Source organism: Nonomuraea sp. NPDC001684 (genome assembly GCF_053596515.1).
In genome coordinates, this window is sequence record NZ_JBSFGJ010000035.1 from 1 (window position 1) to 43367 (window position 43367).

General features: G+C 72.2%; 35 protein-coding genes. 14 read left to right on the forward strand and 21 right to left on the reverse strand.

The annotated features are described in order from the left end of the window. Nucleotides 1–85: 85 nt before the first annotated feature. Nucleotides 86–817 (reverse strand): hypothetical protein, encoded by a 732-nt coding sequence (locus ACWCSD_RS10135; protein ID WP_397163406.1) that lies wholly within the window; start codon nt 815–817, stop codon nt 86–88. A 222-nt stretch (nt 818–1039) separates the two neighbouring features. On the opposite strand from ACWCSD_RS10135, the gene ACWCSD_RS10140 reads away from it, so the two are divergent. Both ACWCSD_RS10140 and ACWCSD_RS10145 read left to right on the forward strand, forming a co-directional pair. Then, the gene (locus tag ACWCSD_RS10140) at nt 1040–2296 is read left to right on the forward strand and encodes a Scr1 family TA system antitoxin-like transcriptional regulator (protein ID WP_387663807.1); all 1257 of its coding nucleotides are present in this window, start codon (nt 1040–1042) and stop codon (nt 2294–2296) included. 188 nt (nt 2297–2484) lie between these two features. After that, a complete protein-coding gene (locus ACWCSD_RS10145) occupies nt 2485–3303 on the forward strand; it encodes an SAM-dependent methyltransferase (protein ID WP_449913961.1) in 819 nt (272 codons plus the stop codon). A gap of 48 nt (nt 3304–3351) precedes the next feature. Here the strand turns inward: ACWCSD_RS10145 and ACWCSD_RS10150 are convergent, their stop codons facing one another. From ACWCSD_RS10150 to ACWCSD_RS10165, 4 genes are read right to left on the reverse strand one after another with little or no spacing between them, the layout of a single operon-like run. Further along, nucleotides 3352–4959 carry an MFS transporter gene (locus tag ACWCSD_RS10150; RefSeq protein ID WP_358284473.1) on the reverse strand — a complete coding sequence of 536 codons (1608 nt, stop codon included), beginning with the start codon at nt 4957–4959 and terminating at the stop codon, nt 3352–3354. A gap of 37 nt (nt 4960–4996) precedes the next feature. Continuing rightward, on the reverse strand, nt 4997–5416 hold the full coding sequence (locus ACWCSD_RS10155) for a hypothetical protein (RefSeq protein WP_358284475.1): 420 nt from the start codon (nt 5414–5416) through the stop codon (nt 4997–4999). Beyond that, nucleotides 5413–6930, reverse strand: a complete 1518-nt coding sequence (locus ACWCSD_RS10160) for a hypothetical protein (protein WP_449913964.1) — start codon at nt 6928–6930, stop codon at nt 5413–5415. Before ACWCSD_RS10160 ends, ACWCSD_RS10155 begins: the two co-directional genes overlap by 4 nt. 53 nt (nt 6931–6983) lie before the next feature. Then, a complete protein-coding gene (locus tag ACWCSD_RS10165) occupies nt 6984–7802 on the reverse strand; it encodes a DUF4253 domain-containing protein (protein ID WP_397163410.1) in 819 nt (272 codons plus the stop codon). Nucleotides 7803–7922: 120 nt separating this feature from the next. Between ACWCSD_RS10165 and ACWCSD_RS10170 the strand changes: the two genes are divergently transcribed. Further along, entirely contained in the window at nt 7923–8513 is a 591-nt protein-coding gene (locus ACWCSD_RS10170) for an HAD family hydrolase (protein WP_449913992.1), read from the forward strand. A 55-nt stretch (nt 8514–8568) separates the two neighbouring features. On the opposite strand, the gene ACWCSD_RS10175 is transcribed toward ACWCSD_RS10170, so the two are convergent. Together ACWCSD_RS10175 and ACWCSD_RS10180 are read right to left on the reverse strand one after the other, a co-directional pair. Beyond that, nucleotides 8569–8928, reverse strand: coding sequence for a hypothetical protein (locus tag ACWCSD_RS10175; protein ID WP_397163412.1), 360 nt, complete (start codon nt 8926–8928; stop codon nt 8569–8571). A gap of 240 nt (nt 8929–9168) precedes the next feature. After that, nucleotides 9169–10296, reverse strand: a complete 1128-nt coding sequence (locus ACWCSD_RS10180; protein WP_397163414.1) for a TIGR03118 family protein — start codon at nt 10294–10296, stop codon at nt 9169–9171. A 119-nt stretch (nt 10297–10415) separates the two neighbouring features. Between ACWCSD_RS10180 and ppgK the strand changes: the two genes are divergently transcribed. From ppgK to ACWCSD_RS10195, 3 genes are all read left to right on the forward strand, one after another. Continuing rightward, a complete protein-coding gene (gene ppgK, locus ACWCSD_RS10185) occupies nt 10416–11147 on the forward strand; it encodes a polyphosphate--glucose phosphotransferase (RefSeq protein ID WP_397163415.1) in 732 nt (243 codons plus the stop codon). 142 nt (nt 11148–11289) lie between these two features. Next, nucleotides 11290–15162: an ATP-dependent RNA helicase HrpA gene (hrpA, locus tag ACWCSD_RS10190; RefSeq protein ID WP_449913966.1), complete on the forward strand. Its 3873-nt coding sequence runs from the start codon at nt 11290–11292 to the stop codon at nt 15160–15162. Nucleotides 15163–15196: 34 nt separating this feature from the next. Next, the gene (locus ACWCSD_RS10195; protein ID WP_397163418.1) at nt 15197–15859 is read left to right on the forward strand and encodes an HAD family hydrolase; all 663 of its coding nucleotides are present in this window, start codon (nt 15197–15199) and stop codon (nt 15857–15859) included. Nucleotides 15860–15911: 52 nt separating this feature from the next. Here ACWCSD_RS10195 and ACWCSD_RS10200 read toward each other — a convergent pair whose 3' ends face one another. The 4 genes from ACWCSD_RS10200 to ACWCSD_RS10215 all read right to left on the reverse strand — a co-directional run bounded on the left by ACWCSD_RS10200 (nt 15912) and on the right by ACWCSD_RS10215 (nt 21038). Further along, nucleotides 15912–16238, reverse strand: a complete 327-nt coding sequence (locus ACWCSD_RS10200; protein ID WP_352359025.1) for a DUF5709 domain-containing protein — start codon at nt 16236–16238, stop codon at nt 15912–15914. Nucleotides 16239–16320: 82 nt separating this feature from the next. Continuing rightward, nucleotides 16321–17895 (reverse strand): gamma-glutamyltransferase family protein, encoded by a 1575-nt coding sequence (locus ACWCSD_RS10205; protein WP_449913968.1) that lies wholly within the window; start codon nt 17893–17895, stop codon nt 16321–16323. A gap of 9 nt (nt 17896–17904) precedes the next feature. After that, nucleotides 17905–19185, reverse strand: coding sequence for an MFS transporter (locus ACWCSD_RS10210; protein WP_397163422.1), 1281 nt, complete (start codon nt 19183–19185; stop codon nt 17905–17907). 119 nt (nt 19186–19304) lie between these two features. Then, on the reverse strand, nt 19305–21038 hold the full coding sequence (locus ACWCSD_RS10215; protein ID WP_449913970.1) for an ABC transporter ATP-binding protein: 1734 nt from the start codon (nt 21036–21038) through the stop codon (nt 19305–19307). A gap of 71 nt (nt 21039–21109) precedes the next feature. Between ACWCSD_RS10215 and ACWCSD_RS10220 the strand changes: the two genes are divergently transcribed. Next, on the forward strand, nt 21110–21529 hold the full coding sequence (locus ACWCSD_RS10220) for a MarR family winged helix-turn-helix transcriptional regulator (RefSeq protein WP_358284501.1): 420 nt from the start codon (nt 21110–21112) through the stop codon (nt 21527–21529). 39 nt (nt 21530–21568) lie between these two features. Here the strand turns inward: ACWCSD_RS10220 and ACWCSD_RS10225 are convergent, their stop codons facing one another. Both ACWCSD_RS10225 and ACWCSD_RS10230 read right to left on the reverse strand, forming a co-directional pair. Then, nucleotides 21569–22633 carry an amidohydrolase family protein gene (locus ACWCSD_RS10225; RefSeq protein WP_449913973.1) on the reverse strand — a complete coding sequence of 355 codons (1065 nt, stop codon included), beginning with the start codon at nt 22631–22633 and terminating at the stop codon, nt 21569–21571. Between the two features lie 189 nt (nt 22634–22822). Further along, the gene (locus ACWCSD_RS10230) at nt 22823–23977 is read right to left on the reverse strand and encodes a PucR family transcriptional regulator (RefSeq protein ID WP_449913975.1); all 1155 of its coding nucleotides are present in this window, start codon (nt 23975–23977) and stop codon (nt 22823–22825) included. Nucleotides 23978–24087: 110 nt separating this feature from the next. On the opposite strand from ACWCSD_RS10230, the gene ACWCSD_RS10235 reads away from it, so the two are divergent. Together ACWCSD_RS10235 and ACWCSD_RS10240 are read left to right on the forward strand one after the other, a co-directional pair. Further along, complete coding sequence (locus ACWCSD_RS10235; protein ID WP_449913977.1) at nt 24088–26199, forward strand: M6 family metalloprotease domain-containing protein; 2112 nt, start codon at nt 24088–24090, stop codon at nt 26197–26199. 71 nt (nt 26200–26270) lie between these two features. Further along, nucleotides 26271–28793, forward strand: coding sequence for a tetratricopeptide repeat protein (locus tag ACWCSD_RS10240; RefSeq protein ID WP_449913979.1), 2523 nt, complete (start codon nt 26271–26273; stop codon nt 28791–28793). 13 nt (nt 28794–28806) lie between these two features. On the opposite strand, the gene ACWCSD_RS10245 is transcribed toward ACWCSD_RS10240, so the two are convergent. Next, a complete protein-coding gene (locus ACWCSD_RS10245; protein WP_387663840.1) occupies nt 28807–29814 on the reverse strand; it encodes a hypothetical protein in 1008 nt (335 codons plus the stop codon). Between the two features lie 73 nt (nt 29815–29887). Between ACWCSD_RS10245 and ACWCSD_RS10250 the strand changes: the two genes are divergently transcribed. Continuing rightward, nucleotides 29888–30670, forward strand: coding sequence for a tyrosine-protein phosphatase (locus ACWCSD_RS10250; protein ID WP_387663842.1), 783 nt, complete (start codon nt 29888–29890; stop codon nt 30668–30670). Nucleotides 30671–30686: 16 nt separating this feature from the next. On the opposite strand, the gene ACWCSD_RS10255 is transcribed toward ACWCSD_RS10250, so the two are convergent. Next, nucleotides 30687–31727 (reverse strand): Gfo/Idh/MocA family protein, encoded by a 1041-nt coding sequence (locus ACWCSD_RS10255; protein WP_449913982.1) that lies wholly within the window; start codon nt 31725–31727, stop codon nt 30687–30689. Between the two features lie 35 nt (nt 31728–31762). Beyond that, complete coding sequence (locus tag ACWCSD_RS10260) at nt 31763–32662, reverse strand: proteasome assembly chaperone family protein (protein ID WP_352359047.1); 900 nt, start codon at nt 32660–32662, stop codon at nt 31763–31765. Between the two features lie 249 nt (nt 32663–32911). On the opposite strand from ACWCSD_RS10260, the gene ACWCSD_RS10265 reads away from it, so the two are divergent. After that, nucleotides 32912–33073: a hypothetical protein gene (locus ACWCSD_RS10265; RefSeq protein ID WP_397163437.1), complete on the forward strand. Its 162-nt coding sequence runs from the start codon at nt 32912–32914 to the stop codon at nt 33071–33073. Nucleotides 33074–33279: 206 nt separating this feature from the next. Continuing rightward, nucleotides 33280–34200: a terpene synthase family protein gene (locus ACWCSD_RS10270; RefSeq protein WP_397163438.1), complete on the forward strand. Its 921-nt coding sequence runs from the start codon at nt 33280–33282 to the stop codon at nt 34198–34200. 10 nt (nt 34201–34210) lie between these two features. On the opposite strand, the gene ACWCSD_RS10275 is transcribed toward ACWCSD_RS10270, so the two are convergent. From ACWCSD_RS10275 to ACWCSD_RS10285, 3 genes are all read right to left on the reverse strand, one after another. Next, nucleotides 34211–36259: an ATP-binding protein gene (locus tag ACWCSD_RS10275; RefSeq protein WP_358284520.1), complete on the reverse strand. Its 2049-nt coding sequence runs from the start codon at nt 36257–36259 to the stop codon at nt 34211–34213. A gap of 984 nt (nt 36260–37243) precedes the next feature. Further along, a complete protein-coding gene (locus ACWCSD_RS10280) occupies nt 37244–37963 on the reverse strand; it encodes an MBL fold metallo-hydrolase (RefSeq protein WP_449913985.1) in 720 nt (239 codons plus the stop codon). Nucleotides 37964–38025: 62 nt separating this feature from the next. After that, entirely contained in the window at nt 38026–38406 is a 381-nt protein-coding gene (locus ACWCSD_RS10285; RefSeq protein ID WP_449913986.1) for a nuclear transport factor 2 family protein, read from the reverse strand. A gap of 88 nt (nt 38407–38494) precedes the next feature. On the opposite strand from ACWCSD_RS10285, the gene ACWCSD_RS10290 reads away from it, so the two are divergent. Continuing rightward, complete coding sequence (locus ACWCSD_RS10290) at nt 38495–39286, forward strand: helix-turn-helix domain-containing protein (protein WP_449913987.1); 792 nt, start codon at nt 38495–38497, stop codon at nt 39284–39286. Nucleotides 39287–39452: 166 nt separating this feature from the next. Beyond that, nucleotides 39453–39929 carry a VOC family protein gene (locus tag ACWCSD_RS10295; RefSeq protein WP_397163444.1) on the forward strand — a complete coding sequence of 159 codons (477 nt, stop codon included), beginning with the start codon at nt 39453–39455 and terminating at the stop codon, nt 39927–39929. On the opposite strand, the gene ACWCSD_RS10300 is transcribed toward ACWCSD_RS10295, so the two are convergent. Then, nucleotides 39922–40770, reverse strand: a complete 849-nt coding sequence (locus ACWCSD_RS10300; protein WP_358284530.1) for an ABC transporter permease — start codon at nt 40768–40770, stop codon at nt 39922–39924. The two genes, ACWCSD_RS10295 and ACWCSD_RS10300, sit on opposite strands and share 8 nt — an antisense overlap. Beyond that, nucleotides 40767–43367, reverse strand: a 2601-nt coding sequence (locus tag ACWCSD_RS10305) for a CocE/NonD family hydrolase (protein ID WP_449913990.1), incomplete at its 5' end; no start/stop codon positions are given. The genes ACWCSD_RS10305 and ACWCSD_RS10300, both read right to left, overlap by 4 nt.

The window sequence follows — 43367 nt, forward strand, 5'->3', positions numbered from 1 at the left end:
CTCGCCGCCCACCGGCCCGCCCGCACCGCCCGCGCCGCGCGCGGCCGTGCCGGCGGCGAGGCCCGGCGGGGGAGGGGGAGCGGCGTCATCGCGCCGTCTCCGGGTCGAGCGCGGCGGCGGCCCTGTTGGGCACGCTGACGCAGACCATGCGCTCGGTCAGCCCCGCGCGCGGGCCCGAGGCGCGCGAGCGGGCGGGCGGCGCGGTGCCGGCCACCGTGCGCGCGACCCTGGCGGCCAGCGCGAGGTGCTCGGCGCAGCGCCGGCTCACCGTCGACTCCAGCCCGGCCACCTGGGCCAGCCTGAGCCTGATGGGTTCCAGCGACGACCGGCGTTCGAGCCCGTCGAGGTCGGCCAGCCGGGCGGGCCAGCGCAGCGCGTCGCGGCAGCGCTCGACCACCGCGGCGGGCAGCTCGGCGGCGGACAGCCCTTCGTGCCGCAGCCGGGTGGCGATCATGACGGCCGCGAACGACGTGCGGTCGAAGTGGGCCAGCCGCCCGGAAAGGGCCGCGCCCAGCATCCTGGCGCGGTGGCCCAGGCAGACCGCGCTCCAGCCGAGCAGCAGCAGCCGGTCGGGTCCCGGCTCGGTGTGCCAGCCGGCCAGCCGCAGCTCGCGGGCCATGCGGTGGTGCAGACGCCAGCGGTGACGGGGGCTGTCCAGCCAGATCTCGACCCCGCCCAGCGGCAGCTCGGCGACCTGGACGTCGCGGCTCGTCAGCGGGCCGGCGACCCGCGCGCAGATGCGCCGGACGACCTGCTGCTGCCCCCGGGAGACCGGATCCTCCAGGAAGCGTGAGCCGTCGAGGGAGTCCATGGTCACGTCCGGCCACCTCCTTGCCGGAGACTCTCGCGAATCGTCCGGGCTGTTAAGCCACAGTTACCACGCGCTCCGATACTGTGCTGGAAAGAGGGGCTATGTCAACTCACACTTTGCGAATAAGTTGATACCTACCCGCCGGGCAGAGCTGGCCCGCGTGGCAGGGGACAGTGGGGGTCTCGTACCTTAGGCTGGGAAAAGTTCACGGGCGGTAGGAGGTGCGCCGTGGCGAACTTCGCCGAACGGCTCGATCTCGCGCTGACCAAGCGCGGCTTCACGGGCGCCCAGGTCGCCTCCGCCCTCACCGAGGCGGGCATACCCATCACGCGCGCCTACGTCAGCCAGCTGCGCACCGGCAAGCAGACCAACCCCACCCTCCAGGTGCTGCGGGCGCTGGCCGCCTGCCTCCAGGTGAGCGTGGGCTGGCTGGTGGGCGACGAGCACTACGAGTCCGGCGCGGTCGAGGACCTGCAGCTGCGGGCGGCCGCGATCGGCCTGTCGGCCTCCGGGTTGTCGGAGGGGTCGCTGGCCGTCCTGCGCGGCGTGGTGGAGCTGGCGCGCCGGGCCGAGGGGCTGCCGGGCGAGCCGGAGCCGGCGGCCGAGATCCCCGAGGCCGCCACGCCGCTCAACGACTCACAGCGCCGCGCGCTCGGCAAGCGGCTGCACGGCCTGCGCATGGGCGTGCGGCTCTCGGTCGAGCAGGTCGAGGGCTCGCTCGGCAAGGGCGCCGCCGCGATCCCCGCGATCGAGGAGGGCCGTCTCGCGCCCACGCCGATCACGGTCGAGCGCCTGCTCGGCCTCTACGGCGTCACCGCCCCGCCCGTCCGCGAGTACGTGCTCTCGCTGGCCAGGGGCGAGCGCGAGGCCGCCTGGTACGACGCCCAGTCGGTGCCCGTCTGGCTGGCCACGGCCTACGCGCTGGAGCAGCGGGCCACGGTGATCCGCACGTACCATCCCCAGTTCGTCCCGCCGATGTTGCAGACCGAGGACTACGCGCGGGCCGCGATCACCGTGGCCGGGCCGGCCACGCTCGGGCAGTCGTCGGTGGAGGAGGCCCTGGCGCTGGTCATGGCCCGCCAGGAGGCGCTGGCCGGGGCCGGTGACACGGTGTTGTGGGCGGTGATCGACGAGGCCGTGCTGCTGCGCTCGATCGTCGGCCCGCACGCCCAGCTCCGCCAGCTCGACCTGCTGCTCGACCACGCCAAGCGGCCCAACGTCTCGCTGCACGTCGTGCCGATCGACGACCCGGCGTACGTGCCCCGCACCGGCCCGTTCACGCTGTGGCGCTTCGCCGAGGCGTTCGAGCCCGACGTCGCCTGCGCCCACGGCGTCGAGGCCGACGAGCTGATCACCGACGCCGCCGCGGTCGAGACCTACCACCAGGCGTTCACGAAGCTGTCGGTGACGACCACCACCCGCGAGGAGACGTACGAGGTGCTGGAGTCCCACCGCGAACGCCTGTCGCGCTCGACAGCGAAATGATCTCCGGCCGCCGCCATTCAGGTAAGGCATATTTCCGCAGAATTCATGCTTTTCCTGTTGTCTTCCGGCGCGCAACGAGGATCATAAGGTCTGGGTCATCGAGTGGGGTCCGAAAGGACCGGCTTTTCCCGAGATAGTGGGCGAGGGGAAAGGGGCAACACTCAATGCGTCAGCGTGCCATCCGTAACTTGGCGAAGCTGGAGATGACCCGAGCCATGACCACCCGGGTGCTCGACGCGGCCGCGGGCGGGAAGAACAACTTCTCGGCCGACCGCGATCTGGTACGCCGATATGACCAGGCCGCGTCCGTGACGACCACCGCCGCGCGGGCCGTGCTGCAGTTCCTGGTGCGCGTGGTCCGGCATCTGGCGGCCGAAGGCGTGGACCAGTTCGTCGTCGTGGGCAGCGGCGTGCCCAGCGGCCTGCCTCCGGGCGGCCGGTTGCACGACGTGGCCGCGGGCTGCCACGGCGGCTCCGGAGGCGTGCCCGCCCGGGTGGTCTACGTGGAGAACGACCCGATGGTGCTGGCCGGCGCGCGGGCCACCATCGAGCCGGGCACCGATCTGGTCCGCGTGGTCGAGGGCGACGTGCGCGAGATCGACGCGATCCTCGGCGACCGGGTGGTGCGCGCCTTCCTCGACTGGGACCGTCCCGTGGCCGCGCTGCTGCTGTCCACCCACAGCCTGGCCGACGACGAGTACGTCCACTACGTGATCGAGCGGGTCCGCCTGGCGGCGTCCGACGGCAGCTACCTGTCGCTGCTGCAGACGACCTTCGACGGCGTGCCGGGCGAGCTGCTGCCGGCGGTCCGGGACCTGCTGGCGATGACGCTGCCCGGCCACGCGATCCGCGGCAGGCAGGAGGTGGCGGCGCTGCTCGACGGGCTGGTGCTGGTCGATCCTGGGCTGGTGTGGGTCCCGGAGTGGCGGCCCGACGACCACGGCGCCGCCTGCTCCGGCCGGCCGAGCTCGTCGGGCACGTACGGCGCCGTGGCGCGCGTCCCGTGAACGCCCGGATGCCCTGGGCGTCAGGCCCCGGTGAACGCCGGGGCGCCCTCAGGCCCCTGTCGAGGCGGCGGCGGGCGTGGCCGGGTCGCCGGCCGCGCCCTTCGCCGGCTCGACCCCGAACGCCAGCACCGCCACCACCGCCAGGATGAGCGGGACCGCCCCGAGCAGCGCGGTCGTGCCGATCGACGGCGCCGCCGCCCCGGCCACGAGCACGGCGGTCACGGCCACGCCGCCGGCCTTGCCCATCCCCGCCGACAGCCCGGAGCCGCGCGAGCGCACCCGGGTCGGGTAGATCTCCGAGCTGTAGGCGGCCAGCACCGCGGCGATCGTCGCCGTCCCCACGATCGGCCCGGCCAGCAGCAGGTACAGCCAGGTACGGTCGTGCGCCAGCGTCTCGCCGGAGAAGGCCAGCACCGCCAGCGCCACGCCGACCAGCGCCGACAGCGTGACGATCGTCTTCTTCGCGCTCCACAGGCCGTACATGGCGGCCGAGACGAAGATCAGCGGCAGGCCCAGCAGCGTCGAGTCGCGCAGCGCCCGGTCGGCCGTCTGCTGGTCCAGGCCCAGCTTCTGCAGGTTGGACGGGATCCACAGCTGGAAGCCGTAGGTGACCAGGCCGATGCTCAGCCCGAGCACCACGACGGCCACCGTCAGCCCGGTGAACGGACGGCGGAACAGCCGCGAGTAGCCGCCCGCGTGCTCGTCCTCCACCCGCTCGACGCCGGCGGTGGCCTCCTCGGTGGTGGCGGCCGCGCCGTACCTGGCCAGGACCGCGCGGGCCTCGGCGTCGCGGCCGTGCGCGAGCAGGAAGCGCGGCGACTCGGGGATGAACCGGTTGAGCAGGATGAGGAACACGCCGGTCGGCAGCCCGACCAGCCACAGCACCCGCCAGGAGAACGTCGGCGCCAGCGACGCCGACAACCAGCTGGCCGCCAGGTAGGCGACCGCCAGGTTGCCGCCGATGAGCACCATCACCCAGCCCTTGTGCCGCGGCGGGATCGTCTCGGCCAGCAGTGAGAACGTGATCGGCAACATGCCGCCCGCGCCCAGCCCCATGGCCACGCACATGGCCAGGTTCCACTCGAAGTCCGGCATGACGCCGCAGATCGCGGTGCCGATGAACAGCACCCCGGCGAACAGGATCGACGGCTTGCGCCCGATCTTGTCGCCCATCCAGCCCCACAGCAGCGAGCCGAGCACCGTCCCGGTGAGCCCGGCCAGCGGCAGCAGCGCCACGGGCAGCTCGCCGGCCGGGTTGAGCGCGGACTTCAGGCCGTACTCCTTGGCCATGCCGGGCGCGACGAAACCGAGCGTGATCGGCTTCATGGCGTCGATGATCACCGCGACCGACATGACCACGATCAGCCCGATGTGCGCCGGCCGCATGCGCGCGTCGTCCAGCGCGCGGACGCGTACCTCGGCGGCCGGTCTGGCCGTCAGCGCGCCGGGCGGGATCAGCCCGTACGCGGTGACCGCCAGCCCCGCCACGATCAGCGCCATGCCGATGGTCATCGGCAGGTCCATCGGCATGCCCGCCAGGCGGTAGTGCATGTCGGCGCCGTGCAGGTACATCGGCAGATGCAGCACGACCCCGGCCACCGTGGCCAGGAAACCGAGCCAGAAGTACAGCGGTCGAGCCAGCTCGACGCCCCCCATTGCCCCTCCGTAAGCAGAACCGTGAGCAGATCCGAGATCAGAGCAGGCGGCCGCCGCGCAGCCGCCATTCGACGAACAACACCCGCATCGGCCCGTTCACGAACAACCACTGGCCGAGCCAGACGAAGGCGAACATCACCGCGAACGCCCACGCCCTGACCGGGCCGGCGACGCCGGGGACGAGCCCGCCGTCCACCAGCACCCACATCAGCAGCCCCTCGGGCACGGCCGTGACCAGCCCGAACAGCGTCGGCCAGTCCTTGTCCCAGCGGAACTGCATGAGCAGGTGGTACAGCAGCTCCCACCCGGCGCCCACGACGGCGACGGCCAGCAGCACGAGGAAGGCGTCCCGGAAGGACATCGGCAGCACCAGGGTGATCAGCGCGGTCAGCGCCGCCCCCACGGTGGCCAGCGTGAACAGCCGGGTCTGCAGCCGCCCGGCCAGCGTCGGGATCAAGCGAGCCTCCTGTTTCCCGCCCACCGCAGCCACTGGGCCGTGGACCGCACCGGCCCGAGCCCCTTGCAGAACCCGCGCCTGGTCAGGTCGGCGGCGATGTCGAGCGCGGCGGTCTGCATGCCGAGGAAGCTGTCCACGGCCAGGAAGTGGTTGCCGGCCGTGGCGGCGCCGGAGGCGTACAGGACGCCGCCCTCGCTCTCGGCGCCGAGCACCTCGAAGTTCTGGCCCACGCTCAGCCGGCCGGCCTTGTTGGGCCGGGCGCCGCCGTGCCGCAGCAGGTCGTCGAGGACGCGGTGCTCCGGCATGTCGGCCTCCAGGCCGGTGCAGTCGATGATGAAGTCGGACACGTACTGCATGGCGGCGGCGTTGACGCTGCGGGTGTGGGTGACCAGGCGGCCGTCGGGGGCCCGTTCGATGCGGTCGACGACGGCCTGCGTGGGGTGGTACCAGTTGCCCTGCCGGCCCCTGCGCATCTGCTCCTGCCAGCGGGCCAGCTTCGGGGTGGTGGTGCCGGCCAGCGCCTTGGAGATCAGGGCGCGCTGCTCGGGCGTGGCCTTCCTGAACCGGGCCTTGAGCTGGCCGCCGAAGGCCGACTTGGGCATCGTGAACGCCTGGTAGGCCCAGCCGTCGCCGCCCTTGCGCCGCATGAACACGCTCGGGCCGTGCGGACCGGCCACGTACGTGCGGAACAGGTGGACGATCTGGGTGTGCAGGCCGTACCGCTCGCGGTCGTCCATCAGGCGCTGGAGCACCCGGGAGGCCACGATCCCGGCGCCGCGCACGACCACCACCCCGGGCCGCTTGCGCAGCTGGTCGTAGACGTGCTCGTGCGGCTCGTAGGCGTTGACCACCCGGTAACGCTCGCCCTGCGCCTGCCGGAACTCCTGGAGGTCGTCGAGGAACTTCAGCCCCGGGTAGCCGACGGCCAGGTGCACGTACTGGGAGCGCAGCACCACCCGCTTGGTCGGCGAGGTGCCCGGCGGCGGCGTCAGCACGGTGAAGTACCCGCCGCCCAGCCGCTTCCTGACCATGCGCACCTGGCCCTTGGCCAGCATGTGCCAGTAGCCGATGCGGTCGGCCTCACGCCGCACGCTCTGCGTGACCAGCCCCGCGCGCGGGCTGTAGAAGTCGGTGAACAGCGGCTCGGCGAGCACCTGGAGGATCGGCTTGAGCGAGCCGTCCTGCCAGGCCTCCTGCACCGCGTAGGAGGGGAAGCCCCAGATGTTGTCGGGACGCGCCCCCGCGTCGGACCGGATGCGCTCGTGCGCGGGCAGCTGCGAGACGCGGGTCAGGTACTCCCACGTCTGCCAGGGGGTGTCGCTGGTGGAGAGCACCCGCATGGCCGGGATCGGCACCCCTCTGATGCGCAGCACGTCGACCAGCGTGAACGAGCCGAGCCCGCCGCCCACCGACACCAGCGGCACGTCGTGGACGGGGATGCCGGCCGACTGCACCAGCCGGTCCGTCCAGGACGAGGAATGCAGTAGCTCCGGAGTGAGATCTCCCCGTGACATGCTGTGACCGAGCCCTCCCTGTCGCGGTTAAAAGTAGCGTAAAAGCCGGGGATTCAGTCCCACCAGAACGACCAGGCGTGTTGCCCGATGATCTGGTCGGCGTACCCCTGGAGGTCGCCCGGTCCCTGCACGACGTTGTCGGGGCAGAACGCCCAGTGCTCGGCGGCGACGTGGAGGGCGTGCTCGGGGTCGGCCGGCGGCGCGGCCACGCTGAGGTCGAGGGTGTTGAACCCGACGCTCACCACGCGGGCCCCGAACCGGTCCTCCCAGCTGCGCACCACGGCCGCCATCGGCACCATCCACTCGTTGTGGTGCAGCGCGCCCTGCCAGCCCATGACCGCCAGCGCGTCGGCCCCCCGGCCGGCCGCGACCAGCCCGAGCGGCATGCCCTTGGGGGCGAGCTCGCGGGCCAGCCAGTCGGCCACGTCGCCGGGGTCGGCGCGGGGCACTCCCGGCGGCGCCAGCCCCGGGCAGAGCGCCCCGTACGGCTCTAACTCCGCCAGCGCGTCGCGCGGCATCTGCGAGACCCACTCCTGCCAGACCTCGGTCATGAACCCCTCGGCGGTGAAGTGGCCGATCAGCATCGGGTCGTCGGGCACGATCTGCCCGATCGCCCACGGCTGGGCCGACTCGTCGAGCAGCACCGGCCACAGGCCGCTGTGCGCGTGCCAGACCCGCATGAACGACCAGTCCTCGCCGGCGGCGTGCTCGTCGCTCATCCAGAACGCCGGCCGGGCCGCCACGACCTGCCGGGTGTAGGCGGGGTCGGGCCAGACCACGTCGCCCGCGGGCAGGCCCGGGGGCAGTCTGCGCCCCCTGCCGCCGTCGGCGAACAGCTGGCACAGCTCAGGTGGCAGCTGGTGATCGTCCATGCCCTACCGTTCCGATACCGAATACCGTCTCGGAGATGGTAGTGCCGCCGGTCGCCCCGGGGCTTTGGTGGCACGCGAAACCTTCTCGGACCAGCGGATGCGGTACTTCACGGCACAATGATGGCTGTGATCCCCTTTGATGCGGTTCTCACCGATCTTGATGGCGTGCTCCGCCTCTTCGACCACACCGTCCAGGCCGAGATCGAGGCCCGGTACGCCCTGCCGCTCATGGCCACGGCCTTCGCCCCCGAGCTGATCGAGCCGGCCATCCTGGGCCGGATCAGCGAGCGCGAATGGCTGGAGGCGGTGGCGGTCGCCCTCGGCGGCGACGAGCGGGCCCGCCGGGCGGTGGCCGAGTTCGGGGCGGTGCCGTTCCGGGTGGACGAGGAGGTCAGGGAGCTGCTGGCCAAGGCGCAGCAGCACGTGCCGGTGGTCATCGTGACCAACGCCATGGACACCGTGGAGGAGCATCTCGACCGGCTGGGGCTCACGTACTTCGCCGACGACCTGGTCAGCAGCGCCAGGGTCGGCGTGATCAAACCCGACCCGCGCATCTACGAGATCGCCGCCGAACGCGCCGGGGCCGACCCCGCGCGCTGCCTGTTCGTCGACGACCGGCTGCCGAACGTAGAGGCCGCCAGGGCGCTCGGCATGACGGGCGTCCACTACCGCACCGTCGCCGACCTGGCGGCCGTCCTCGACGGGCTCTGAGGCCGGACGTGCGCCGGCCCCGCCCGCGGGAGAGCGGGCGGGGCCGGCGGGCGGGTCAGTCGGCGCAGATGGCGAACACGCTGATGCCGACGTCGTTGTAACCGATCTGGCGGCCGAGGGCGATCCAGCCGCGGGCGTCATCGGTGGGGAACGACCCCACCAGGATCGCGCCGTTGCCGCGGGCCTCGCCGCCGCCGCCGAGCACGTGCTTGGAGCCCGGGCAGTAGACGGTGCGGCGCTGGAAGTTGGGGACGTTGGCGTTGGGCAGGGTGACGAGCTGGTAGCCGGGCGGCAGCGCGGCGCGCGTGGCCGCCGACACGGGACTGGACGCCTGGAGGGCCACGACGGTGGCCGTCACGCAGGCCGCGGTGGCGAGGGCGATGACGGAAAGGAACAGAGACTTCTTGACGGACATGGTCTCTCCTTGTCCTGTTCCCTGACAGGCACGGTTTCCGGGCAGCACACGACACGCCGGCTCATGCGGTGCTTAAGGGGGCGACGTGAGAGCAGGGATGAGGGTGTTGACACGTTGAGTATCTGCTCCGTCGCATTCCGTGTCCATATGTGGTTCGCAGGTTTTCCGGGAATCCGGGTTTCCGGCGCGGCCCGCGCCGGCCGCGCCGGAAACGTTCCGTGGCCCCGGTCGTGGCTGCGCTCAGTAGCCGCCACTGCCGCCGTAGGGCGACTTCGTCTTGGGGGCGGCGGAGCGGGTGGGCGCCGGCGTGCTCGCGGGGGCGGCGGCCGTGGAGGTCGGCTTCGTGCCGGCGGGGGCGATCACGCCGATCAGGCCGTGCTTGGCGCCCTCGATGCCGGCCGAGAACCACAGCGTGTTCACGCCGCCGGTGGCCGCGGTGCCCGGTTCGAGGTCCCACAGGCCGGGGAGCTTGACGGGCCGGCCGCCGGACGTGGTGATCGCGCCCAGGTGGCGGTCGCCCTTGTAGGCGTGCACGGTGCCGTCGCCGAAGTTGCCGACCAGCAGGGCGCCCGCGTACTGGCCCCAGCCGCGCGGCGCGGCGGTCATGGCCCAGGGGGCGTCGAGCCCGACCCTGGAGATGCGCCCGGTCAGACGGCCGTCGGCGTTGAAGCGGCTCACGAAGCCCTTGCCGGCGCCGAAGACGGGCTTGCCGGTGGTACGGTCGCGCAGCGCGTACGCCACCCAGACGCTGCCGTTGACCACGGCCACGTTGTAGGCGTTGTAGCCGCGCGGCACCCGCGAGTCCTGGAACTGCCAGCCGGCCAGGCGGATGCGCCGGAAGTTCTCGTCGAAGGCGTGCACCCGGCCGTGGGCGAAGTCGGCGGCCAGCAGGAACTCGCCCTCGTTGGTCCGTACGAGCTCCAGGCCCTTGTAGTCGGCGCCGCGGGTGAACGCGGCGATCACGGCGTTGGCCGGGTCGGCCTCGGCGTTCCAGCCGGTGATCGCGCCGCTCGGGCTGCAGAAGATGAACGTGGCCGGTCGCCCCTTCACGGTGAAGCCGTCACCCGGGTTGAACACCTGGCCGGTCGGGGAGCCGCCCGGGATCCACACCTCCGTCTTCTCCTTACGGCCCGTGCCGGAGTAGACGGTGGCGGTGCCGGTGCCGGCGTTGGAGACCCACAAGGTCTTGCCCATGGCCAGGCCCCACGGGTTGACGACCTTGGGGTCGGTGACCGGGGCCTTGCCCTTGACGTCCGACACAAGGTTGATGACGTCGAAACGGGTCCTGGTGGTCGCCTGCGCGGGGGCGGTGAGGGTCGTCCCCGCCACGACGGCGACAGCGCAGAGCGTGATGATGCGGAGCCGCATCCGTGCCTCCTAGTGAGCGCTTGTGACGCGAGATACGCGGCGGACGCGGAGCGGGTTCAGCGGGGCCGGAAATACCGGCGGGCGAGTTTTCCCGTCCAGGGCGGGGGAGAAGGAGAGTCATGAACGTGTTGGGCATCGACATCGGCGGTTCGGGAATCAAGGGCGCCCCGGTCGACACCGAGGCCGGAGAGCTCGTCCAGGAGCGGTTGCGCATCGCCACGCCCCAGCCGGCCAAGCCCGAGGGGGTGGCCGAGGTGGTGGCCGAGATAGTCAAGCATTTCGACTGGGACGGCCCGGTCGGCGTCACCTTCCCCGGCGTCGTCGTCGACGGGGTCGTGCAGACGGCGGCCAACGTCCACCACTCGTGGATCGGCGTCGACGCCGCCGCGCTCTTCGGCGGGGCGACGGTGCTCAACGACGCCGACGCCGCCGGCATCGCCGAGATGACCTTCGGCAGGGGCCGCGACCAGAAGGGCACGGTGCTGATCCTGACCTTCGGCACCGGCATCGGCAGCGCCCTGTTCGCCGACGGCACACTCGTCTGCAACACCGAACTCGGCCACCTGGAGCTGCGCGGCAAGGACGCCGAGGATCGCGCGTCGGCGCGGGCCCGCGAGGAGCACGACCTGAGCTGGGAGAAGTGGGCCGAGCGGGTCGAGGAGTACCTCAGGCACGTGGAGATGCTGTTCTCGCCGGGGCTGATCGTGATCGGCGGGGGCGTGAGCAAGAAGGCCGACAAGTTCCTGCCGCACGTCACCATCGACACCCCCGTGGTGCCCGCCGCCCTGCAGAACGAGGCCGGCATCATCGGCGCCGCCCGCCACGCCGCCACCATCCGGCCGGCGCGGTAGGGGGGCCGCGGCCGCCGTCCCGGCGCGGCCGGGGAGCGCGGCCGCGACCCCGGCGCGATATTGGGATGCGGGGGGCGGGTCTCGTCGGGCACCATGGGCCGTTGGCTCCGGGGCCACGGGGCTCAAATATCCTGAAAGCAGTATGGGAACGCCTTCGTTGTCCTCTCCGCTCGCCGACCTCCAGTCCCGCCTGCCCGAGCTCATGCCGCGCGACCAGCGGCGGCTGCGGCGCAGGCTCGACGGCATGCGCCGGGTCCGCTCCCGCGACGCCCGGGACAAGATCGTCACCGAGATCCTCGCCGACGTCGAGCGCGCCGAGCAGCGGCTGGCGCGCCGCCGCGAGGCCGTGCCGCAGGTCCGCTACCCGGAGAACCTGCCGGTCTCCCAGCGCAAGGACGACATCCTGGCCGCCATCCGCGACCACCAGGTCGTGATCATCGCGGGCGAGACGGGCTCCGGCAAGACCACCCAGATCCCCAAGATCTGCCTTGAGCTCGGGCGCGGCGTGCGCGGGCTGATCGGCCACACCCAGCCGCGCCGCATCGCCGCCCGCACCGTCGCCGAGCGCGTCGCCGAGGAGCTCGGCACCGAGCTCGGCGAGGTCGTCGGCTACAAGGTGCGCTTCACCGACCAGGCGAGCGACCGCACGCTGGTCAAGCTGATGACCGACGGCATCCTGCTGGCCGAGCTGCAGAACGACCGCATGCTCGACCAGTACGACACCCTGATCATCGACGAGGCCCACGAGCGCAGCCTCAACATCGACTTCATCCTCGGCTACCTCAAACAGCTCCTCCCGCAGCGCCCCGACCTCAAGGTCGTCATCACCAGCGCCACCATCGACCCCGAGCGCTTCTCCCGCCACTTCGGCGACGCGCCGATCATCGAGGTCTCCGGCCGCACCTACCCGGTCGAGGTCCGCTACCGCCCGCTGGCGGAGGACGACGACCAGACCGGCGGCATCGTCGACGCCTGCCGCGAGCTGGTCACCGAGGGGCCGGGCGACATCCTGGTCTTCCTGTCCGGCGAGCGGGAGATCCGCGACGCCGCCGACGCCCTGTCCAAGGCCGACTTCCGCAACACCGAGATCCTGCCGCTCTACGCCCGGCTGAGCGCCGCCGAGCAGCACCGCGTCTTCCAGCGCCACACCGGCCGCCGGATCGTGCTGGCCACCAACGTGGCCGAGACCTCGCTGACCGTGCCCGGCATCAAATACGTGGTCGATCCGGGTTTCGCCCGCATCTCCCGCTACAGCCACCGCACCAAGGTCCAGCGCCTGCCCATCGAGCCCATCTCGCAGGCCAGCGCCAACCAGCGCAAGGGCCGCTCGGGCCGCACCTCCGACGGCATCTGCATCCGGCTCTACGAGGAGGAGGACTTCCTCTCCCGGCCGGAGTTCACCGACCCCGAGATCCTGCGCACCAACCTGGCCTCGGTCATCCTGCAGATGACCTCGATCGGGCTGGGCGACATCGAGGCGTTCCCGTTCGTCGAGCCGCCCGACCGCCGGCAGGTCAAGGACGGCGTCAACCTGCTCCACGAGCTGGGCGCGTTCGACGCCCAGGGCAAGCTCACCGGAATCGGCCGCAAGCTGGCGAGCCTGCCGGTCGACCCGCGCCTCGGCCGCATGGTGCTGGAGGCCGAGAAGAACGGCTGCCTGCGCGAGGTCATGGTGATCGCCTCCGCCCTGTCCATCCAGGACCCGCGCGAGCGGCCGTCCGACAAGCAGCAGCAGGCCGACGAGAAGCACCGGCGCTTCGCCGACCCCGAGTCCGACTTCCTGACCTACCTCAACCTGTGGAACTACCTGCGCGACAAGCAGAAGGAGCTGTCCTCCAGCGCGTTCCGGCGGCTGTGCAAGGCCGAGTTCCTCAACTACCTGCGGGTCCGCGAGTGGCAGGACATCTACAGCCAGGTCCGCCAGGCGCTCGGCGCCCAGCCCGGCAGCGTGCCCGCCGACCCCTACCAGGTGCACGTGTCGCTGCTGGTCGGGCTGCTGTCGCACATCGGCGTCAAGGACGTCATGGACAAGCAGCGCGCCGCCGACGGGCGGCGGCCGATGCAGGAGTACATCGGCGCGCGCAACGCCCGCTTCGCGATCTTCCCCGGCTCGGCCCTGGCCAAGAAGCAGCCGCAGTGGGTGATGTCGGCCGAGCTGGTCGAGACCTCGCGGCTGTGGGCCCGGGTCAACGCCAAGATCGAGCCCGACTGGGTCGAGCCGCTCGCCCAGCACCTGGTCAAGCGCACCTACTCCGAGCCCCACTGGGAGAAGAACCAGGGCGCGGTGATCGCCCTGGAGAAGGTCACCCTGTACGGCGTGCCGCTCGTGGTCGGCCGCAAGGTCAACTACGGCCGCATCGACCCCGACCTGTCGCGCGAGCTGTTCATCCGGCACGCCCTGGTCGAGGGCGACTGGGACACCCACCACCGCTTCCTCAAGGACAACCGCCGGCTGCTCGAAGAGGTCGAGGAGCTGGAGAACCGGGCCCGCCGCCGCGACATCATGGTCGACGAGGAGGTCCTGTACGACTTCTACGACCAGCGCGTCCCGGCCGACGTCGTCTCGGCCAGGCACTTCGACTCCTGGTGGAAGAAGGCCGGGCGCGAGCAGCCCGAGTTGCTCACGTTCTCGCCGGAGATGCTGGTCAACGAGGGCGCCGACATCAGCGCCCGCGACTATCCCGACACCTGGAGGCAGCTCGGTCAGCGGATGAAGCTGACCTACCAGTTCGAGCCGGGCGCCAACGCCGACGGCGTCACCGTCCACGTGCCGTTGCAGGTGCTCAACCAGGTCAACTCCGACGGCTTCGACTGGCAGATCCCGGGCCTGCGCGAAGACCTGATCACCGCGCTGATCCGGTCGCTGCCCAAACACCTGCGCCGCAACTTCGTGCCCGCCCCCAACTACGCCAGGCAGGTGCTGACCGGGGTCAGGCAGGGCGGCGAGCCGCTGCTGGAGGCCGTGGAGCGCGAGCTGCTGCGGCTCACCGGCGTCCGGGTGCCGCGCGAGGCCTGGCAGCTCGACCAGGTGCCCGACCACCTGCGCATCACCTACCGGGTGATCGACGAGCGCAAGCGCACGGTGGCCGAGGACAAAGACCTCGACGCGCTCAAGCGCCGGCTCGCGCCGCGCCTGCGCAAGACCCTGTCGGAGGCCGGCGACGACCTGGAGCGCACCGGCCTGCGCACCTGGAGCTTCGGCACCCTGCCCAAGGTGTTCGAACAGGGCCGGATGAAGGGTTACCCGGCGCTCGTCGACGCGGGCGAGTCGGTCTCCGTCAAGATCTTCGAGACGGCCGCCGAGCAGCGCCGCGCCCACTGGCCCGGCACCCGCCGGCTGCTCCTGCTCAACGTCACCAACCCGGCCAGGTCGCTGCTCGGCGGCCTGTCCAACCAGGCCAAGCTGGCGCTGTCGCGCAGCCCCCACGGCGGCGCCGTGGCGCTGTTCGACGACGTCGTCAACGCGGCCGTCGACAAGCTCATGCTCGACCTCGGCGGCCCGGCCTGGGACCCGGCCGGCTTCGACCGCCTCCACCAGCACGTCCGGGCCGAGCTGCACGACACGGCGGCCGACGTGCTGGCCAAGGTCGAGCAGATCCTGAGCGTCTGGCACGCCGTGGGCACCCGCCTCGACGGCCTGCGCGCGAGCGCCTCGACCGACGACGTGCGCGAGCAGCTCGGCAAGCTCGTCTTCAAGGGCTTCGTCACCGCCACCGGCACCCGCCGCCTGCCCGACGTCCTGCGTTACCTGCGGGCCATCGAGCGGCGTCTCACCAAGCTCCCGGAGGAGCCCTGGCGGGACGAGGAGTGGATGGACCGCGTGCACAAGATCGAGGACGACTACCACGACCTGCTGGCGAGCCTCCACCCGGCCCGCCGGGGCGACCCCGACGTGACGGAGATCCGCTGGATGATCGAGGAGCTGCGGGTCAGCTTCTTCGCCCAGACCCTCGGCACCCCCACGCCGGTGTCGGAGAAACGCATCGCCAAGGCGATGGAGAAGCTGCGGCCCTGAACCCGGGGCCGCACACGGACGTACAGGGGGAGTGATGGTCAAGGCCGTCAAGGCCGTCGTGCTCGACGTCGGCGAGACGCTGATCGACGAGACGCGCATCTGGTCGCGCTGGGCCGACCGGCTGGGGGTCAGCAGGTTCGTGCTCATGGGCGCGCTCGGCGGCATGGCGGCGCTCGACCGTTCCCACCGTGAGGCGTTCGAGCTCGTCCGGCCCGGTCTCGACGTGCAGGCGGAGATCGCCGCCTGGGAGCGCGACGACCCGGCCGGGCTGCGCAACCACTTCGACGCCGACGACCTCTATCCCGATGTCCGGGAGGCCCTGGCGGCGCTGCGCGCGGCCGGGTTCCAGGTGATCATCGCCGGCAACCAGCCCCGCCGGGCCTTCGACGCCCTGGTGGCGATGGACCTGCCGGTCGATTCGGTGCACACCTCCGAGGGCTGGGGGTTGTCCAAGCCCGCCCCCGAGTTCTTCGCCAAGGTGGCCTCGGTGGCCGGTCGTGAGCCCGGCGAGATCCTCTACGTCGGCGACCGGCTCGACAACGACGTGCTGCCCGCCGCCCGTGCGGGCATGCGCACGGCGTTGCTGCGCCGCGGCCCGTGGGGCTTCCTGCACGCCGAGCGCCCGCAGGCGAAGGCCGCCGACATGATCGTCGACGACCTGCACGCGCTGCTGCCCGCCCTGCGCCGCCTCACGTGAGGCCCGCGAGGGGCTTCCGGGGCCCAGGTGAGCCGTGCGAGGGTTGTGCGGGTCAGGTGAGGTCCTCGTCGGGGTCGATGCGCAGGGCGCGCTCCTCGGCCGACAGGTCCTCCCGGTCCGCGTCCCAGTCCACGCCGATGGCCTCGTCCTCGGTGTCGGGGTGGGCGCCCTCGTCGGGCTCGGTCAGGCGGTGCTCCTCGCGCGGGGCGCGGCGCGGGCGGTCGGGCAATTCCTGGCGCAGCCGTTCGTCGAGCGTGGCCTCGTGCTGGGGGTCGTCCTCTTTGACCTCGTGGTGCAGGCCGAGGTCGTCGGTCCACTCCCTGACCTCGATGTCCTGCTCGTCGGCCATGCCGAATCGGTCCGGAGGTAGTTCGCTCATACTGCGCCCTCTACCCACCGTACGGACCGGAATCCTACGACTTGGCCCGGCTTAGGGCCTCCGGTAGCTCATCCTTGTCCATCTAGTGGCCGATCGCGGCGCCGACCAGGGAGCGGGGGTCGGCGGCGCCGGCCAGCATGCCGTCGGGGCGCACGTCGATGAGGTGGGCGTGGCCGAAGGAGCCGCCGTACGGCAGCGTGCGCACCGGGTGGCCGAGCGCGGTCAGGCCGTCGGCCCAGGTCGTGCCCTCCTCCAGGTCGAGCACGGCGTCGTCGGGGGCGTCCCAGGTGTCGAAGCCGTTGCCGTTGCCGTTGCCGCTGCCCAGCCGCCAGCGCGGCGCGGCGAGCGCCTGGCCGGGCTCCTCGCCGTGATGCAGCAGGCGGGTGATGACCTGGGCCAGGATCTGCGGCTGGGCGTCGCCGCCCATCGTGCCCACGACCGTGCGCAGCCCGCCGCCGGGACGGGTGATCAGCGCGGGGGCCAGGGTGTGCGGCGGACGGCGGCCGGGGCCGTACTCGGCCGGGTGGCCGGGACGCAGCGAGAAACCGATGCCACGGTTGTGGAGGTTGATCCCGGTACGCGGCTCGAAGAGCATGCCGCCGAACCCGGACGCGTTCGACTGGATCAGCGACACCCCCATGCCGTCGCCGTCGACCGCGCACAGGTACGTCGTGTCACCGTCGGCGGACGGGGCCCGCAGGCGGCTGCGCCTGACCGGGTCGACCATGGCCCGGCGGCGGGCGATCTCGCCGGGGTCGAGCAGGTCTTTGGCGTCTTCGTGCAGCAGGTCGAGCCGGTCGTGCCCGGCGGCCCTGGCGGCCTCGGCCAGCAGGTGGGCCCAGGCCGGATGGCGGGGCGAGCCGGGCAGGTCGAGCCCGTCGAGGACGGCCAGGGACATCAGCAGCAGGTAACCCTGGGAGTTGGGCGGCATCGACCAGACGTCGTGGCCGAAGGCGCGCACCCGCAGCGGCTCGACCCAGTCGGCGCCGGGGGCGGCCAGGTCGGCGGCGGTGTACTCGCCCGCGCCGAGCTCGATCAGGCCCTGTCCGAACTCGCCGAGGTAGAAGCCGTCGCGGCCGCCGTCGGCCACCGCCTGGAGCGCGCGGGCCACGCCGGGGCGGGTGACGCGGTCGCCGGCCTGGCGGACGGGGGCGAAGTCGCCGCCGCCCGGCCGCGCGGCCGCCGTACGGGCGCCGGGGACCAGCAGCGGGGAGGCGGGGAAGCCGTCGCGGGCCAGCCCGATCGCGGGCCGCAGCAGCTCGGCCATGGGCAGCCGGCCGTGCCTGGCGTGCAGGGCGAGCCACCCGTCGACGCAGCCGGGCACCGGCACGGACCGGACGTCGTGCAGGTGCGGCATGCGGGTGTGCCCCTCGGCGCGCAGCCGGGCGGGGTCGGCGCCGGACCCGGCGCGGCCGGAGGCGTTGAGCGCGGTGACTGTGCCGGCGACCGTGCCGGTGGCCGTGCCGTCGTGGACGAGCGCGAACAGGTCTCCGCCGAGCCCGCACATGTGCGGCGCGACCACGGCGAGCACGGCGTTGGCCGCGATCGCCGCGTCGGCCGCCGAACCGCCGCGGTCCAGCGCGCCCACCCCGGCGGCCGAGGCCAGGTGGTCGACGCTGCAGACCATGCCGTTCGGGGCGTATCTGGTGTTGTGCACGTGAAGAGACTAAGCCCGTTCCGGGGCCAGCCGGTTCTCCAGGCGGTTCTCCAGGAGCGGACGGAAGGCCGCCTGCCGGACGGTCCGGCCGGACAGGCGGGCCAGCGCGAGCGCCGCGAGCAGCGTCGCGGCCACGCACGACACGCCGCCGATGCCCAGCGACAGGCGCGGCCCGAACGCGTCGCTCAGCCAGCCGAGCAGCGGCCCGCCGATCGCGCCCGCGCCCGCGCTCACCATGCCCAGCGCGGCGATGACCCGCCCGCGCATCTCGTCGGGGCTGTCGAGCTGCGCCCGCGCCGAGACCGTGGTGTCGATGATCACCGCGCCCGCCGCGATCGGCAGCATCATCGCGGCGAACGTCCCCAGAGCGGGCATCAGGCCGCTCAGCGCCTGCGCGACCCCGGTCAGGAACGCGGTGATCAGCAGCAGCCGGATCGTCAGGTGCGGGCGGGCGGCGGCCAGGAAGCCGCCCACGACCGTGCCGGCGGCGAACACGCTGGACAGCAGGCCGTACCCGGCGGCGCCGGCCGCCAGCGGGCCCGCGCTCATGGCGGCCATGGTGACCTGGTAGTTGCGGCCGAGGCTGCCCAGCACGAGCGAGAGCGCCAGCACCACCAGCAGCCAGGGGGTGCGCAGCACGTACCGCAGGCCGGCCGCGACCGCGCCGGGCTGCCGCTCGGAGCCGGCGAGCCGGTGGAACTCCGCGCGCCGCATGAGCGCGACGGCCGCGATCACGACGAAGAAGGTGGCCGCGTTGAGCAGGAAGAGCCCGCCGTTGCCGGTCAACGGCAGCAGCACGCCGGCCAGGCTCATGCCGAGGATGCGTCCTGAGGAGTTCAGGATCGAGCCGAGCGCCATGGCGTTGGGCAGGTCGGCCGGTGGCACCACCTCGGCCCCGAACCGTCCGAGCGCGGGCCCGCCGAGCGCGGAGACCACGCCGCCCGCCAGCGCCACCGCATAGATCGGCACGACGGAGTCGGCGCCGGAGAAGGCGATCAGCGCCAGGACGGCGGCCAGCGCGGCCTGCGCGAGCTGCGCGGCGACGACGACGGGCCGGGTCGGCAGCCGGTCGGCCAGCGCGCCGCCCCACATGCCCAGCAGCAGCGTCGGCAGCGCCTGCATCACCAGGCTCAGCCCCACGCTGGTGGCCGACCCCGTCATGGTGAGGATGAGCCAGTTCACCCCCAAAACCTGCATCCAGGTGCCGGTGACGGAGACGATGTCGGCTCCCGCCCAGAGCCGGTAGTTGTGGTGGCGCAGGGCGCGGAAGGTGGAGGAGCGCGGTGGCAAGACGGGTCCTAGCCTCGGTACGGGGAAACGCGGGAGTCAACGCGCGCCACGATCGCGACGATTCCGATTTGCCCGAAATGTGAGGTAAGACACGGCTAAAACAAGTTTAGCGTGAAAAATTAGACCAGTTCGAGGGGGCGGTCCCGGTCCACCAGGGCCGCGTAGTGGCCGCCGAGCGCCATCAGCTCGTCGTGGGTGCCGCGCTCGACGACCTTGCCGTGGTCGAGCACGACGATCTGGTCCGCGTCGCGGACGGTCGACAGGCGGTGGGCGATCGTGATCGTCGTACGCCCCCGCGCCAGCGTGTCCAGGGCTTCCTGGACGGCTCGCTCGGTCTGGGTGTCGAGGGCGCTGGTGGCCTCGTCCAGGATCAGCACCGGCGGGTTGCGCAGCAGCGTGCGGGCGATGGCCAGGCGCTGCTTCTCGCCGCCGGAGAACCGGTAGCCGCGCTCGCCCACCATCGTGTCGTAGCCGTCGGGCAGCGAGGCGATGTGGTCGTGGATGCGCGCGGCCCGCGCCGCCGCCTCCAGCTCCTCGTCGCTGGCCGCCGGACGGGCGAAGCGCAGGTTGTCCGCGATCGAGGCGTGGAACAGGTACGTCTCCTGCGAGACCACCCCGACGACCTCGCTCAGCGTCTCGAACGTCAGGTCGCGCACGTCCACGCCGTCGATGGTGACCCGGCCGCCGGTCACGTCGTACAGGCGGGGGAGCAGGTAGCTGAGGGTGGTCTTGCCCGAGCCGGTCTCGCCCACGACGGCCAGCGTCGTGCCCGCGGGGACGGTGACGTCGACGGCGTGCAGGGTGCGCTCGTCCTCGTAGGCGAAGTCGACCCGCTCGAAGCGGACCTCGCCGCGTACCCGGTCGAGGGTGCGGGTGCCGGGGTGGATGTCCACCGACAGGTCGAGGTACTCGAAGATGCGGCCGAACAGCGCCAGCGAGCTCTGCACCTCGACGCCCAGCCGCAGCAGCGACACCGTCGGCCGGAACAGGCTCGACTGCAGCGTGGTGAAGGCGACCAGGGTGCCGACGGAGATGATGCCGGTGTAGCCCACGGCCCAGTAGATCAGGGCGGGCATCGCGGCCATGATGATCTGGATCGACGACTGCCGCCAGCGTCCGGCCATGCTCGTCCGTACGCCGAGTTCGGCCAGCTCGTCGGAGGCGCGGCCGAACCGGTCGGTCAGCTCGGCGGAGCGGCCCATCGTCCGGCCCAGCAGGACGCCGCTGATCGACAGCGACTCCTGGACCATCGAGGAGATCACGGCGAGCTTGCGCTGCCGTTCGTTGGTGATGCGCTTGCGCTCGGCGCCGACCTTCCTGCTGATCCACACGAACACCGGCAGCAGCAGCAGCGAGATCACCGTCAGCCGCCAGTCGAGGGCGAGCATGGCCACGATCGTGGCGATCACGGTGGTGAGGTTGGAGATGATCGAGGTCGCGGTCGAGGTGACCACCGACTGCATGCCGCCGATGTCGTTGGCGATGCGCGACTGCACCTCGCCTGTCTTGGTGCGGGTGAAGAACGCCAGCGACATGCGCTGGAGGTGGGAGTAGACCGAGATGCGCAGGTCGTGCATCACCCGCTGGCCCACGGTGGTGGAGATGAGCGTCTGCAGCACGTCGAACACGCTCGTGGTGACCGCGACCGCGATCATGCCGAGGGCCAGCAGCGTGAGCAGCAGCGCGTCGCGGGACGGGATCGCCACGTCCAGCACCTCGCGCAGCAGGAACGGCGAGGCCAGCCCGACCAGGGACGACAGCAGGATGAACGCGCCCACCAGGATCAGCCGGCCGCGATAAGGGGTGAAGAGTCCGATGATGCGCCGCAGCGGCGCGCGTGGTTCGTCGGCCAATATGGGGCCTCCTTTCGGATGTCCACTCAAACAGAGGTTAACTCATAATTGTTCCGGCTAAAATCCTCGGTATGGGAGAGAAGGAGCTCGCGGAGCTCTTGCACCTGGTCAGCAGGCGTCTGCGGCACGGCTACGTGCATCGGCTGGTGCCGCTCGGGCTCAACCCGGGGCAGGCGCGGGCGTTGCGCGCGCTCGGCGAGGCCGGCCGGCCGCTGCGGATGGTGCAACTGGCCGACGAGCTGCGGATCGTGCCGCGCTCGCTGACGCCCGTCGTGGACGCGCTGGAGGAGGCCGGGCTGGTGCGCAGGGAGGTCGATCCGGCCAACCGCCGCTCGACGCTCGTCGTGATCACCGACGCGGGCCGGGCCATGGCCGAACGGGCCAGGGACGCGCGCAGGGAGGCCGGCGAGGGCCTGTTCGCGGTGCTGTCCCAGGAGCAGCGCGACCAGCTCAGGGATCTGCTCGGCGCGGTGGACGGCCAGTTCCGATGACCGCGCCGCCGACGACCGTGCCGTGGAAGGGCGGCCGGTTCAGGTGAGCGCGCCGCCGACGACCGTGGCCAGGCAGGGTGGGCGGGCCATCAGGGCCGAGTACGGGTAGCGTCCCCGGGCGTCGAAGACGGCGAAGTCGGCCCGGCTGCCCGGCCCGAGGGAGCCGATCCGGCCCGGCCCGGCGTCCAGTCCCAGTGCCCGCGCACCGCCCAGCGTCGCGGCCTCGACCAGGCGGCGGTCCAGCCCCCGCACCCGCAGTCCGAGCTCCCGGGCCCGCCGCCGGACACCGGCCGCGAGCCCGAGCAGGTCGCCGGGCCCGAGCAGGTCGCCGGGCCCGAGCAGGTCGCCGGGCCCGAGCAGGTCGCCGGGACCGGACGGGTCGCTGGGACGGGCGCCGGCCGGGTCGAGGCTGCCCGGAGCGTGGTGGCCCAGGGCGTGGCTGCCCAGGGCGACGCCGTTGCCCTCCTCCAGCAGGGCCAGCACGTCGGCGGCGTGCTCCTGCCCCGGCGGACAGATCGCGACCACGCTCCGGCGCAGGCGCAGCAGCTTGCGCTCGCCGGGGTCGAGCGGCCGGGCGCAGGCCACGTGGCAGTGGGGGCCGAGCGCGCCGGCCTCGTCCAGGGCCATGGGCGAGTGCCGGTCCAGCCCGGCCAGCAGCCGCAGGCCGAACGTCCTGGCCAGCACGGCGACGTCCTCCAGCACGTGCGGGTCGCGGGTCCGGGCCGCGATGCCGACCGGGCACGGCCGGTCCACCTCACGCAGCGCCGTGATCAGCGCGTCCCGGTCGTGCTCCTCCCACTCCTGCTCGCCGGCGCTGGACGCCTCGACGTACGAGATGCCGGGAACGCCGGCGAGATCGGCGGGGTCGGACACCACGGCGGCCCGCGTGGTGACGCCGGGGCCCGGGGGCGTCGGCGCGCAGCAGGCGTCCACCAGCCCGGCCACGATCATGCCCGGCCAGCGGACCTCCTCCGCGACGCGGAAGCGGGACAGCAGCTCGTCCCGCGAGCCCACCTGGAGCACCCGCCCGCCCCTGATCACCACCGTCCCGTCGCGCACGGGCTCGGCGCAGACCGGCAGCACCAGCGGAGCGGAATGGGCCACGACGCGCGAGGGCACACGCCTCCCCGGAAACGGCCCCAACGCCGCCCCCCGGACCGACCCCGACGCCCGCCCCGAATCCGGGCCCGGAACCCGTCCTGGAACCCGCGCAGCACGCTTCGCACCCGCCATCGGCGCTCCCGTCGGATTTGCCCTTTTGGCATTAAACGCGAGCGGCGGCGGCGAAGGCAATCAGTCGCCGCGGGCGTCCCGGGGCTGGTAGCGGCCGGACAGCCGGGCCAGTTTCAGGCCGAGGTGCAGGGCCAGCCGCTCGCCGCCGTCCTTGAGGTCCGTACGCGCCAGCTCCTCCACCCGCTGCAGCCGGTAGTACAGCGAGGTGCGGTGCAGCCGCAGCGCCCGGGACGTCGCCACCGCGCTGCCCGCCAGGTCCAGGTACGTCTCCAGCGTCTCCAGCAGCGGCAGGTACTGCTCGTCGGCCAGCAGCCCGTCGAGCCCGGGATGCACCTCCTGGTCCGCGAGCTGGGTGAGCGTCCGGTAGACGCCGAGCCGGGCCCACTCGGCCGACCGTCCGAGCCCCGGCACCCGCGCGGTCACCTCCGCCGCGTGCCGGGCCTCCGCGTACGACCCCGCCGCCTGCGCCAGTTCGAGCCGGGTGCGCCCGACCCCCACCACCACGGGCACCGGCATGGCCGCGTGCAGCTCGTCGGGCGGGACCGGCGGCCCGGCGGTGAGCAGCACGGCGTGGTCGTAGCGCACCAGGTGCAGCGGGTGGTGGCCGCTCAGCCGCCGGCGCAGCGCCAGCAGCCCCTGTTCGAGCGCCAGGCGCAGCCCCTCGTCGGGCTCGGCCGAGCGGGGCCGGGCCACCAGCACGGTCACCGGCTGGCCCTGCGGGAACGCGCCCGCCTCGATGAGCTGCCTGGCCGCGTCCCGCTCGCCGCGCAGCAGCCCGGTGACCGCCTCCAGCTCCCGGTGGGAGGCCAGCCCGGTCGCCAGGCTCTCGTGGAACAGCGCCAGCGCCAGCCCGGGGACGGCCGCCACGGCCTCGGCCACCTTCTCCTCGGACATGGCCGGCTCGGCGTCGATGAACCACAGGAAGCCGAGCAGGCCGTCGGCGTGCCGCAGCGGGACGCACACGCGCGGCAGCAGGCCCAGGTGCGGCGCGCCGGCCGTGCGCAGCGGGGCCTGCGCCTCGTGCACGCCGGCCGCCCGCAGCCACTCGCGCACCTCGGGGGTGGTGTGCCGGCGCAGGATGGAGTCGCGGCGGATGTCGTCCATGGCGCCGTTCTGCTCGCTGTAGGCGATCACGCGCTGCACGCGGTCCTCCAGCAGGAGGGGACGCCCGAGGCGCACGGCGAGGTCGTCCACGATCCGCTGGAGATCCGCCACTGCTCCACCTAGGTCACGCTGGACATTTCGACAAATGTCGGAAGGGTTGCTACACGTCTTCCCTACAGCTGATCGGTGATCTCCGTCAATAACGTCTATACCGTCAATCCGTGAATGCCCCGAAGAAGCTGCTGAAGGGTTTGCTGGCGGCCATCGTGCTGTTCCCGGTGAGCCTGATGGCGCCCCCTGCTTCCGCAGCACCCCCCACCGTCGATCCCGAGTACCCCTGGCGGCAGAACCACTGGCCGCAGACCCAGCCCTGGCAGCAGGACGAATCGGCCGACGCCCAGACGTTGCGCGCCCGTCCTCCCGGCGGCCTCACGCCTCTCGACCCGCAGAACTGGGAGAACCCCGACCACATGACGTGGGCGGACTACAAGAAGCCTCCGGGCACGAACTGGAACGACCCGGCCGTCAAGGGCTCCAAGCGCACCTTCAAGGGCGCGCTGGTGCTGCTCGACTACCCCAACCAGGCGTTCGTCGTCACCCAGCCCAAGGGCTCGACGATCTACGCCAACCCGAGCGCCGAGGCCCATGACGTCCCGCGCGACCAGGTGGCCAAGTTCTATCAGGACTTCCTCAACACCCCGAACGACCTCAACAAGGGTCACACCATCCACGAGTACTGGATGGAGGACTCCGGCGGCCGGTACGGCGTCGAGCTGACCGGGTTCGGCCCGTACACGATGCCGGGCAAGGACCACGAGTACGCGCTGGAGCCCGGCTTCAACGGCACCTCGGGCTGCCCGGCGGGCGACACCTGCAACAAGAACCTGCGCACCGACGGCCACAACGCCTGGATCAACGCCGTCGGCGAGGACGTCGCCAAGCAGTACGACTTCGTCTTCTACCTCAGCGCCGGCCAGGACGAGTCGTCCACCTGGCAGGAGTTCGGGATGATGAAGTTCCCGACCAAGGAGGACGTGCCCGACGAGTGGGGCCCGCCCGACCCGGCCCTGCCCAACTGGCTGAAGACGCGCTACGTCGAGTGGTCCTCCTGGCAGGCGGCCTCCAACTTCTGGCCCAACGCCAACATCGGCGTCGACTCCGTCCAGGCCGAGAGCTCGGGCATGGCCGTCTACGCCCACGAGTTCAGCCACATCCTCGGCGTGCTGGACAACTACAACAACCCGTACGGGGTGCCGCCGGTCCGGGCGTACACCGGCGTCTGGGAGATGCTCAGCCGCGGCAGCTTCAACGGCCCCGGCGGGCCGCACTCCCGCTGGCTGATCCCGCCCACGGCGGGCGCGTCCATGGGCGCCCAGCACATGCTGCGCAACAAGCTCAAGCTCGGCATGGTGGACGAGCAGAACGTCCTGCGCCTGTCGCGCGAGGCGCTCGACGAGTCCGGCCTGGTCACTGCCAAGATCCTGGCCCGCGCCGTGCGCCCGGGGCAGAACGACCTGTCGGGCGTCAACATCTCCTTCGACGCCCCCGGCGACAAGAGCACCTGCCCGGCGACCGACCCGCTGTGCGACCGCGGCGGCTACCAGAACTACACGGTCGAGGTCGTGGACCGGATGGGCTCCGACTCCTTCACCCCCGACTCCGGCGTGCTCCTGGCCAAGACCAAGAACGAGGACCGGGCGCCGTTCGAGTGGGTGATCGACGCCAACCCGCAGGACATCGGCATGACCGACTACGTGATGCCCGACGGGACCAAGGTGCCGATCACCGTCGGCGACTACCGCCAGCTCTCCGACGCCCTCTTCCACGCCGGGACCGACTCCGGCAGCGAATACGAGTACGTGGACCAGGCCAACCGCCTGCACTTCTACGTCACCGACCTCAAGCGCAACCGGAACGGCGAGCTGTCCTACACCGTCGCCATCCGGTCGCTGGACGGCGCGGGCCCGCAGAAGCGCGGCGTGCGGGTGCTGCCCGCGGCCGGCGTCCCCACCGGCAAGAACGTCTCCACCTGCACGTTCCCGGTGTTCAACACCGGCAAGGCGGCCCCCGCCCAGGGGCAGCACCCCGAGGACGTCAGCGCCTACCTCGACTCCGACGTCTACCGGGTCAAGGCCGAGGTGCAGGGCAAGGGCTGGACCGCCCAGGTGCCCAACGCCCTGGCCTCCGTCGCCTTCGGCAAGCAGGCGCCGGTGACGGTCAACGCGGTGCGCGCGCCCGGCGGCGACCGTCTGGCCCGCGTCAAGCTCACCGCCGTCTCGGAGAGCGACCCGACCAAGACCGCCACGGCCACCTGCCACGTGATCGGCCTGTAGCGGAACGATGGGGTACGGCTGGCGCTCGCCGTGCCCCATCGGCTTGAATCACCCCCGGAAGGGGGTGTTCGGTGCCGGGAAACTTACCGGACAAACCGCGACGTAAGCGGGTCACATGGGCAGCGCCCGTCTCGGCGGGGCTCGCGGCCGGCGCCGCCAGTGTGCTGGCCGCCTCGCTGGAGTGGGACATCCCGCCGATGGCCAAGATCGGCGTGACGCTCGCGGCCGCGCTGCTCGTCGGCGTGACCACGTGGGCCACCACCGAGGCCACGCCCCGGCGGCGCGCCACGCCCGCGCCCGAGCCCGGCGGGCGGCCGCCCGACCAGTGGCCGCCCGTGCCCGAGCACTTCACCGGGCGCGCCGACTCCCTCGCCACCCTGCGCGAGGTCTTCGCCGCCCGCCGCAAGTCCTCCGACCTGTCCCCGCCCCTGGTCGTCTCCGTGTACGGCCGCGGCGGCGTCGGCAAGTCGGCGCTGATGACCAGGTTCGGGCAGGAGGTCGCCGACTGGTTCCCCGACGGCCGGCTGCACGCCGACCTGCGCGGCGGCGTCGACGCCCCGGTACGCCCCGAGGAGGTGCTGATCGGCTTCCTGCGCGGCCTGGGCGTGCGCCTGGCCACCGACCCCGGCGGCCTCGACGAGCTGCGCACCCTCTGGCTGACCTGGACCAAGGGCCGCAAGATCCTCATCGGCCTGGACAACGCCCACGACGCCGCCCAGGTCAAACCGCTGATCCCGGCCGAGCCGGGCTGCGCGGTGCTGGTCACCTCGCGCTCCCCGCTGTTCCTGGACGGCACCCACGACACCCGGCTCGGCGTGCTCACCGAGGCGCAAGGCGTGGAGCTGCTGGCCCGGCTGGCCGGCGGCGCGCGGGTCGTGGACGACCTGGAGTCGGCCAAGGAGATCGTCCGGCTCTGCGACCACCTGCCGCTGGCGATCAACATCTGCGGCGGCCGGCTGGCCACCCGCGAGCAGTGGACCATGCGCGAGATGGCCGGGCGGCTGACCGACGAGCGCCGCCGTCTCGACCAGCTGGAGGTGGCCCAGGGCGTGGACAAGAGCGTGCGGGCCTCCGTGCAGCTCAGCTACGACGACTGCACCGGCATCCAGCGCCGCCTGCTGCGCCTGCTCAGCGCGCTGCCCGCGCCCGACGTGCCCGGCTGGGTGGCCGGCGAGCTGCTCGACATCTCCGGCCTCGACGGCGCCGACCAGCTCGAAGCGCTGATCGACGCCCAGCTCGCCGAGTGCTCCGGCACCGACCAGACCGGCGCGATGCGCTACCGCCTGCACGACCTGGTCCGGGTGTTCGCCGCCGAGCTGGCCGGCCAGGACGAGGAGGAACGCCGCAGGGCCGCCGTCGAGCGCGTCCTGCACGGTTACCGCCGCCGGGCCGAGGAGGCCGCCCAGAACCGCTGGCCGCAGGACTGGAGCAAGGGCGGCCGGCGCGCCGACGCCGAGGGCCAGCTCGGGGCGGGCGACTGGCTCAACGCCGAGCGGCTGTCCCTGCTCGCCATGATCAACCTGGCCGCGCAGCTCCGGCTCTGGGAGCTGACCTGGGGGCTGAGCAGGGCGTTCTGCTCGTTGTGCCACTCGCTGCGGGCCTACTGGGCCGACTGGGCGGACGTCGCCGACATCGGCTGCGAGGCGGGCCGGCGTACCGGTGACCGGCGCGCGCTGGCCATCGCGCTGCTGAACAGCGCGATCGTGCGCGGCGGCATGGGCCTGCGCGAGCGCGCTCTGCGCGAGGCCGAGCAGGCGCTGGAGATCTTCGGCGACCTCGGCGAGACCTGGTGGGCGGCCAGGGCCAGGCGCACGGTCGGCATGACCCTGATCAGCGGCGGGCACCTCGACCGCGCCCAGGACTACCTGATCGGGGCGATCACCGCGTTCAAGCACGAGGACGACCTGTGGTGGATGGCCCGCACCCAGCGCAACCTGGCCGAGATGCGCATGGCGGAACGCCGTCCCGAGGAGGCCCGCGACCTGCTCGAAGACGCCCTGGAGATCTTCCAGCGGGCGGGCAACCGCTACTCCGAGGCCCAGACCCTGCGCGTCTACGGCGAGGTGCTGGCCGCCCAGGCGCGCGGCGAGCGCCGGGCCGGCGACCACCGGGCCTCCGACGCCCTGTTCGTCAGGGCCGGGTTCAGCCTCGACCGGGCGGCCGAGATGTTCCGGCAGCGCGGCGAGCTGTGGGAGGAGGCCCGCTGCCTGCGCGCCGCGGGCGAGGTGGGCGATCCGGCGGGCGGGCTGCGCGAGCTGGAGTACGTCCGGCGGGCCGAGGAGATCCTGGTGGCGCTCGGCGACTCGTGGGGGGTGGCGCGCACCGCGGTGTCGGCCGGGCGCGCCCTGGCCCGGCTGGGCCGGATCGCGGAGTCCGAGCACGAGCTGCGCCGCGCCGTACGCGGGTTCCAGGAGCTGGAGGACCGCTGGTGGATGGCCAGGAGCCTGCGCTACCTCGGCGAGGCGCACCTCGACGCGGGCGGGCCGGACGCGGCGGTCGGGCCGCTGGAGCAGGCCAGGGAGATCTACCGCAGCCTGGGGAACGAGGCGGGCATGCGCCGCACCCTGGAGCTCCTGCGGCAGGCCCGGCCCTGACCGCCCGCGGGGGTCAGGAGTCGCGCGAGGGGTGTCGCTGCGGGCCGGTCGCGCCGCGATCGTGCCGGTCACGCGGGCCGGTCGTGCGGTGCGCGGCGCGGTCGTGCCCGCCGGTGCGGGGGCCGAGCGCGCCGGTGCCGTAGGCGTCGCTGAAGGGGCTTCTCAGCAGCTCGCCCGCCGCCTGCCTGGCCTGCAGCACGCTCTCCTCGAACAGCTTGCGGACGTGGGCCGCCTGGTCGGACAGCTCCCTGATGCGCTCGTGCGCGAGCTCGTCCCGTACGGTGTCGGCGAGCAGCTGCTGGTACTCGGGGGTCTTGGCGGCCAGCGCCTCCAGGCGTCTGTGCGCGTGGTACACCTTGTCGGCCTTGAGCACCTGCTTGGCGTACTTCTCCAGGTGGCGTACGCGGTGCGAGAGCGAGGTCCAGGCGGCGTCGAGGGCGCTGGTGTACGGCTTGAAGGCGTCCTCCATGCCGGGCGGCAGCTCGCGGGGGATGAGCCTGCCCTGCTCGGCGTGCATCGACGACAGCCGCCGCAGCCGGTGAGCTATCTGCCAGACCTCCTCGGGCAGCGACACCTGGTTCTCCGCCGAGTCGATCAGCCCGGCCTTGTGCACCTTGGAGTTGAGCACGGCCGTGGCCGCGTCCTGGGCGCGGCGCAGCAGCACCTGGCAGGGACGGTCGAGGTCCTCGGGGAGGACGTAGTGGTCGGCGTGGGCGGTGGCGAGTCGTAGTCGTCGTTTGACGATCCGGTGGGAGCTGTCCAACGCCATCCACCGGATCAGGGCGATCAGCCCCATGCCGAGCCCGGCCACGAAGACGACCTCGAGGCTGCTGGTCACGATCAGGACCATCACCAGCAGGGCCGGAAGCGCGAAGAGCAGGGCGGGGCTGAAACTGGGATCCATCCGCCTGCCGGAACGGGCCATATGAAGGATGTGCGGGCTCGACCGCAACTCGACCGAGACGTCCGGGGGCAGCGATGGATCGATCACCAGCCGGGGAGGCAGCGCGCGTGGATCCATACGTTCATGCTGCGTTATGAACAAGGAATCCGCTCATGATTGGCCGACATATAAGGTCGAAGTAATGGATGAGATGACAAGATGGATCGATCTGGAAGGCGCCGTCAACGTACGTGACCTGGGCGAACTTCCCACCCGTGACGGCGGGCTCACCCGCCGCGGCCGGATCTTCCGAGCCGACAACCTGCAGGGCCTCACCCCGGCGGACGTGTCGCTCCTGGTGGGCGAGCTGAACCTGCGCCACGTCGTGGACCTGCGCTCGACCGCCGAGGTCAACCTGGAGGGCCCCGGCCCGCTCACCCGGGTGCCGGAGGTGACCCACCACCATCTGACGCTGTTCGCCGAGGGCGGCAGGCACACCGACGTCGAGGCCGACTCCATCGACGGCGACCGCGTGCTGCCCTGGCAGGAACGGGACGTCGACGAGGAGCTGCGCGTGACCGGCTTCTACTTCGGCTACCTGCGCGACCGTCCTGACGCCGTCGTGGCGGCCCTGCGCGCCATGGCCCTCGACGACGGCGCCGCGCTGGTGCACTGCGCGGCGGGCAAGGACCGCACCGGCGTGCTGTCGGCGCTGGCGCTGGAGGTCGCCGGGGCCACCCGCGAGGCCATCGTGCGGGACTACGTGGCCACGGGCGAGCGCCTGGAGCTGATACTCAAGCGCCTGCGCGCCAGCGACACCTACCGGGACGACCTCGACTCCCGCCCGGCGGACGACCACCGGCCCCGGGCCCGCTACATCGAGCAGTTCCTCAAGGTGCTGGACGACCGATTCGACGGCCCGATGGGCTGGCTGCGCGGCCACGGCTGGACCGACGCCGACGACGCGGCCCTGCGCGCCCGCCTGCGCGACTGATCAGCCAGCCCAGCTGTCACCCCAGGTGGACGACCATGCGCTGCGCGGCCGACAGGTGGGCGGCCTCGATGACGGCCAGCGTGTCGATCGAGCCGCGCGGGTCGACCGGCGGCGGCGCGCCCTCGCGCAGGGCGCGTTCCACCCCGCGGTAGAAGTCCAGGTACGCGCCCGGCTCGGTGGGAACGGGCCGGGCGTCGTCGTCGGTGCCGAGCAGGCCCCAGCGGCTCTCCTCGTCGGCGCCGAACCCGGGGGAGTCGGGGGTCAGGCCCGCCCGCAGGCGCTCCTCCTGCACGTCCATGCCGTGCTTGACGTACGCGCCCGCCGAGCCCAGCACCCGCAGCCGCGGCCCGAGCCGGGCCGCCACCGAGCTGGCCCACAGGTGGGAACGCACGCCGCCCGCGTGCCGCAGCGCGATGAACGTGTCGTCGTCGGAGGCCACGCCGGGCCGCCGCACGTCGCTCTCGCAGTAGACCTCATGCGCCGGGCCGAACAGCTGCAACGCCTGGTCGACCAGGTGGCTGCCCAGGTCGTAGAGCAGGCCGCCGATCTCCTCCGCGCCGCCGGTCTCCCGCCAGCCGCCCTTGGGCACCGGCCGCCAGCGCTCGAACCTCGACTCGTAGCGCAGCACGTCGCCGAGCCGCCCCTCGGCGATCAGCCGCCGCACGGTGCGGAAGTCGCCGTCCCAGCGCCGGTTCTGGAACACCGTCAGCATGACGCCGGCCTGCTCGGCCAGCCGGACCAGCTCGCGGGCCTCCTCGGCGGTGCGGGCGACCGGTTTGTCCACGACGACGGGCAGGCCCTCGGCGAGCGCGGCGGCGGCCATGCTCACGTGCGTGCGGTTGGGGGAGGCGACCACCACGAGGTCGCTGTGCTCCCACAGCTCACGCACGTCCGGCACGCCGGCCGCGCCGTACCGGTGGGCCACCTCGGCCTGCCGCTCCGGATTGCGCGTCACGACCGCCGACAGCCGCAGGCCCGGAGTGGCATGGACGAGCGGGGCGTGGAAGTACGCGCCCGCGGTGCCGTATCCGATCAGGCCGACCCGGATCTCGCTCATCCGCCCAGGTTAGCCGGTACGGCCCGGGCCGCCCGTCACTCGTCGTCGCGTTCGGCCAGGAAACGTTCGAACTGGGCGGCCAGCTCGTCGCCCGTGGGCATCGGGGTCGTCTCGGCCATCAGGTTCTGCCGCTCCGTGCCGCCCGCGAACGCGTCGTACTGCTGCTCCAGCCCGCTGATGGCGGTCGACAGCTCCGAGGACGCCTGGATCTGCTCCTCGATCTCCGCCGTCGTACGGTGGGCCGCGTCGCGCAGCGCCTCCATCGGGAACACCAGGCCGGTGCCCCGCGTCACCGCCTCCAGCCCGGTCACCGCCGCCGTCGGGTACTCCGCCTGCGACAGGTAGTGCGGCACGTGCACCGCGTACCCGACCGCGTCGTGCCCCTGCGCGCCCAGCCGCAGCTCCAGCAGCGCGGCCGCGCTCCCCGGAACCTGGACCCGGCCGAAGGCACTGGTCTGGGAGTTGATCAGCTCGGGCCGGCTGGCGTGCATGGTGATGCCCAGCGGACGCGTGTGCGGCACCGCCATCGGGATGCCGTGCAGCGTGACGATCTTGCTCACTTTCAGCCGGTCCAGCAGCTCTCCCACCGCGCGGGTGAACAGCTCCCATTCCCGGTCCGGCTCCGGGCCGCTCATCAACAGGAACGGCGTGCCCGTGGCGTCATGGGCGACATGGACGGCGAGCTCGGGGCTCTCACACTCGACCCAGCGGTCGGTGTCGAAGGTCATGATGGGCCGCCGGGACCGGTAGTCGAGCAACCGGTCCACGTCGAACGTCGCCACGACCCGGTGCTCCAGCTCGGCCAGCAGGTGGCCCAGCGCGAGGCGTCCGGCGCCGCCCGCGTCGACGAAACCGTCGAAGTGGTACAGCAACACCGGATCGGTCAGCTCGGGCGCGTCGTCTGCGAGCCTGTAGAGATCCTTCGGGTCGAACACGGTTGGACAGCCTTTCCCTAGGTACTCTTCCCCAGAACCTATGGCGAGTCGGATCGATTCCGCGCAAGGCACCCTATCGAGGCACAATCCGGCATCCGGTCGGAGGCGGGGGGCCGCCCTGGCCGGCGCGGCGGCTCCAGGATGTCGCCCGCCGACGCCGGAGGCTGGCGTTGCGGTCAATCTCGCCCTCATCAAAGGTGACATTTTGCTGATGGTGGCGGCCGATCATGGCCGCGCGGAGCCCGGTGAATGATCGTCGCGTCTGGATCCGGCTCCGGCCGCGCCTGCGACCGCGCGCACGGGCCGCTTCCCGGGGGCGGGTTCACGCAGGAGTCGGCCGTGGTCAGAGCGCTGCCGGAGACGGGAGCCGATCAGCGGGACGGCGTCCTGTCGGCATTGGGCCTGGCCTGAATGTTGGCAAATGCCCAGTTTATCCACCGGTTCCTTTGGAGGGATCCATAGTGTGAAAAAGGCATTAAAGGGCTCCAAGTTGTCGAGTGTGGCCTTTTGAACAGCCGATTGTCATGCTGAAGGGCGTGGCAACTTCTGCGCATTCCTTCAGTAGGCGACCGCTCCACATTCCTCCGCTCCCATGCCCGTTCCCCAACGAGATCAACGTGCATGCCGCGGAGGTCGACGTGGAGAGCCATGCGTGGCTGGCCGCCTCCAGCATGCTCAAGGACGCCGACACCATCGAGCACTTCCGGCGTTCCAAGATCGGCCTGCTCGCCGCCCGTACCAACCCCGAGGTCCCGCGCGACAGCCTCCGGCTGATCAACGACTGGTACAACTGGCTCTTCGCGTTCGACGACGCCTTCTGCGAGGGCGAGCTGATGGGGCACCGGGCCTCCGCGCTCGCCCGCGCCCTGCCGCCGCTCCTGGAGATCCTGGACGACCGCAGGAAGCCCGACGACGACGACCCCTTCGGGCTCGCTCTCAACGAGCTCCTCCATCGCATCGTCTCCACCTCCACCCCGGCGCAGGTGGACCGGTGGCGCATCACGGTCAAGGAGTACCTGTTCGCCCAGATCTGGGAGGCGGCCAACCGGGAGGCCGACCTGATCCCCACCCCGCAGGACTACATCCTCATGCGCCGCATCACCGGAGCCACCTACACCTGCTTCGCCCTCATCGACGCCGGCGGCGGCTACCGCCTCGAAGCCGAGGAGTGGCACCATCCCGACGTGCGGATGTTGTCGGACCTGGCCTGCGACCTCATCGGCTGGGACAACGACCTGCTCTCCTACGCCAAGGAGTGCGACAACGACAAGGCCCGGCACAACCTCGTCACCGTGCTGGCCACCCACCGGAACCTCACCCTCCAGGACGCCCTCCTGGAGGTCTCCGACATGCACAACCAGGCGCTCGCCGCCTTCCTCGACCGGCGCGCGGCGCTGGAGAAGTGGGCCCCGCCGCCCGTCCGCACGTACGTCCGCGGCCTTGAGCACTGGGTACGCGGGCACATCGAGTTCTCGCTCGGCAGCGCGCGCTACGTGCACGCGTGGCCGGAGGGGACCCGCTGGCCCCAGGCCGTGTGAGGCCCCGGGATCAGTCCTCGGCCGGGGCGTCCAGGTCGCCGAGCGCGAGCGTGGACGCCTCGTCGAGGTCGAGGCGGGCGCCGTTCTCGAAGGCGTTCTTGTAGGCCAGCTCGCCCATCATCGACTTGCAGTCCTCGACGCACGCGTCGTGGTCGTCGGTCAGGAACGGGGCGCCCATCTGCGGCAGGCCGGCCGTCCGCCAGTTCTGCTGCAACGCGCCCAGCAGCTTGGCCGCCGTCGGCGCCTGCTTGAGCGCGATGAGGATGCGCGCGGTCGTCTCCAGCACCAGCAGCGTGCCCAGCGTGTCGTGGAAGTGCCGCTTGATCCGCAGGCCCTCGCGGGCGTTGTGCAGCGCCTCGCCCGGCCTGCCGGTCGCGAGCCTCGTGCGCGACATCGCCCACTGGGCGTACGAGCTGACCCACAGCTCGCCGCGCTCCCGGCACACCTGAAGGCAGTCCTGGAGCAGCGACTCGGCCTCGAACAGCTCGCCCTGCGCCGACAACACCAGCGACAGCTCGACGATCGCGGGCAGCAGGCCCGGGTTGAGCTCCTTGTTGTCGGTGTTGAACTCGATCGCCACGCCCAGCAGCGCGCTGGCCTTCTGCAGGTCGCCCTGGAGCAGCGCGGCCGTGCCCTGCATCTTCGAGGCCAGGATCACCGCCCTGGAGTCGCCCACCCGGACGGCCTCCGTGCTGCACTGCTCGGCCGCCGCCAGCGCGCCCTCGCTGTCACCCTGCGCGCTGCGCACGTAGGACAGCACCCACAGGGCCTTGCAGCGCTCCTTGCTCGGCGAGGGGTTGGCCTCCAGCGCGCGTTCGAGGTAGAGCCGCCCCTCCCGGACGAAACCGCAGCACACCCACATGAACCACAACGACGCCAGCAGCGTGAGCGCCGAGCCGCTGCGCATGGACGAGGACAACGCGTGCTCCAGCGCGACCCGCACGTTGTCGTGCTCCTGACGCATGCGCACGAACCAGTAGATCTGCCGCGGACCCGACCACGCGTCTTCGCTGCGCTGGGCCAGGCTCAGGTAGTACTCCAGGTGGCGCTGCCGCATCTGCTGGGCCTGGCCGAGCTTGTCCAGCCACTCCTCGCCGTACTCGGCCAGCGTGTCGATCAGCTTGTAGCGGACGCCGGAGTGGTGGCTCCTGATCATCAGGATCGACTTCTCCACCAGCCCGGTGACCAGATCGGTGATGTCCTCCGAGGGCAGGCGCCCGTCGGAGCAGACGAACCTGGCCGCGTCGAGCTCGAAGTCGCCGGCGAACACCGACAGCCGCGCCCACAGCAGCCGCTCGGCGGGCTCGCACAGCTCGTGACTCCAGCCGATCGCCGCCCGCAGCGTCGCATGGCGCGGCAGCGCCGTACGGCTCGCGCCGGCCAGCAGGCTGAACCGGTCGGCCAGCAGCCCGAGGATCTGCTCCACCGACAGGGCGCGCAGCCGCACCGCCGCCAGCTCGATCGCCAGCGGGATGCCGTCGAGCCTGCGGCACAGCTCGGCCACAGCGCCGATGTTGTCCTCGTCGAGCTGGAAGTCGGGCACGACCGCCCCGGCCCGCAGCGCGAACAACTGCACCGACTCGTTGGTGAACAGGTTCTCCGTCGGGTCGTCGCCGGGCACCACCAGCGGCGGCACCGGCACCACCTGCTCGTACGGCAGATGCAGCGACTGCCTGCTCGTGGCCAGCACCTTCAGGTTGGGCGCGGCCTCCAGCAGCTCGTGGACCAGCTCGGCGCAGCCCTGCACGAGGTGTTCGCAGGTGTCGATGATGAGCAGCATGTCGCGTTCGCCGACCCACTCCGACAACGACTCCGACTCCGCCCGCGAGGACTGGTCGGCGATGCCGAGCGCCGAGGCGATCGTGTGCTTGACCATGCCCGCGTCCTGCAGCCGGGCCAGGTCGGCGAACCACACGCCGTCGGGGTACTGCGTGCGGACCTGGTGCGCCAGCCGCAGCACCGTGCGCGACTTGCCCACCCCGCCGATGCCGGTGACGGTCACCAGCCGGGACTCGGCGAGATGCCGCTTGAGGTTGGCGAGTAACCGGGTCCGCCCCACGAAGCTGGTGAGCTCCGCCGGTAGATTGCCTTCTCTCCGCCAGCCTGTAGGGGTGGCCATGCGCAGCCTCACGGGGGATCGGCGACACCTGCCCTGGCATCGTACCGCCGGGCGCGGGGGCTGTCCGTGCAGCCGGGAAGACGACCGGTGTGGGTTTGTACATCTCGGTAGCATGTTTTCCGTGGACGAATTTCTCCCGGAGCAGACTTCGGACGACACCGACCTCGGCTGGGGCGACTGGCGTGAAGCCGACGCCGACGCCTTCTACCTCGACAACAAGCCTCCGCACTGGGGCTGACCTGGCCGCCCGCGCCGCCCTGTGGCCGGGCGCCCGCTTTGCCGGCTCCCGGCCGTTCCCGAAACGGCCCGCCTGATTCCCCTTTCCGGCCCATCGCACTCAGGCCCGCCCTATCCCGGTACGTAACTTTGTATCCCGCCGAATCCCACTCGCCCCATTAGGGCATGTCTCAATGACGGCGGCTTTCGTGAGGCGGACAGCGGGTTGCCGTACCGGGCGGCGATACCGCGATGACGTTCGAGCCGATCGATGCCATGAGCGCTCGTCGGCACGTCACACTCGACGGCTGAACGGGCGCGGCGGCCGGCCACGTCGAAGGACGGCGAGCGGCCTTCATGACCTCCATGACCTCCATGACCTTCGCGGCCTTCGCGGCCGCCACGCGGCGATGCGGTCGCCCTCGCAGGCCCCCGCGGCTCCGGGCCGGGCCTGGTCCGGGGGCGGGGCGCGCGGATGGCGTGCAGCACGTGAGGCAGGCGGGTCCAGCCGGTGCTGCTCCCCGCCGATGACCAGGAAGGCGGGCGGATGGCGTGCCGCTCCTGAGGCGGGCGGGTCCCAGTCGGGGATGCTCCCGCCGGTGACCAGGAAGGCGCGCCGGGCCGTCAGTCGATGTCACCGGCCGCCTCTGCTCGTGCAGGTGAGTCGTCACAGGCCAGCTCCTTGAACCGGACCCGAGCAGCGCTCGGCTACCCGCCGACGCCACCCGCGCGGACCGTCTCGCTCACCCGGGCCGGTGAGGTGCGCCAGGGGGCGCCGTGGCCGGGGAGCACCCAGGACGCCGGCAGCCGGGCGATCCGGTCGAGGGAGACGAGTGCCTGGGCCGGGTCGTCGGTGAAGGGGGCCGGTTGGGGGCCTTCGCGGCCGGTGAGGACGTGCCGGGTGGTCAGGGCGTCCCCGACGAAGACGGCGTCGGCGAGCGGGACGTGCACCGCCACACTCCCGGGCGAGTGCCCCGGCATGCCCACGATCACCGGGCTCCCGGGCAGGTCCAGGACGTCGCCGTCACCGATCTCGGTGACCTCGCGGACGTGGCGGGTGCGCAGCCCGTTCTTGCGGATGGAGTACCCGAGGAATCCGACCGCCGGCCCGAGCCGCACAGGCCCGACCGCGATCTTGGGCTTCTGTCCGGTACGGGCGCGAACGGCGTCGGCGGCGTGCACGAACACCGGCACCCCGTGCTCACTTCGCAGGCGTTCGGCGAAACCGAGGTGGTCGGAGTCGCCGTGGGTCAGGACGAGTCCCCGGATGTCGTCCACGGACTTGCCCAGGGAACGGAGTTCGCGCTGCAGATCCCGCCAGTGGCCGGGCAGCCCGGCGTCGATGAGCGTGATGCCCTCGCCTGTGTCGACGAGATGGCAGGCCACGACGTCATTGCCGAGGCGGTGCAGATGGGGAGCGAGTTTCATGGGACCTCCGGCGCCGGGCGCCGATCGTGGAACGGGTGGATGTCTGCCGCACGCGCCTCGCCTCAGAGCATTCCGTGCGGAACCTGCGCCGCTTCCGGCACCGGCTGCACCACGTCCCAGTGCTCGACGATCTGCCCGCCGGCCAGCCGCCAGATGTCGACGACGGCGACGCCGCGCGGGTCGTCGTCCGAGGTCATGAGGTAGTGGATCACCACGTGATCGTCGTCGGCGATGACCCGCTTGAGGTCGAGCCGGGCACGCGCCACGGGAGCCTCGGCGATGTGGGCGATGAACGCGTCCCGCCCGGACGGATTGCCCGGGCTGTGCTCGACGAAGTCCTCGTGCAGGAGCGTGCGGAGCACGTCGATGTCCCCGGCCGCGAACCGGGCGAAGCCGTCGAGGACCAGGTGCCTGTTGCGGGTGGTGGTGCTGCTGTCGTTCATGGGGGACACCGTCGCAGCGCTCGCCCTGCGGTGTCGATTACATGGCATGTAATCGCGCAGGTCAGCGGGGTGCGGCGATAATCGCCGGATGAACCAGGACCGGCCGATCGGCGAGTTGCTGCGCGAGTGGCGGCGTCGCAGGGGGCTCAGCCAGCTCGATCTGGCGCTGCAGGCGGACGTGTCCGCCAGGCACGTCAGCTTCGTCGAGACGGGACGGACCATCCCCAGCAGTGCGATGGTGCTGCGCCTGGCCGAGCATCTGGGGGTCCCGCTGCGGGAACGCAACCGCCTGCTGGTCGCGGCCGGTCACGCGCCCGTCGTCCGCGAACGGCCGCTGAAGGACCCGCACCTGGCCTCGGCGCGGAACGTCCTGGAGCAGATCCTGCGCGGGCACGAGCCGTATCCGGCGCTGGCGGTGGACCGGCGCTGGAACCTGCTGTTCGCCAACTCGGCGATCGACGTCTTCCTGGAAGGCGTCGACGCGGCGCTGCTCCGGCCGCCGGTCAACATGATGCGGCTCGGTCTGCACCCGGGCGGGTTCGCCTCGCGGCTGCTCAACCTCGGGCAGGTCCGCGGATTCCTGCTGCCCCGGCTCGCCCGTCAGGTGGCGCAGAGCGGTGACGCCGAACTGAGCGCGCTGTACGAGGAGGTGCTGTCCTACGGTCCCGCGGGCGATCCGCGGCCACCGGATCCGGCCGAGATCGCGCTGCCCGTCCGCATCCGCCACCGCGGCGCGGAGTTGTGTTTCATCAACACCATCACGACGTTCGGCGCGGCCTTCGACGTCACGCTTGAGGAGATCGCCGTCGAGGCGTACTTCCCCGCCGACGACGACACCGCCCGCTTCTTCAGGACGGCGGCCACAGAATCCTCCGCCTGACGCCGTCCGTGCCGGCGCCAAGACCTTCCGCGACGTCTCAGACTTTTTTCAAAATTCTTCGGGACGCGTGTCGATCCGCCCCCGTCCCGTTCGACGCGTCGATGAAAGGAAGGGGACGGGCACGGATCCGGCCCCCGCGACACGTCTCGAAAGGACGACCGGCGACATGCAGAAGATCACGACCTACCTGTGGTTCGACAACCAGGCCGAAGAGGCGGCCGAGTTCTACACCTCGATCTTCGCCGACTCCCGCATCCTGGACGTCCAGCGCTACCAGGAGGGCGGCCCCGGGCCTGCCGGGCAGGCCATGATGGTCTCCTTCGAGCTGGCCGGGCAGCGCTTCCTCGCCCTGAACGGCGGCCCGCAGTTCACCTTCACCGAGGCGATCTCCCTCTACGTCGACTGCGCCTCCCAGGAGGAGGTCGACGACCTGTGGGCCCGGCTCACCGACGGCGGCGAGGAGTCGCAGTGCGGCTGGCTGAAGGACCGGTACGGCCTGTCGTGGCAGATCGTCCCGAGGGCGCTGCAGGAGCTGATGAGCGTGCCGGACCCGGCCGCCGCCCAGCGGGTGGTGCAGGCCATGCTGGGCATGCGGAAGATCGAGATCAAGGGCCTGGAGGACGCCGCCAAGGGCGTCAGCTGACCACGTCCTTGCGCCGGAACCTGCGGAAGGCCACGGCGATCAGGATCGCGGCATAGGTGATCGACACCGAGGCGCCCTTGGCCATCCCGCTCCAGTCGAGCTCGGGGGCCAGGGCGTCCAGCCACGCGTTGTTCCAGAACGTCGGCAGGAACTCGCGCAGCGTGCCCAGCGCCTCGACCGCCTGCAGGATGGTGCTCACGATCCACAGGCCCACCGCCCCGCCCACCGCGCCGAGCGGCGAGTCGGTCACCGTGGAGACCAGGAACGCCAGGGCCGCCACCACGAGCTGGCTGACCAGGGCGTAACCGATCACGATGCCGAACCGGGGCAGCACGTCGAGCGCCGGGATCGTCTCGCCGGTGCCGGGCACCTGGATGTCGTGCCAGCCGAACGCGACCGTGCCGGCCAGCAGCGCCATCAGCGGCAGGCAGATCACCGCCGCAGCCGAGAAGCCGAGCGCCACGATCAGCTTCTGGCGCAGCAGGCGGTCGCGGGGGACCGGCGCGGCCAGCAGGTAGCGCAACGACGACCAGTTGGCCTCGGCGGCCACCGTGTCGCCGCAGAACAGGGCGACCGCCACCACCAGCAGGAAGCTCGCCGACACCGACAGGGCGAACGCGGCGAAGTTCAGGCCGCTCGCGGTGGCCAGGTCGCTGATCCGCACCGACGACTGCCCCTGGTTGCCGGACTGCGGCCCGAACTGGAACGCGATCACCAGCACCCAGGGCAACGCCAGCAGCAGCCCGAACATGACCAGCGTCCGCCGCCGCTTGAACTGCCGGACGATCTCCACGCGCAGCGGCAGCGTGCGGCGCGGCGCGTAGCCGGGCGCGGCGGTCATGATCTGTCTCCGATGAGGTCGAGGAACACGTCTTCCAGGCGCGGACCGCCGTGCCCGTTGCCGTTGCCCGCCGCCGAGCTCAGCAGCCGCGACACGGGCCCGGTGGAGACCAGCCGGCCGCGGTGCATGACGACCACGTGGCTGCAGGTCTGCTCCACCTCCGCCAGCATGTGGCTGGAGACGATGACGGTACGGCCGTCGCGCGCGTAGCGCTTGAGCACCTCGCGCATCTCCCGGATCTGGGGCGGGTCGAGACCGTTGGTGGGCTCGTCGAGCACCAGCAGGTCGGGCAGGCCGAGCATGGCCTGGGCGATGGCCAGCCGCTGGCGCATGCCCTGGGAGTAGGTGCGCACCGCGCGGTCGAGCGCCTTGCCCAGGCCCGCGATCTCCAGCGCCTCCTCGAAGCGGGCGTCGGCGGCGGGACGGCCGGTGGCGGCCCAGTAGAGCTCGATGTTGTCGCGGCCGGACAGGTGGGGCAGGAAGCCGGGGCCCTCCACGAACGAGCCCAGCCTGGACAACACGGGCGCCCCGGGGGTGACGGGGTCGCCGAAGATCCGGATCTCGCCGGAGTCGGGGCGGATCAGGCCCATCATCATCCGCATCGTGGTCGTCTTGCCGGCGCCGTTGGGGCCGAGGAGGCCGAGAACCTGGCCCTGCTCGACCCGGAACGACAGCCCGTCGACGGCCCGCTCGCCGTTGCGGTACGCCTTGGTCAGCCCGACGATCTCCAACGGCACCTCACGCCCGCCGTCACCGCCCGGCACCTCATGCCCGCCGTCACCGCCCGGCGCCTCACGCCCGCCGTCACCGCCCGGCGCCTCATGCCCGCCGTCACCGCCCGGCGCCTCACGCCCGCCGTCACCGCCCGGCGCCTCCGACGCCCGGTCGCCGTTCGGGCTCACGCCGGCCTTCGCCGCCGAGCCGCGGCCCGAGGGACGGCCGGTGGCCAGGAGGACGGCGGCGGCGAGCACGGCGGCCAGCGGCATCGCCCACACCCACCAGGCCACCCCGGTCGGCGGCGCGGCGAGCGTGCGGACCGTGGGGACGGCCAGCGCGGGCGAGGCCAGGGAGACGCCGAACGCGGCGGGCTCGGCCGGGGTCGCGAACCCCATGTCCGTCGTGGTCACGACCAGCCGCAGCCGGTGGCCCACGGCGAACCGGTGGTCGACGGCCGGCAGGGTGACCGTGGCCTCGGCCGAGCCGGCCCCCTCGGGGATCGTGACCCGGAACGGCGCCACCAGCCCGGCAGGCAGCGCGGGCGGCTGGACGGCGTCGGCGACGTCGTAGAGCTTGGCGAACAGGGTCGCCTGGCCCTTGCCCGACACCTTGACCTTGACCGTGGGGCTGCCGGTGAGCTGGAGCGGGGCGGTGAGCGGCGGCGACTCGAACGCCGCGCTCTGGCCGGGCATGTCGATGGACACGCCCGCGCCGCCGCCCTGGCCGCTCAGCAGCCCCCCGACGCCGGGAACGGTCGAGATCGAGGCGGGGGCGCCGCCGGGCGGGTTGACGACGTTCTGCTCGGGGCCGGCGAGCCGCACCGTGGCGGTGTCGGTGCCGGCCAGGCCGGGGTAGGCGGCGGCCTCGGGGTGGAGCCTGATGCGCTGGCGGGTGCCGGGGTCGCGGCCGCCGTCACGGGTGACGGTGAACGCGCTCACCGCGGGCGCGGCCTCGCGCTTGAGGTGGCGGGCGAACCAGGCCGAGGACTGGTCGTAGAGCCAGTCGGCCTCGCCGTTGCCGCCGTCGTGCCCGCCGTCGAACCAGGCCAAGCTCACCGGCGTGCCGGCGGCGGCGATGGCCCGGGCGTTGGCGTCGGCGTGGGCGAGCGGGAACAGGGAGTCGCGCTGGCCCTGGAGCAGCAGGGTGGGCGCCTTGATCCGGCCGGCCACGGTGACCGGGCTGGATCTGCGCAGCAGCGCGACGGCCTCGGGCGTCGTCCGGCCGTCTTCGGCGACCTGCTGGTAGATGGCGCAGATCGCCGGCAGGAAGCGGCCGCACCTGGCCTGCTCGACGGTCAGCGGGGCGGCGGCCTCGCGGCGGGACTGGGCGGCGAAGGTGTCGAGGGAGACGCCCTGGCCGAAGAAGATGCCCGCCCACATGCGCTTGAAGACGCCGTCGGCCACGCCCTGCCCGATCGCGGCCTGCGGGCCCGTGGCGGACCCGGCGGCGGCGTTGGGGAAGAGGGCGTCGGCCAGGTCGGCCCAGGTGATCTGCGGGACGATGGCGTCGACGCGCTGGTCGTAGGCGGCGGCCATCAGGGCGATGGCCCCGCCGTACGAGCCGCCCGTGATGCCCACGCGCGGGTCGCCGGCGGCGTCGAGCCGCACCTCGGGCCGCCTGGCCAGCCAGTCGACGAGCTGCTTGACGTCTTTGACCTCGTAGTCGGGCGAGTTGAGCGCGATCTCGCCCGTGGAGCGGCCGAAGCCGCGCGCGGACCAGGTCAGCACGGCGTAGCCGTCCTGGGCCAGGCGGGCGGCCTGCTGGCGGACGCTCTGCTTGCTGCCGCCGAACCCGTGGGCGACCAGCACGGCGGGCGCCTTCCCGCCGCCGGCGGGCGGGAAGAACGTGGCGTCGAGCTCCACCCGCTGGTCGTCGACGGG

What these genes read in the sequence shown, in the direction of transcription:
- ACWCSD_RS10220 (WP_358284501.1), top strand. Translation starts at nt 21,110, where the DNA reads ATGGGAGAGAAGGAGCTCGCGGAGCTCTTGCACCTGGTCAGCAGGCGT.
- ACWCSD_RS10295 (WP_397163444.1), top strand. Translation starts at nt 39,453, where the DNA reads ATGCAGAAGATCACGACCTACCTGTGGTTCGACAACCAGGCCGAAGAG.
- ACWCSD_RS10160 (WP_449913964.1), bottom strand. Translation starts at nt 6,930, where the DNA reads ATGTCACGGGGAGATCTCACTCCGGAGCTACTGCATTCCTCGTCCTGG.
- ACWCSD_RS10195 (WP_397163418.1), top strand. Translation starts at nt 15,197, where the DNA reads ATGGTCAAGGCCGTCAAGGCCGTCGTGCTCGACGTCGGCGAGACGCTG.
- ACWCSD_RS10300 (WP_358284530.1), bottom strand. Translation starts at nt 40,770, where the DNA reads ATGACCGCCGCGCCCGGCTACGCGCCGCGCCGCACGCTGCCGCTGCGC.
- ACWCSD_RS10200 (WP_352359025.1), bottom strand. Translation starts at nt 16,238, where the DNA reads ATGAGCGAACTACCTCCGGACCGATTCGGCATGGCCGACGAGCAGGAC.
- ACWCSD_RS10175 (WP_397163412.1), bottom strand. Translation starts at nt 8,928, where the DNA reads ATGTCCGTCAAGAAGTCTCTGTTCCTTTCCGTCATCGCCCTCGCCACC.
- hrpA (WP_449913966.1), top strand. Translation starts at nt 11,290, where the DNA reads ATGGGAACGCCTTCGTTGTCCTCTCCGCTCGCCGACCTCCAGTCCCGC.
- ACWCSD_RS10290 (WP_449913987.1), top strand. Translation starts at nt 38,495, where the DNA reads ATGAACCAGGACCGGCCGATCGGCGAGTTGCTGCGCGAGTGGCGGCGT.
- ACWCSD_RS10285 (WP_449913986.1), bottom strand. Translation starts at nt 38,406, where the DNA reads ATGAACGACAGCAGCACCACCACCCGCAACAGGCACCTGGTCCTCGAC.
- ACWCSD_RS10245 (WP_387663840.1), bottom strand. Translation starts at nt 29,814, where the DNA reads ATGGATCCACGCGCGCTGCCTCCCCGGCTGGTGATCGATCCATCGCTG.
- ACWCSD_RS10165 (WP_397163410.1), bottom strand. Translation starts at nt 7,802, where the DNA reads ATGGACGATCACCAGCTGCCACCTGAGCTGTGCCAGCTGTTCGCCGAC.
- ACWCSD_RS10170 (WP_449913992.1), top strand. Translation starts at nt 7,923, where the DNA reads ATGGCTGTGATCCCCTTTGATGCGGTTCTCACCGATCTTGATGGCGTG.
- ACWCSD_RS10250 (WP_387663842.1), top strand. Translation starts at nt 29,888, where the DNA reads ATGACAAGATGGATCGATCTGGAAGGCGCCGTCAACGTACGTGACCTG.
- ACWCSD_RS10265 (WP_397163437.1), top strand. Translation starts at nt 32,912, where the DNA reads ATGATCGTCGCGTCTGGATCCGGCTCCGGCCGCGCCTGCGACCGCGCG.
- ppgK (WP_397163415.1), top strand. Translation starts at nt 10,416, where the DNA reads ATGAACGTGTTGGGCATCGACATCGGCGGTTCGGGAATCAAGGGCGCC.
- ACWCSD_RS10180 (WP_397163414.1), bottom strand. Translation starts at nt 10,296, where the DNA reads ATGCGGCTCCGCATCATCACGCTCTGCGCTGTCGCCGTCGTGGCGGGG.
- ACWCSD_RS10255 (WP_449913982.1), bottom strand. Translation starts at nt 31,727, where the DNA reads ATGAGCGAGATCCGGGTCGGCCTGATCGGATACGGCACCGCGGGCGCG.
- ACWCSD_RS10150 (WP_358284473.1), bottom strand. Translation starts at nt 4,959, where the DNA reads ATGGGGGGCGTCGAGCTGGCTCGACCGCTGTACTTCTGGCTCGGTTTC.
- ACWCSD_RS10280 (WP_449913985.1), bottom strand. Translation starts at nt 37,963, where the DNA reads ATGAAACTCGCTCCCCATCTGCACCGCCTCGGCAATGACGTCGTGGCC.